A 54,188-nucleotide genomic window follows, 5' to 3' on the forward strand; every position below is an offset into this window, starting at 1 on the left:
CCGTGCCGCTTGATGGGCTTCACCGCCCCGCTGGTAGATCGAGTCATACCGCTGGTCGAACTGTGATGCGGACATGGTGCCCCCTTGTCGCCGTCCTTTGTTTGAATCTACCGGATGCCAAGCAACGCGGTTAGGCTGCCCGCCATGGGAATTCTGATTTTCGAGTAAACATGTCCTCGCATCGCCTTCTGAAGGTGGTCGGACCAGTCACCCTGGTCCTGTGGGCTCACCCATGGGCTGCCGGACCTGCAGGGAGGGAGCAGCGTGAGACCTGATGTACGCCGCATGCTGGTGATCCAGGCAGGCAACGTTCTGCTGCTGGCCATTGCGGCCGGCGTCATCGTCATGGCCGTGGACGCTCTGAGCGCGTTCGCCACCGGCGCGCGGGACGAGCCGGACGCTGGCGGCGCCCTTGCCGTGATTTCCCTGGCCGGCGCGCTCGCCGTCGTGGTGCTGGCGATTTTTGCGTGCCGGTGGACGGCCCGGGGCGAACGCTATGCGCCGTTGTTCGCCGTGCTCGGTTGGGCCGTGCTCTGGCTGCCGCTGAGCCTGGCCTTGGGCGCAGCCAGCGGCTCGCCGGCCTTCGCGTACATCGCCACACTGGTCTGCGGGGCGGGCATCGTGCTCTCGCTGGTCGCGCTGGGGAGCAAGAAGCCGCGCTGATCTCCGGCCCGCTGCCGCGCTGATCTCCGCGCCCTGCGCCCGCTCAGACCTCGACCGCCGGGCAAGCCGGGCCCTCGGCCCTCGGTGTTGGCTCCAGAGGTTGGCTTACAGGCTGCCTCGGGTTTCGTCACGACGGATGGTTTCGCCGGTGTTCGGGTCCTGCACCTGGCGGGTCTCGGTCACGCGGTGGTCACCGCGCGGAATGGCCATGACAATCGAGATGATGAGGCCCAGCAGGCCGACCCCCATGAGGATCCAGCCGATCAGGGTCAGGTCGATGAAATCCACGACGTCCGCAACAGCGAAGGCCAGGATGGCGCCGATGGCAATCAACGCAATTGATGATCCGATTCTCATAGCCTGCAACTCCTTTTGTATTGGGCGGCCGGCGCAGCAAGTGCTGCGGCGGGCCGTCGGACAGGAAGTACGCGGTGCAATTGTCAGCATACTTGCTGTTTGCGGAATCGTCCCGGAAGCTGTGATCTACGCTTAAAGCCGGAACAGCATTGCGGTGCTGAGAGTCTCCAGGAGGTTTTGTGGCCAAAGGACGGAAGATCAATCCAGCTATGCGGGTGGCTACGGATGCGGCCTTCGACAAGCAGGGCAACCCGAAGCCTGGCACGACGACTGCCTTCATGCGGGCTTTGGACGTCCAGCGGCCGCTGGTGCTGGCCAATCTGGATCGGCTTCGGCGCAAGTACCCGGACGCCACGCCGGCTGATCTGGCCGCGACGCTGGAGAAGCACTATCTGGCAACTGTGAGCTCCGGCGGAGCGGCGGTCGGAGCCACCGCCGTCGTTCCGGGCATCAATGCGGTGGCATCACTGGGCCTTTCGGCGGCGGCAACCGTCGGCTTCCTGGAAGCCACGGCGCTCTTCGCCCAGTCCATCGCCGAACTGCACGGCATCGACACCGAAAACCCGGAGCGGTCGCAGGCGATGGTCATGGCCATCTTGATGGGCGAGGAGGGCCGCTCGCTGATCAAGGAGTTCGCCGGGCAGGCGGGCGGCCGCGGCGGGAATCCGGCCCGAGCCTGGGGAAACGCCGTGGGCAGCACCATGTCCACCGGCATGGTCAGTTCACTGCTGGACAGCATGAAGAAGCGTTTTCTGGCCAAATTGGTAGCCAAGCAGGGTTCGGTGATGCTGGGCCGGGTCATTCCGTTCGGCATTGGTGCGGCGGTGGGTGGTGTAGGCAACCATGTCATGGGCCGCAGGGTCATCGGCGCCACCAGAACTGCCTTCGGCGAACCGCCGCTGGTCCTGCCGATGTCCTTGGTGGAGGACCTGGTTGAAAACCGGTACCGGCTCGGGGAGATCCCGGCAGCGCCGGGTCGGTTGACCGCCAAAATGGTGGAGAAGCTGCCGGTGATCAGGCGCAAGGGGCGTAAAGCCATCACGGAGTCCGCGGACCATGACAGCGACTAACCGGCCGGGGATCGATCTCAACAGCGACCTCGGCGAATCGGTTGACGGCCGGCTGATGGGCGACGACGCTGCGATGTTCCCGCTGATCACCAGCGCCAACATCGCCTGCGGCTACCACGCCGGCGACGAGGAAACCATGCTGGCCAGTTGCCACCGTGCTGCCGAGAACGGGGTGGCGGTGGGTGCGCACGTTTCCTACCAGGACAGAGCCGGGTTCGGCCGACGGTCCATGGACGTCGCACCGGACGACTTGATTGCCGACGTGGCGTCCCAACTGGCCGCCCTCGACCGAATCGGCCGCAGCGCGGGAACACCCATTGCCTACGTGAAGCCGCACGGCGCCCTCTACAACCGGATAGTCCACGACCGCACCCAGGCCGCGGCGGTGGTGGAGGCCGTCGGCGCTTTTGATCCGCAGCTTCCCATCCTGGGGCTACCCGGATCAGCGGTGCTCGAACTGGCCGCCGCTGCCGGGCTGCCGGTGTTCCGGGAGGCCTTCGTGGACCGCGGCTACCGCGGCGACGGCACGCTGATTCCGCGCGGCGAGCCGGGCGCCCTGCTGGACGACCTGGAGCAGATTGCGGACCGCGCGGTGGAATTCGCCCTGAACGATGCGGCCGACTCGCTCTGCGTCCACGGCGATACCCCCGGGGCAGTGGCCATGGCACGGTTGGTCCGGCAGCGGCTCGCGGCGGCGGGCATCAGCCTCCGTCCCTTCACCGATGCCGCCGCCCCGGCCGCTGGACGGTAGGGTGCGGATCCTGCCCTTCGGGGCGGGCGCAGTGCTGGCCGAATTCGCTACCCTCGACGACGTCCTGACACACTACACCGCGCTCTCGGCCGCGCCGCCGCCCGGGGTAACCGAGCTGGTTCCCGCTGCCCGCACCATCTTGGTGACGTTCGCCGCCCCGGCGAGCACCGCCGTCGTCCGCCAATGGCTGGAACAGACGGCACCGCACGAGGCCGATGCGCGCAGCGCCGCAGGCCCCGGGGAGACCGTCACGCTCGAGGTGGACTATTCGGGCCAGGACCTGCCGGAGGTGGCGCGGCTGCTGGGCGTCAGCGAGGCCGAAGTGGTCCGGCGGCATCAGCAATGCGAATGGACGGCCGCGTTCACCGGCTTCGCGCCCGGGTTCGCCTACCTGGTGGCACCGGAGAATCCGCTGCAGGTGCCGCGGCTGGCCGAGCCGCGTACCCGGGTGCCTGCCGGCTCCGTGGGCCTGGCGGGCGAGTTCAGCGGCGTCTACCCGTCGTCGTCGCCCGGCGGCTGGCAGCTGATCGGCAGGACCGATGCGCGGCTGTGGGACGCCGCGCGGGAGCAGCCAGCGCTGATCGTGCCGGGAACGCGCGTGCGGTTCAGGGCGGTGTAGCCGATGATCACCGTGCTCAAGACCGGGCCGGAACTGCTGGTACAGGACCTCGGCCGACCGGGCCATGCGGCCATCGGCGTGGGCCCGTCCGGTGCGCTGGACGCCCGGGCCCTGCGCGCAGCCAACCGGCTGGTGGGCAACCCGGAGTCCGCGGCCGGCCTGGAGTTCCTGCTGGGCGGGGCGGTTCTGCAGTTCGACGACGACGCCGTGGTCGCGCTCACCGGCGCCTTCGGCTCGGTGTCCGTCGCGGGCAGCAGCCACGAGCGCTACCGCCCGTTCCGGATCACGGCGGGCCAGCGCCTGGAAATCGCCGTGGCCACGTCCGGACTGCGCTACTACCTGGCAGTGGCCGGAGGCATCGAGGCCGAGACGGTGATGGGGTCGGCGGCAACCGATCTGCTCTCCGGAATGGGCCCGGCGCGATTGCAGGACGGGGACGTGCTGCGGGTCGGCGCTCCCAGGCCGGGTAGCAGCGCGGGACTTGAGCCCCCATGGGTTCCGGTGCCGCTGCTGCCCGCCGGCACGGTGGCAGTGCGGTTGCAGCCCGGTCCGCGGCTGGACTGGTTCGCCCCGGACATCCGGCAACGCTTGGCGCTGGGCAACTGGTCGGTGAGTGCTGACAGCAACCGCGTGGGACTGCGGCTGCTGGGGCGGCCGCTGCAGCGGGTGGTCGAGCGGGAACTGCCCAGCGAGGGCATGGTCACCGGCGCGGTTCAGGTTCCGCCGTCGGGGCTGCCCACCGTGTTCCTGGCCGACCACCCGGTGACCGGCGGCTATCCGGTGCCGGCCGTGGTGGCACCGGCGGACCTGCCGCTGCTCGGCCAGGCCCGGCCTGGCCAGCGCCTCCGCTTCTTCTGGACCGGCTGACTCCGGCCGGGCTCCCAGCTATCCGAAGACGGCGGTGGCCAGCGTGAAGATCGCCAGCCCGGCCAGCGAGCCGACCACTGTGCCATTGATCCGGATGAACTGAAGATCCCGCCCCACTTGCAGCTCGATCTTGCGGGACGTCTCCTGGGCGTCCCAGCGCTCCACCGTCTCGGTGATAACGCTGGCGATTTGCGAACGGTAGGTCCGGACCAGGTACCCGGCCGCCTCCTCAATCCAGCCGTCGATTTTGGCTGCCAGCTCCACGTCGGTCGCTAACCGGTGGCCGAAGTCTGACACCGCCCGCTTGAACGCCAGGCTCAACTCACTCTGCGGATCCTCCACCGCCTCCAGCAGCGAGGACTTCAGCGTTTCCCAGGTGCGGGTCGCCAGCGCCCGCACTTCGGGATCGCCTAGCGCGTTGTGCTTGATCGCTTCGACCCGTGCCATCATCTCCGGATCGTGCTGCAGGTCCTGGGCCAGGGAGTTGAGATAAGTGTCCAGCTGCCGGCGCATCGGATGGTCCGGATCGGCCTGCACCGCAAGGATGAACTTGTACAGCTCCAGGTGGACCTTGTCGCCGACCAGCGAATCCACGAACTGCGGCACCCAGGTTGGCGAGCGGTCGGAGACCAGCCGTGCCACGGTCTCCTGGTTGTCCAGCACCCAGTCGCCGGCGCGGTCCAGCAGCAGGTCAACCAGCTTCAGGTGGTGGCCGTCGCGCAGCAGATGCTCGGCCAGCCGCCCCAGCGGCGGGCCCCACGGCGGATCCAACAGGTGCCGGCGGGCCAGCGACTCGATCAGTTCCTGGACGTCCTCGTCGTTGAGCACCTGCAGCGCCCCGCGGATGGCGGTGGCTCCCTCGCGGGCGACCCGCTCGGTGTTCTCCGGCCGTTCCAGCCAGAGCCCGGCCTTGACCGTAATGCCGAGCGAGCCGATCTTGGCCTTGACCACGTCCTCGGCCAGGAAATTCTCCTCCACGAACTGGCCCAGGCTCGCTCCGATCTGGTCTTTGCGGCGAGGAATGATGGCCGTATGGGGGATCCTCAGTCCCATCGGGTGCTTGAACAGCGCGGTGACCGCGAACCAATCCGCCAGTGCGCCCACCATGCCGCCTTCGGCCGCAGCCCGGACGTAGCGCAGCCACGGGTAGCTTTCCTGCAGGGCAAAGGACACCATGAACACCAAGGCCAGCACCACCAGCAGTCCGGTGGCCAGCAGCTTCATCCGGCGCAGGGCCGCGGCCCGGACGCTGTCCGGCAGCACAGCGGTCCGGCTGCCGCCGTGTGGCCCGCTCCCAGTGATGTTTCCCGTGTACTCGCCCCTCGGCCCGTCCATCCGTTCGTCCGCCGTGTCAGGTGCGACGCCGCCGCCCGTCTGAGTGCCCATGTTGCCTCCGAAGCCGAATCGCCGAACGATCATCGATCGTTCACCCTTCAGTCAACCCTACGGCGATCCCGGTCGTCCGGTCATCGCGTACGGTGAATTCATGGACCAGAGGATCTACGCTCACCGCGGTTCCAGCGAGCAGTATGCGGAGAACACCCGTGCCGCCTATTTGCAGGCAATTGCCGACGGCGCCGACGGGATCGAGTGCGACGTCCACCTGACCAAGGACCGCCGGCTGGTCTGCTTCCATGACTTCACGCTGGACCGCACCTCCAACGGCACCGGCAACGTTTCGGATTACACACTGGATGAGCTGCTGCAGCTGGACGTCAGTTCGTGGAAGGGCGTGCCGATTCCGGCCGAATACGGCGGCACCGCGGACCAACTGGTCACCCTCGACGACCTGGTGGACCTGATCCGCGACGCCGGACGGCCGCTGGGCCTGGCCGTGGAGCTCAAGCACCCCAGCCCGTACGGGCAGGAGCTGGAAGACGAACTGCTCAAGTACCTGATGGCAGAGGGCTGGGACCCGGACACATCCCGGCTGGACAACATTCAAATGAGCTTCATGAGCTTCCACCCCGACGCGCTGAAGTACCTGGCCGACAACATGCCAGGCGAGTATCTCTGCCAGTTGTTGGATGACATCGACGCCGAGGAACTCAAGGCCAGCCTGATGATGGGTGAACTGACCGTGGGCGCCGTGGCGGGGCTGTTGCGCCGGGCGTTGTCCGAAGGCGAAGGGCTGATCGAGGAGCACCGCGTCGGCCTGGCCGGACCCGGCGTGGACTACGTGCGCTCGCACCTGCCGCTGGTCCGCCGCTGGCTGGAGGCCGGCATGCAGTTCCGGGTCTGGACGGTCGACGATCCGCAGGACGTGGAGCTGTGCCGTGACCTGGGCTTCGGCGAGATCACGACCAACCGCCCGGCCGAGGTCCGCCGGCAACTTGAGACAGCCGGCGTCTAGCCCACCGCGCGGCCGCCGGAAAAACAAGTAGCCCAAGGCCACTGCCGTAACCATGGCCTTTGTGGTTTATTTGGTGCATGGCATCTCCCATTGAGGATTATGCACTCATTTCGGATCTGCACACGGGAGTGCTGGTGTCCCGGTCCGGAAGCATGGACTGGCTCTGTCTGCCCCGCTTCGACTCGCCCTCCGTCTTCTCCGCGCTCCTGGGCGGCCCAGGGCACGGCCGCTGGCTGCTAGCCCCGGACGGAGCGCGTCCCCAGACCGGGGCGCCGATGGGCGCGGGCCCGGGAGGCGAACAGAGCAACGACCCGGCGGAAGTGCAAGGGAGCCGGCAGCCGGTCTCCGTCCGGAAACAAGACGAAGCAGTCTCCTCCGGCCCGGGGAGCCACCGTCCGTCCGCCACGGAGCAGGCCAAAAAGGCCGCCGGGACAGGCCGCGCGGCCCGCGAAGCCGCGCAGTCCGGCGACGCCGCCGGCACTGCCGAGGCCGGAGCCTCCAAAGCCGCCACCAGCGCCACGGCCGAATCGGCGGCCGGCTCGGGATCCGGACAGTCCACCACAACTGACGCGATGCACAATAGCGGCGTGGTCTCGGCGCCGGTCCACCCGCAGGCCGCACGGAATCACCGTCCGCCAACCGCCGCCGCGGCAGAAGCCGAGCCGCACGCCGTCGTCGTGAGGCGGTCCTACATTGTGTCCACGTTTGTGCTGCAGACCCGGTGGAAGAGCAGCACGGGCGAGGCGTTGATCACCGAGTTCATGCCGGTGGGCGACCGCCGGGCGTCGCTTGTGCGCCGGGTCCAGGGCCTGTCCGGGGAAATGAAGATCCGGCAGGAGCTGATCATGCGGTTCCACTACGGGGACGTGGTGCCGTGGGTGAACCGGGTCAAGAACGAGCAGACCGGGAAGGAATCGATAGTCGCGATCGCCGGGCCGGACGCGCTGGTGCTGCACGGCGACGACCTGCCGCGCGCCACGGAACGCCGGCACCGGGGCGAATTCACCATCAAAGCCGGCGAGAAAATCGACTACGAGCTCTGCTGGTTCCCCTCCCACCGGACAGTCCCGCCGATGATCGACGTCGACGCCGCGCTGGATGAGACGGTGAACTTCTGGCAGAACTGGTGCTCGCGGTTCCCGCCGCAGGGCGACTACCACCGCATGGTCAAGCGTTCGCTGCTGGTGCTGCGTGCAATGACGCACGAGGCCACCGGCGGCATTGTTGCCGCGCCGACCACCTCGCTGCCGGAGTCCTTCGGCGGGGAGCGGAACTGGGACTACCGGTACGTCTGGCTCCGCGATGCGGCGCTGACGCTGGAATCGATGATGACCCACGGCTACGAGACAGAGGCGTTGCAATGGCGCAACTGGCTGCTGCGCGCGGTGGCCGGCGACCCGGAAGACCTGCAGATCATGTACGGCGTGGCCGGAGAACGCGATCTCCCGGAGCGCACCATCGAGCACCTGCCAGGCTATGAGAACTCCGCACCGGTCCGGGTGGGCAACGGCGCGGTGTGCCAGTACCAGGCGGACGTGATCGGCGAGGTCATGGTGGCGCTGGAGAAGCTGCGCAACTTGGGCTGCACCGAGGACCACTTCTCCTGGCCGCTGCAGAAAGCCATGCTGCACTACATCGAAAGGCACATTGACGAGCCGGACCAGGGCATCTGGGAGATGCGCGGTCCCCGCCGGTACTTCACGCACTCCCGGGTGATGATGTGGGCGGCCTTCGACCGCGGCGTCCGGGCGGTCAGGGAACACGGGCTGGACGGCAAAGCCGTGCGGTGGGCGGAACTGCGGGACCGGCTGCGCGAGGAGGTTATGGAGCGCGGCTTCAACCGGGAGATCAACTCCTTCACGCAGGCCTACGACACCACCGAAGTGGACGCGTCGCTGCTGGTGCTGCCGCAGGTGGGCTTTTTGAAGTACGACGACGACCTGATGCTTGGTACCGTGGCCCGGCTGGAGCAGGAGCTGGTGGATGCGGACGGCCTGATCCTGCGCTACCGGACCGACTCCGGGATGGACGGGCTGGCGCCGGGCGAACACCCCTTCCTGGCCTGCTGTTTCTGGCTGGTGGAACAGTACGCCCGCTCCGGGCGGATCGGCGATGCTCGCGATCTGATGGACAGGCTGGTGGGCTACGCGAACGACCTGGGGCTGATGGCCGAAGAGTACGACACCGTGAACAAGCGGATGACGGGCAACTTCCCGCAGGCGTTCTCGCACCTGGCCTTGATCCGGGCGGCGGACGCGATCAACGGCCACGCGCAGGACGCGGTGTAGGCCGCCCGCCCTCTCCCTGCTCTGCCCTGCCCGGGGGCGGAACCCCGCCAGGGCTGACACCGCACCCGCGTGCCCGGCTACTGTAGATGGGTGAAGTTTCTCCAGTCCCCGGCCGTGAAGGTGGGGCTGTCCATATCCGTCGCCACCGGGCTGTACGGGATCTCCTTCGGCGCGCTGTCCGTGGCGTCCGGCCTGGACCTCGGGCAGACCGTAGCGCTGAGCCTGCTGCTGTTCAGCGGCGGCTCGCAGTTCGCGTTCATCGGAGTCATCGGCGGCGGCGGAACCGGACTGGCCGCGATGACTGCTTCCGCCTTGCTGGGCATTCGCAACGGCATCTACGGCATGCAGATGAACGCGCTCGTGTCTCCGCGCCGGTGGCGGCGCCCGCTGGCTGCCCACGTGACCATCGACGAGTCAACCGCCACCGCGTCCGGCCAGGAGGATCCGGGCGAGCAGCGGCGCGGTTTCTGGACTGCCGGGGTGGGCATATTCCTGCTCTGGAATGTTTTCACCCTGGTGGGTGCGCTTGCCGGCAACGCGATGGGGGATCCGAAGCAGTGGGGGTTGGACGGGGCGGCAGTCGCCGCCTTCCTGGCCCTGCTCTGGCCGCGGCTGAAGGGCAAGGAGCCAGCTGCCATCGCCGTGGCATGTGCGCTGGCCACCTTGCTGGCCGTGCCGTTCGTGCCCAGCGGCGTGCCCATCCTGGTGGCGGCAGCCGTGGCCGCGGCCATCGGATGGTTCACGCACAAGCCGGTTCCGGCCGGGATGGCTCCGGACATCGAGCCCTACGATGAACCGTACGCCGAGCACGACTGTGCCCACACGTTCGCCGAGTCCGAACGTCGCGCCTCCGGGCAGGACGGCGCTCCCACCCGGCGCGACGGCGGTCCCGCCGACAGCGCCGGCGGAAAGGAAGCCCCGTGACCCTGTGGATCTGGATCCTCGCCGCCTGCGTGATTTCCTATCTGACCAAGCTGGCCGGCTATCTGGTGCCGGCCAAGTGGATGAAAAACCAGCGGATGTCCCGCGTCGCCGCCACCATGACCATCGGGCTGCTAGCGTCGCTGACGGTGGTCAACGCCTTCTCCAGCGGCCAGCAGTTGGTGTTCGACGCCCGGCTCGGAGCTCTGCTGGCCGCCGCCGTCGCGCTGCTGCTGCGGGCGCCCTTCCTGGTGGTGGTCATTGCCGGAGCCGCCGCGGCCGCCCTGCTCCGGCTGGCCGGCTGGGGATAGCGGCCCGATCTCCGCACCCTTTAACGCAGGACGACGGCGGGGTGCACCGCCGTCGTCCGTCTTGCTGATCAGGAGTCAGTCAGCAATCTTGGCGACCAGCCGGCCAACGACTTCGCCCTTCTTGAGCTTCTCCAGTCCTTCCGGGATCTCGTCAAAGGTAATCTCGGTGACGGTCGGGTTGAGCTTGCCGGTGGCGAAGTAGTCGTAGACGCCTTGCACGTCTTCCTTGGTGCCGCCCTGCGAGCCCACCAGGGTGACCTCGGACAGAATCAGGGCCTTGGTGCTGATGGTCGACTCGAGCCGTCCCATGCCCACCTGGACCACGCGGCCGCCGCGGCGGACCGTCTCGATGGCCTCGGCCGTGGTGGTGCCGAAGCCGGCGAAGTCCACGATGACGTCCAGGCCGATCTCCTTGAACTCGGCGATGGACTTGGCCACGTCCTTGGCGCCGATTTCCTTGGCCTGGTCCCAGATCTTCTCGTTGACTTCTGCGATGTAGACCTCTGCGCCCGCCAGCACGGCAACGCGGGCGCCAATCGAGCCGAGGCCGCCGAAGCCGATGATGCCGACCTTGTCGCCGGCCTTCACCTGGCCGTTGGCGATCACGGCGTGGTGGCTGGTCATGCCGGCATCGGTGCCGGCTGCACCCTGCGAGAAGCTGACATTGTCCGGAATGCGGACCAGTGCCTGCTGGTCAATCGCTGCCTTGAAGGAGAAGCCGCCGTCGAACGCGTAACCGGGAGCACCCGCCGGAGTGGTGGGGCAGAAGCCGACACGGTCCCCGACCTTCCAGTCGGTCACGCCGTCGCCGACCTCGGTGATGACCCCGGCGACCTCGTGGCCGAGGGTAATGGGGCGCTTGGCCAGGGTGGAGAGCCAGCCCTCGTCCTCGAGCATGCCGACGTCGGAGTGGCACAAGCCGGCGGACTTGATGTCGACCACCACACCGCCGGGGGCGGCTGTTGGCTCGTCGACCTCGGCCAGTACGAGGGGCTCGTGGGTATTGGTGAACTGCCAGGCTTTCATGGGATCTCCTTGGGCTGCGTTTCGTTCCGCTCCGTGGCGTCTGCCGGAGCAGTAGGGCTTGTGGTCCTCTTGCCACCGTAGCCCGGCAGCCCCACGATTTCCATGTATATGCATGTACTCTCCATCACTCTCCGGCGTGAGCCGGGCCCCGCCGATTGCGGCAGGTGACGGTGGGCCTGTCGTTGGTCGTGGCCCTATGGAAGACTGAGGCCATGCTTGTAGCCTTCTCTGTTGCACCCTCCGGAGTTCCCACGGCCGGTCCCGCACCGCACGACGCCTCGGTGCACGACGCCGTCGCCGAGGCCGTTCGGGTTGTCCGGGAATCGGGCCTGCCGAACAGGACCGACGCCATGTTCACCACCATCGAGGGCGAATGGGACGAGGTCATGGACGTGGTCAAGCGCGCCACCGAAGCCGTGGGGCGGTATGGATCACGGGTCTCGCTGGTGCTCAAGGCAGACATCCGTCCGGGCTATTACGGAGAGCTCACCGGAAAGGTGGACCGGCTGGAAGCCGCCATCGCCGAACGGGAGCAGCAGTGACGGCCCGGCCGGACGCTTCGGCCCCCGATCCCGTGACGGAGTGGACCGCCGTTGAGGATTACCTGACCGTCACCTTGGTGGCTGAGGACCAGTCACAGGTTTCCGCTCGGGAGGGTGCCGCGCGGGAGGGCCTGCCGGCCATCGAGGTCAGCGCGCCGCAGGGGAAGCTGCTGATGCTGCTGGCCAAGTCGACCGGCGCGCGCAAGGTGCTGGAGATCGGTACGCTCGGCGGCTACAGCACCATCTGGCTGGCCCGCGGGGTGCCGGACGACGGCGAAGTGGTCAGCTGCGAGTACGAGCCGCACCACGCCGAGGTGGCCCAGCGGAACCTGGAGGCCGCCGGCGAGGCGGATAAGGTCAGCATCCGGGTGGGTGCGGCGCTGGACACGCTGCCGCAGTTGGCCGCCGAAAACGCCGGGCCTTTCGACCTGGTGTTCATTGACGCGGACAAGGAAAACAACCGGAACTATGTGGAGTGGGCGCTACAACTGACGCGTCCGGGCAGCCTGATTGTGGTGGATAACGTGGTCCGCTCCGGACAGGTGCTGGCCGATGGCGGCGACGGAAGTACGGAGGACCGCGACATCCGGGGCACCCGCGACGCGCTGGCGCTGCTGGGTTCCGACGAGCGACTGGACGCCACCGCGATCCAGACCGTTGGCGGCAAGGGCTGGGACGGTTTCGCACTGGCTCTGGTCAAGTAGTCGATGGGGCGGCGGAGTGCCCGTGCCGACCAGGCCCGGGAGGCGGAGGCGTCCCTTGGGCCGGCCGAAGGGCGCTACGAAATTTCTTCCGGGACAGCCGAGCTGATCCGGGAACCGGATTCCGCGGACAGCTGGCTGCTCAAGATCAACGGCGTGCAGTCGTCCCACGTGGTGGTCGGCGATCCGCTGCGCCTGGACTTTGAATACATGCGCTGGATGGCGGCGCTGATCGAATCCCGCTGGGCGCCGGAGGCAAAGCTGCGGGTCCTGCACCTGGGCGGCGGAGCCTGCTCGATGGCCCGCTACCTGGCGGCTGCCTATCCGCAGGCCCGGCAGGTCGTCGTAGAGATTGATGCGAAGCTGGCCGACCTGGTGCGGCGGTGGTTCGACATCCCGCGGGCGCCGCTGGTGCGGATCAGGGTAGGTGAAGCCCGGGCGGTGACCGAATCGCTGAGCGAAGACAGCCGGGACCTGCTGATCCGCGACGTCTTCTCCGGCAGTGCCACCCCGGAGGGGCTGACCACGCTGGAATTCACCCGCGCGGTGCGGCGGGTGCTCTCGCCCGGCGGAGTCTATCTGGTGAACTGCGGCGACACGCCCCAGTTGACTGGGGTGCGCGAAGAGGCGGCGACCATCGGTGAGGTTTTCGAGCACCTGGTGATGATCGCCGACCCGCCGATGTTCAAGGGCCGGCGGCACGGAAACGTGGTGATCGCCGCCAGCGACGAACCGTTGGAGACCGGCCCGGTCTTGATCCGCGAACTGCTGCAGGGCGCAGTGCCTGCGCAGCTGTGGGATGGGGCAAAAACGGCGCAGTTTTGCAGAGGATCGGCGATCAGGCAAGACCAACCGGTCAAATAGCTGCCGTTCTTGGAACGTTATGACTTCGGCTCGAAATTGTTTGTAAGATGGAAGCGAACGGCCGATCGGCGGCCGTACTAGGCCCGGGAGTGAGCCGCTTGCGGCTGGCTCTCCGGAGGCAGGCATAGAAAAAACGGCTTCGACACTATGGATGGTGGCTGGAGCACTATGTCTGCTCAGCCGGATTTGATCCGGCGCCGGATGCCGGGTGCTGACAACCTAATCCCCCCAAGTTAGGTCCAGTACCCGGCATCTCGGTTTAATTAATCCTTTCACCGTGTTTGGCCCCTATCCGGCCTATGGCGGTTCATGGGTCAAGCTGGATGGCTTGGCTCCAGCTGAGCGCACCAACCGGCATTGGCTCGGGCTTTGGTCACTTCATCAGGTCGATGAATTCCGCCAGGTCCTTGCCGCTCTGACCGTAGTCGTAGACGGTGGCTTTAATGCGCGGCGAGCACGTCACCTTGATCCGTGCGGGCATCTCCTCGGGCAGGAGGATGGAAATAACTTCTCCCCAGGTCCAGACACTGGGCCGTACGTAGACGTCGATCTTCGACGGCGTTGTTTCGACCCTGACGTACTTCGCATAGCGCTCGGTAACCACGGAGATTTTACGGCGCAGAGCTTCGTGATCGCCATGCCAGTCGAGATAACCAACTGCCGATGCCCCTTTCACAGATACCCCGTTGTGGAGCGAGGCGTCGTTGGTCATGCGGGTCCGGCGGGCCAGAAACATCACCAATCCCACGCAGACAAAAGCGCTGGCAGCCAACAGAACCGGAACGTATACAGGCACCCCCATGTGTCACATCAAACTTGACGCAGTCGCGTAGCGCCAGTGGGAGCCACCTCCAAGTGATCTGGGATCTGGCGCCCGGTGCCCCCTGTCGTTGTGTTAACCGGCCGCCTCTCCACCTTTTGCCGGCCGTCCCATCAGTTCTGCCTCCCGGGTACGGGCCTCTCGCCTGAGCACATCCACGACGGCGGCGACGGCCGGCTGCCGCAGTGACTCCGGGCGCGCCACCAACCAGTAACCCAGGCGCTCCTCCAGTTCCTCGGGCAGGACGCGGACCAGATCCGGATGCCGGTTGGCCATGAAGCACGGCAGCAGGCCCAGGCCGGCACCTGCCCGGGTGGCCTCCACATGGACGAACACATTGGTGGAACCAAGAGCGGTCACCATCGCCGGCAGCAACCGGCGGGGGGCGTCCAAGTCGTCCACCTGCAGCATCGAGTCGATGAAATACACCAGCGGGTGGTTCATCGCCGCGCGGACGCTGTCCGGCGTGCCGTGTTTGGCCAGGTACTCGCGGGAGCCATACAGGCCCAGGACGTAGCTGCCCAGCCGGATGGATTGCGCACGGTTAACCTGCGGGCGTCCGACGACCACTTCGAAATCCAACCCCGGGCGGTGCTGTGAAGCCCGCCGGGCAGCGGTCACAATCTCCACGCTGAGCTTTGGGTGGTCCTGCTGCAGGCGGGCAATCGCCGGCGCGGCGACGAAGGCGCTGAAGCCATCGGTGGCCGACATTCTCACCACCCCCGCCAGTTGGTCTGCTTCGTCCGGCGCGCGGTTGAGCCCGGACAGTGATTCCTCGATCCGTTCGGCCACCGCAGCCGCCTTGCGGCCAAGGTCGGTCAGTTCCCAGCCTCCCGGCGCGCGGGAGAACAGCCGGCCGCCCAAGGCCTTCTCCAAGGCTGCGATCCGGCGCGAGACCGTGGTGTGGTTCAGGCCCAGGTTTTCTGCTGCGGAGGTGTACCTACCGGTGCGGGCCACGGCGAGCAGAATGATGAGGTCGTCCGGATTGGTGGGCGGAGGCGCGGAGGTCATGTCTGCATTTTTGCAGAACGCACCTGCAAAGTTTGCCATTGATGCACACGCGTTTACAGGGAATACTCAGCTTCGTCGTATTGTGACCTCACTCACAGGCATGCCGGAACATCCCGGCGGCCACGCACCGCAGTATCCGCACGCCACGCAAGGAGAAAGATGAGCGCCCACGCCACCCCCACCGGACCCGGGTCCGGCACCTCGCACGAGTCACCGCCGTCGGTCCTGCGCAAGGTTGTCACGGCTTCCATGGCCGGCACGGTTGTTGAATGGTACGAGTTCTTCCTCTACGCCACGGCGGCAACGCTGGTTTTCGGCGCCCTGTTCTTCCCGGATGCCGGCACCGAACTGGACGCGATTATCGCAGCGTTCGTCACCTTCGCCGTCGGCTTCATCGCCCGGCCGCTGGGCGGCATCGTGTTCGGACATTTCGGTGACAAGGTGGGCCGGAAGAAACTGCTGCAGCTGAGCATCATCCTGATCGGCGCAGCCACCTTCCTGATGGGCTGCCTGCCCGGGTTCGACCAGATCGGTTACTGGGCGCCGGGTCTGCTCGTGGCCCTGCGATTCATTCAGGGCTTCGCCATCGGCGGCGAGTGGGGCGGCGCAGTGCTGCTGGTCGCCGAGCATAGCCCGAACGCCAAGCGCGGCTTCTGGGCTTCCTGGCCGCAGGCCGGCGTGCCGATGGGCAACATGCTGGCCACCGTGGTGCTGTGGGTCATGTCCGGCATCCTCTCCGAGGCCGAATTCCAGGCCTGGGGCTGGCGCGTTGCCTTCTGGCTCTCCGCAGTCATCGTGATCGTCGGCTACTACATCCGCACCAAGGTCACCGAGGCGCCGATCTTCCTGGAAGCGCAGGCGGAGTCCGCCAAGGTCAAGTCCACCTCCTACGGTGTGGTGGAAGTAATGAAGCGGTACCCGCGCGGTGTCTTTACCGCCATGGGCCTGCGCGTGGCGGAGAACATCATCTACTACGTCGTGGTGGCGTTCTCCATCACCTACCTGAAGACGGTGCACGATTTCGACGTCACCACCGTGCTGGGCCTGCTGATCCTGGCGCACGCCTTCCACTTCGTGGTGATCCCGTTCTACGGGCGGCTGTCGGACACCATCGGCCGCCGGCCGGTGTACATGGCCGGCGCCGTGCTGTCGGGCGTCTGGGCCTTCGTCGCCTTCCCGATGTTCGACACGCAGAACCCGATCATCATTCTGGCCGCGATCTTCCTGGGCCTTGCCGTGCATGGCCTGATGTACGCGGGCCAGCCGGCCATCATGGCCGAGATGTTCCCCACCCGGATGCGCTACTCCGGCGTCTCGCTCGGCTACCAGGTGACGTCGATCTTCGCCGGCTCGCTTGCCCCGATCATCGCTTCCACGCTGCTGAAGGACTTTGGCCACTGGCTGCCGGTTGCCCTCTACCTGGTGGTCGCGTCAATCATCACCATCGTGGCCGTGTACTTCGCACGCGAAACCAAGGGTGCCTCGCTGCGCGATCTGGACCGCGCCGACATCGCCGCCCAGACCGGATCCGAGGTGCGGACCCGGGCCTAAGCGGCCCCGGGCCGGTCTGACTCCGGCCCAGGGCAAGCCCTGATCAGGGCAAATTGAAGGGACCGGTGCCATCCGTTGGGGGACGGCACCGGTCCCTTCGCTGTCCTGGGAGCGTCGGTTGGTTAGCGGAAGCCGATGAGCTGCTCGACCGGCCCGATGCCGAAGAAGAGCACGAAGGCAGCGGCCACTATCCACATCAGCGGGTGGATCTCCCTGGCCCGGCCCTGGAACGTGCGCACCAGCACGTAGGCGATGAAGCCCGCGCCCAGGCCGTTGGCGATGGAGTACGTGAACGGCATCAGCGTAAAGGTCAGGAACGCCGGGATGGCTACGCCCCAGTCGGACCAATCGATCTTGCCCACCTGGGACACCATCATGAAGCCAACGACGACGAGCGCCGGCGCCACTGCCTCGAAGGGCACCAGCGAAATCAGCGGCGTGAAGAACATGGCCATCAGGAACAGCAGCCCGGTGACGACGTTGGCCAGGCCGGTGCGCGCGCCTTCGCCGATGCCTGCACCGGATTCCACGTAGATCTGGTTGGAGGAGACCGATGCGGCGCCGCCGGCAACAGCGCCCACGGCGTCGACGATCAGCACCCGGTCCACGTGCGGAATGTTGCCCTCTTTGTCGGTCAGCCCTGCCTCATTGGCCAGGCCCACCATGGTGCCCATAGCGTCGAAAAAGATGCTCAGCAGGATCGCAAAGGCCAGCAGGGAAGCGGCCGTGAAGCCCAGCGTGCCGAAGGAGCCGAAAACGCTCACCTGGCCGATCAGGCTCAGGTCGGGCAGTCCCACCCAGCTGCCGTTCGGCAGTTCGGGCACCACCAGGGACCAGCCCTGCGGGTTGAAGCCACCGGGGCCCACCGAAGGCCCGACGTTGGCCACCGCTTCGATGATCACCGCGAGCACCGTAGCGGACAGCACACCGATCAGGATGCCGCCCTTGACCTTGCGCACTACCAGGGCGATGGTCAGGATCAGGCCGAAAATAAAGACCAGCGTTGGCCAGCCCAGCAGCACGCCTTCGAACCCGAGGCCCACCGGTACCGTGGTGCCCGCCGCGTCCGGAATGCGGCGGATAAAGCCGGCGTTGACCAGGCCGATCAGGGCGATGAACATGCCGATGCCCACCACAATGGCGGTCTTGAGGCTTTGTGGCACGGCGTTGAACACCGCGGTCCGGAACCCGGTCAGCACCAGGATCAGCATGGTGATGCCGGAGAGCACCACCAGGCCCATGACGTCCGGCCAGGTCAGGCCAGGATTCGTCGCAACCGTGATGGCGACGAAGGCGTTGACGCCCAAACCGGTCGCCAAGGCAAACGGGTACTTGGCCCACGCGCCCATCGCAATCGTCAGCACGCCGGCGACCAAGGCCGTCACCGCTGCGACGCGTTCGGCGCCCAGCATGGCTCCGGTTGAATCGGCGCCACCCAGGATCAGCGGGTTCAGCACCACGATGTAGCTCATTGCGAAGAACGTGGCCAGGCCGCCGCGGATTTCACGTGAATAATTGGAGCCGCGCTTGGTGATCTCGAAGTATCGGTCGAGCACCGGAGTCTTGTCGGCTACTGCTGCCTTTGCGGGCATGGGGAATGTCCTCCACAGGTGAGTGGCATAGTTGGAAGTTTCCCCAGAATTCTACGCTCCTACAGCGTGCAGAGGCGTGCGACGGCGGCGCTCGGCTGCCGAGGGTCAGGCGACGGCCGTGCGGCAGGAGGAGGCGATGGCGTTTCCGGCCACTTTCGCCTGCCGGATGATCTCCCGGGTGCTGGGGGCCAGCAGGTCTGCAACGCCTACCAGGTAGAGGCCAATGGCGTTCAGCACGGCAACCGCGTTTTCCCCTGCCGCGATGCCCAGGCTGCGGAGCAGGCGCCGCATCTGGTTCTGCGCACAGCCCGTCAGGACTACGGATTCGGCTACCAGCAGCCCGCGTTCGGTGCGGATGACCCAGCGCTGCTTGCTGTCCCGGCTGATCGACGGGACGCGGGCCGTGCGTGCCTCCAGCGCTCCTGGGTGCGGGTCCAGCTGCAGCGCCGGCGCAGTCTGACCGGGGGTTCGGCTGACTCCGCAGGCAAAGGTGCTGCGTCGAATGTCGAGATCATGGCTGGCGGCGTACGCCTGCAGTAACCGCAGCAGGTCATTGCGTTCGCCGCGGACCGACGAGTCGGGCAACGCGGACCGGCGGATGGGGTCGGACGGCTGCGAGAGCAGGCCCTCAACGACTATCGAGGACACGCCTCGGCGGCTCAGTTCACTGGCCACCGCCAATCCGGGCAGTCCGGAGCCGATGACCACCGTGGTGGTGTACTCAGTCGAGACCTCTGGGGTGGAAACTCCACTCACTGCACGGACTCCTTGAACGGTAGGGAGAACCTCGGACGGCGAACGGACCGCCCGCAACGCGTTTGTGAAACTGTTGTTCAATAGTAATTTCACCGAAGCCTACATAACTTTCCGGCCACTGAGAAGGCTTTTGTTGCAGAGTAAGCTGAAGGTAGCTGGCGAGGATGCCCGCGCATCGTTGAGGGAGGCGGAACGAATGACAGAAGGCACGGCCGGAAGCGCCGGACAGGGTGCCGCGCCACGCGGGATCGTCGTCGGAGTCGACGGCTCCGACCAAAGCATCTGTGCGTTGGTCTGGGCTGCTGAGGAGGCGCAGCGGCGCCGTACTCCACTGCATGTCGTGACTGCCTATACCGTTCCGGTCTTTGCTGCCTCAAGCATGGACGCCGGCTATGCCACGCTGGACGATTCCGTGATCCGCGAAGGCGCGGAAGCCGTGCTGGATGAGGCCGTGGCGAAAATCGCCGGCTATAACCTCGATGTGGACTCCCGGGTGGAAACCGGCGATGCTGCCGGCGTCCTGCTGGAGCTTTCCGAGCAGGCCGAACTGATAGTGGTCGGCACACGCGGGCGCGGGGGCTTCATGGGCCGGTTGCTCGGCTCGGTCAGCAGCGCCGTCCCTGCCCATGCGGACTGCCCCACTGTGACCATTCCGCTGGCCTGCGCACCCCGGCTCGGTGGCCTGGATATTGAAGTCCCGCGGTCCAAGGAACAGGCCGTGCGGCCGGAGGACATCGAGAAGGTCGTCGTCGTCGGCGTCGACGGCTCGGAGCAGGCACGCAACGCCACCTTGGTGGCGGCGGAGCAGGCGGAACGGCTTGGTTATCCGCTCAAGCTGGTGTGCGCGCTGCCGCCGTTCACCGGCTCGCTGGCGTGGGTGCCCGCGCCGCTGGACCGGGAGGCGCTCTACGCCGACATCCGCGAGCAGCTCGACGCCGGCGTGGCCTGGATCAAGAGCCACTTCCCGGGCCTGCAGGTCATCGGCGAGGTACAGGACGGCTCGCCGGTGGAACTTCTGATCGACGCTTCCCGCACGGCCGAACTTCTGGTGGTCGGTACGCGCGGCCGCGGCGGCTTCGCCGGCATGCTGCTCGGCTCCACCAGCCAGGGCGTGCTGCACCACGCCAAGGGGCCGGTCATGGTGGTCCCGGACCGGCAGGATCCGCGGTTGGACGACCGCCGGAACTTCGGTCCGCTCCCGGACGCTGAAGGCCAATAACCACTTATGAGCCGGGCCCGGAACCGCTAAGGTTCCGGGCCCGGCTCATTAACCTGCTTATGACCTAGACGGCCCAGCGCGCCCCAAAGGTGTGCAGCTTTCCGTACATATCCCCAATGGGAGTCACTACAAGCCCTGCTCCTGGGTTAAGGGCTTGGACAACCTGCCAGTTACCGATGTAGATGGCCACATGCCAGATAGCGTTGGGCTCGCCCCAGAAAACCAAGTCGCCGGGCTGCAGTTGAGAAAGCGGAATCTTATACGTGGCGTAGTCATATTGGGCTTGCGCGACGCGGGGGATGTTCACGCCGGCATTGGCAAACGCGTGCTGCGTGAGGCTGGAGCAATCGAAAGCCAGAGGGCCATTACCGCCCATGACATATTTTGTTTTCGGGTTGGATGCCTTACCCATCGCGTAACTGATGGCTGCGTTTGCTATGCCGCCGTTCACCGAAGGAGCGCCGACGACGGGCGGAGGTGCAACGACCTCGGGCTCCGGCTTGGGTTGGGGCTTTGGTTTAGCGGGCGGCGGAGTTGGCCGTGGCGTTGCCGGCGCGGGGGGAGCGGACGGCACGGGGATGGACGGCGCGGGGGTGGACGGCCTCGGCGTCGAAGGCCGGGGCGCCGGTGGAGTTGACGTCGACGGGGTGGAAGGCCTGGACGTCGAGGGCGTGGAAGGCCGGGGCGGCGTCGGTGCGGAGGGCCGGGACGGCGTAATTTCGTCGCTGGCCGGCGCCACCGTGGAACCTTGTGCCGGGGAATTGTTCCTGGCCGGCCGCTGGGCCGCGGCCGCCTCTTGCGCCGACTGCTCGACTAACGCCTGAAGTTGGCGGTCCTGCTCGGCCTTCTCCAAGGCTGCGATGCGTGCGTCTTCTTCGCTAGTGCTGGTGCCGCGAAGTTCCGCCAGATGCACCAGGAGCGTCTGCCGCTGTTCCTCATAGCGGATCACCAGCTGTTCCTGGGCTGCGCTGGCGGCCTTGGCGTCAGTCTCGGCAGCTTCCGCTGCTACCGCGGCGTCCTGGGCGGCCTCTTCGGCCTGCGCGACATAGAGCTCCCAGGCGGCCCAGAGTTGGGCGGCCTGCTCGGATTCGGTCAGTGTCTGTGAGCGGTTAGCGGTCAGGGCATCCAGAGTGGAAGCCTTGTACAGCACGTCGCTGGTGTCCTTGCTGTCCAGCAGCGCGCTCAAAGCCGGGTTGACCCCGCCGTTTCGGTAGAGCTCGCCGGCCAGCTGGCCCACCTGGTTCTTGACTGAGTCGAAGTATTCGGCGGCCTGCGAGGCCTTCGCCTTGGCATCATCGAGCTCGGCGGTCCGCTCTTGCTGCTTCAGCAGCGACTCGCTGTACGTGTTCTGCGATCGCATCGAGTCGAACCGGGCGTTGGCCAGGTTCCCCGAAGCTGCCTTCAACTGCTCTTCGATCCGGTCCACCAGCGCCTGCGTGGCGGCTGCATCGCCCTTGGCATCGTCGATCTCGTCACCGGAAGGAAGTGCCGGCGCTGCCGGCAGCATCATCCCCACGGACGACACCTGCGGCAGCGCTCCGGCCGGAGCGGCGACGGCCGGCGCTAGAGCCGGGGCGCAGACGAGCAGGGCGGTAGCCGAGAAAAGCGCGACGGCGCGCACCGGCGTCGTCGATCGATGCGGGGCACGACGCCCCGAGGGAAGCAGCCTCATCCGAACGGGTCCTTAATACGAGCGCAGTAAATGCGCGCGCCCTTTCGGAACGGCCGGCCTTGGGGCCGAGAGCGGTCAATGTGCGAACGGGGCACCCCAACTAGACCGAACTGCATTCACACAGCACGTTGAGAATATGCATCTTCGGTCACTTAAGCAACATTTACCTCACAAGTAACATAAACAACGTCAGTGTCATTTCAATGCTTTTGTGGGGAAGCGGCGTGTCGCGGGCAAGCCAGGCGTGCAGTCTGCCCTGATCTGGCAGCAGCGCATCCCGCGCTGACGTGGCAGCCGTGGCTGACCTGTCAGCCGTGCCGGGGGAGGTGCACCAGGGCCTGCGAAGTCACTCGCGCCCTGAGTGGCCGCGAGGGGCCGGAAGCCCGGTGTTAGCCCCAGCCCAACTCGTGCAAGCGATCGTCGTCGATGCCGAAATGGTGGGCGACTTCGTGGATCACGGTAACCAGGACCTCGTGGACAATTTCTTCCCGGGAGGAGCACATCCGCAAGGTGGGGCCGCGGAAGATCACGATCCGGTCGGGCATGGATCCGGCAGCCCACCAATGGTCCCGCTCGGTGAGAGGCGTGCCTTCATAAATGCCCAGTAGTTCCGTCTCCGGGTCCTCCCAGGGCTGCGGGACGTATTCCTCTTCGACGAAGATGCCGACGTTGCTCATTTCGCGCATGATGTCTTCCGGAATCTGGTCGATCGCGTCGTTGACCGCGTCCTCGAATTCCGGCAGGGACATCTCCATCGGCATGCATTCGACTCTACCCGCGGCAGGTGGGGAGAGGTTCCCGGGGCCGCCACCGCAGGGCAGGATGGCCCGTTTTGGTTTTTCCCGAAGCAGGCCCTATAGTTTTATAGGTCCACAGCGGGGAAATGAATCCCAAGTGGTCCTGGCCCCCATCGTCTAGCGGCCTAGGACACCGCCCTTTCACGGCGGCGGCACGGGTTCGAATCCCGTTGGGGGTACGCGAGACGCATGAATGGCAGCCGCTGGAGTGGTCAGAACCGCTTCAAAAGGCTGGTAGGATTGAGTCTCGTAAAAAATGCAAGGCCCTGTAGCGCAGTTGGTTAGCGCGCCGCCCTGTCACGGCGGAGGTCGCGGGTTCAAGTCCCGTCAGGGTCGCTTTGGTTTCCGGAGCGATTTCGGAACGCCAACGGTGATCATCGCAAGATGTTGCCACGGCTCTGTAGCTCAGTTGGTAGAGCGTTCGACTGAAAATCGAAAGGTCACCGGATCGACGCCGGTCGGAGCCACCAGCAAAACGAATGAAAACCCCGGAACTCCTTGAGTTCCGGGGTTTCGTTCTTCCTGGGAGGATCCAGGAGTGGTTCGGTTTCCCTGCTTATCGCTGTCGCTGCCTGGTTTTCCGAGCGCGACGTGGTTCCTGAGTGGTTTTCGAGGCCTCCTAGGGCTGTGGGATCTTCAAGTCTTCATGTAAGGGGCGGATCAACACCAGAACTTGCCGGGAACGATCTCGTCAACCGTGACGTCGACGACGGGCCCTGAGCGATGATCTCGCGCATCTTGCGGGTCAGGGCAATGACAGTCTTCTGGTTGTAGTCGGTGCTGGGATAGTTCGGAACGATTTCTGGAGCGTCCCCCGGCAGCTGACCACGGACCTGGATGGAGCCCTTGCTGATGGGACTAAGGGGCAGCCCAAGGGGTTAACATCAGCTGGGTGCCCGGGCGTGCCTCCTCGGTCTTTGACTTCACGAAGCCCACGCGCTCGTATCCGGCCAACAGCTCTTCGGCACGTTTGGTCACAACCGTCGCGCCCGGAATCCGTCAGACCCCAGAGTTATTCGGGAGGGTGGACTCGATGGAAACCGTCGGGTTCAAGGTGGTTCAGGTCTCGGCTGAAACGCGGATGCTTTTGTTAGGCCAAACGCGTGGGTAAGCACTGACAATTGTTCGAAAATTACGAACCAGAAACATTCCTTTTGACTGGCATTGTTCATGTCCCCTTTCTTCGGTGTTGCTACTGTCACCATTTTATGTTTTTACTTAACTTGGCTTTTTGGCTACTGTCGATGTATGGGGGCAAGAAAAATGTAATGCCATCTTAAGGAGTATTTTTGCAGGGTCATCGTCCGTCTGCCCGAAACGAATTCAAGCTCGTGGGAAAAGCAACTAGTCAACATCGTGCAGAAAAACGGTTCCGAACCCCTCTAGAGGCCGAACTCCTGGTTCGGTCGCAGGCAAGCAGTTCACCTTGGCGGGGCCGTGCCGCGACATCCGCCGGGCCTGCGCGACCGGGAACTGAACCACTGGGAGGAGCGGCCTAAGTGTTAGGGCAGATTACTCGGAGATGGCCGGGGCTGCTCCTCTTGTTGATTGGGGTGCTGGTAGTTGTGGGCGGAATCGTCACGCAGTTGCCTCTCATTGGCATAATTGGCTATCTGCTCATAGTTATCGGCATGTTAGCTAGCAGGCCCTCGAAGAATTCACACGCGCCAACCGCGAAACTTAGCCTGCTCTAAACTGTCAACAAATATAGTGGAAGCCATATGTCAATCAGAACCGGATTGGCAATAACTGCCTCCAGAAGAACGTGCAGACCTTTCGGGACATCTTGATAGTCGGCAGTGGTATTAGGTCATCGTCACGGGGAGAACCACCGATGGTGTCCGCTACACCTGCCAGCCCAACCTTCACATTCCCGCAATAAAAATAAGGAGCTCTATGTTGGTACCTGAAACTAAATTTGAAGCCCCGTCCCGCCGCCCACATCAGCTGCTTACAGGCAGCACGATGGAAAGGCTGACGCGCAGCGGTCATGGCAAGTCCAGAGGACTTCCGGGGACCGAGGCCTTGGAGAAGCAGTTGCACCGATGGGTGGGTGAGGGTGGGGCGTTTCTAGCCGACGCAAACTCCGACTCCGGGGGCCGCCACCGAAAGTGACCCGTAGGCGAGTGCGGCGAGGATGCTCGTGGCGCTAGCGCGACTTAGTCCTTGAGCAGCCGATTTACCGCGTCGATGTTGGCCCGCGTGTACTTGAGCCGCTTCTGGTGCCGGCCGTTTGGCCAGTGCCCTGCCGATGAAAAATACCAACAGGGCCGTGAACGCCCACTGCCAGCGGGACTCGGCGATCCAAATCGCCGCCAGCGCGCAACCGGCGGCGAGGGTCAGGATCAAATATCCGAACGTTTTCATGGTTTGCCTCCCGTTATTCGGTGAGGGCGGGATTGTCGCCGTCCCATGCACCGATTGTGCCCGCTGGGTCCGTCAGGCACCATCCGCGGCCAGATACGTGCCCGCTAGCACGGCTGGTTAAACGAAGCCCCGCAGTCCTTAATCAGGACGCGGGGCTTCGTCGTCTCGTGCGTCTGTCCACGGCGGGCGCAGTGCGGGACCATAGGCACATGAGCGAAACGGCATTCACCCATGTTGGGGGGCCGACCGCCTTGCTGGAGTATGGCGGCTGGACCTTCCTGACCGACCCCACCTTTGATGAACCGGGCGAGTTCCCGGCCCCGACCGGAACCTTGGTCAAGACCATCAGGCCAGCCATCCACGTTGAAGACCTGCCGGCGGTGGATGTCATCCTGCTTTCGCATGACCAGCATGTAGACAACTTGGATTCCTCCGGCCGGCGGCTGGTGGAATCCGGCGGCGTCAAGGTCCTCGGAACTTTGGAGGCAGCGGAAAGGATGACTGCCGTCACCGGTATGGCTCCCTGGGAGCGGTCAGTGCTTGAGGCTCCCGACCGCGCCACGATCACCATCACCGCAGTCCCGGCGCAGCACGGACCGGACGGGTGCGAACCCGTGGTCGGTACGGTGACCGGGTTCGTTCTCACGGCATCCGACCTGCCGAGCGTTTACGTCAGCGGTGACAACGCTTCGCTGGAGGTAGTAGGCGCCGTTGCCGAACGGTTCGCACCGATTGGCCTGGCGGTTCTCTTCGCTGGCGCCGCCCGGGTGGGCGTCTTCGACAACGATGCGCTCACACTGACCGCCCAAGATGCTGCCGAAGCCGCCCGGATGCTGGAAGCCACAGCCGTGGTGCCGGTCCACGCCGAGGGCTGGAGCCACTACAGCGAAGGCCACGCTCAGCTGCGTGCCGAATTCTCGGCCGGCAGCCTGGATGACCGGCTTCGGGTCCCCACTCCGGGAGAGAAGCTGTCCCTGTAAACAGAGAGGCTTTAAGCAAAGAAGCCTCCCATCGCGGCGAAAGCCAAGGCCAAGCCGCGGTTCACCACGAGAACTCCGTTCTTCCCGGCAAAGTGATTCCCTCGCCGCTATAGTGGGCTGATGCCGCACCTTGCCTTAGAGGCGTCCGCACCCGACCCGCAGCAATACCGTGCCATCATCTCGGAGATCTTCGTCGGCACGAAGGTCGAGGGCCTCGACAAGGCCGCCTGTCCGGTGCTCATCGCGGCCGGCGAAAAGGAACCGCGGCAGGCTCGGGAGTCAGCGCCTATGCTGGCCGGGCTGCTGCCGAACGCCCTTGGTGGGCTGGCGCCGAAGTCCCCGCACGAGTGGCCGATGAACCGTCCGGAGCTCTTCAACCGGACGTTAGCGGAATAGTTGCAGGATCATGCGGTGTTGCCGGGCACACTGCTTCCAGCCTGACCTCCTCGCCGGCCTCTTCCCGGCCTTCGTGCCGGTCCCAGCTGCCTCCCAGCCTCCATTCAGGATGACCGGCCTACCATGGGTAGGTATTCCGTGTGCCGCCTGCACCTGATGAGGCACTAACCGGGGACGATGGGAGCGAGGAGCGTAGTGCAGGCCCTTCTGAAGATTGCAGCCGGCGGCGTGGCAATGGCCATCATGCTGACATCATGCAGCAGCGCGGATCCGACAGAGGAACCAACGACGGCGGTGCCTGCCCCCACTGCATCGGCCGCTCCCCAACTGCAGACCGCCCCTGCGGAAGCGCCCGTGGCACCCGACCCGGCTCCTGAACCAACCGCCACGGCAACGCCCAGCCCAACACCGCCGTCGGGCTCCGCTGATGTTAAGGGACGCGGCGAACCAGGCAAAGGCGCCAAGGTGTGGGGCCGTTACGGAGACCGGGCCGACGCTTGTGCCGCGGTGGCGGGGAACGTGGCCTCACTCCTGCTGGTGCCGCTCGGCTTCATGACCGGGGTGGAGGACTCCCAACTGGAGTCCCTGCAAAAGGAACTGGACGAATTCAGCCGCGGCGTCCCGCCCGAGCTCACTGATGACCTGGACCGGGTGGAGCAGCTGCTGGAGCAGGCGGCACCCGACCACAAGATCGACGTCACAGCCTTTGCCGAAGCACTTGGGCCGGTGCAGGACTGGCTGGCCGAACACTGCGGGGAATGAGGGGTTAGGCTTGCCCTGAGAGTCAGCACAGCCGCCAGGGAGAACAGATGCACAACGAGGATCGGCCGTCCGCCCCGTCCGTAGGAGATGCTCCTGGGGAAGTCCCTGTCTCCGCACCCGCTGCACCACCGGTTGGCAGCACGGACCTGCCGACCCTGCAGGAATCCGGACAGGCCGGGACTGACCCGTCGATGCTTCCCGACCCGGCGCTGGGCATCCCCGCCGCTCCGGGGCGCACCACTATCTCAGAGACAGCCGTGGCCAAGGTCGCGGCCGTCGCGGCCCGCTCGGTTTCGGGGGTCTACGCGCTGGGCAGCGGCACCGCGCGGGCCTTGAGCGCACTGCGTGATGTGGTGGGCGGTGGTGATGCTGCCGCCCAGGGCGTGCACGTGGAGGTCGGCCAGACGCAGGTTGCCGTGGACATCAGCCTGGTGGCTGTCTACGGCAAGCCGCTGCACGAACTGGCGAGCAGCGTGCGCGCGGCGGTTTACGCCGCCGTCGAGCAATTGGTGGGGCTGGACGTGGTTGAAGTGAATGTGGAGATCAACGACGTGCACGTGCCCGGACTGGACCCAAAGGTGCCGGCGGAGAAGCCGGTCCGGTCAGTGGCCCAGTAACAGGATGCGCGGGACGGTGGGAGGAGCAAGGATGAGCTACACGGTGGTTGGCATGGCCGTCGGAGCGGTGCTGGCGTGGGCCGCGCTGGTGTTCCACTTCTGGGGATTCCTCCTGATGGCGGTGTTCCTGATCGTGGGGGCGCTGTTGGGCCGGGCCGCGGAAGGAAAACTTGACTGGCGCAGCATCCGCGATGCGTTGACCGGACGCCGCTCGTCTTCATGACGGACCGTGCCGTGGACGCCGAGAACATGCCTCCCCGCCCGGACCGGCCGGCGCCGGGCTACCGGCCGGACGGACAGCCATTGGTGCCGCACCCGGCCGAGCCGCCACACCCAGCCGGGCCGCACGCGGGGCGTTACGCCGGACACACCCGGGTCAGCACGCAGGCCTTGACCAGCACCGCCCAGGGTGCCGCGGCGCAGTTGCTGGGAATACCGCCGGGGCTGGTCCGCGCCACATGGCGTGACGACGCCGGTTCCCTCGCCCTGTCTCTGGCCCTTCCCGTCGGCATCCCCCCGCTGGACCGGGTGCTGCGCGACCCCCAGGTGGTGGCCGGTTTCGGCGGCTCGGTCTGGGACCGGGCCCATGCCGCCAAGGGGGCGATCCTGGAAGAGGTCTCGCGGATCAGCGGTTCGCGGCTGAGCCGGGTTGACATCAGGGTCACCGGCATCCGCGTGCAGGAAGGAGGCCGGGTCCGGTGAGCCACACCGAAGTTGAAAGCGACCGGCCGGCCGAAGCGCGTCCGGCCGACGAACGTCTGGAGCGTCTGGCCAACCGGGAACTGCGCAGTTCCCGAGCGACGGCGTCGGTGATTGCCGCCGTCCTTGTTGGTCTGACCGCCCTGTACCTGCTGCTTGAATCCGCGTTGAAGGCCATCGGGCAGCAGCCATGGCTGGCCATGCCGGAGGAGATAGCCGGCTGGCTGCACCAACTGCCGGGCAACGTAGCACCGGCGGTGCTGGGTGCGTCCGGGGCACTGATCCTGCTGCTGGGGCTGTTCTTCTTCCTGCAGGGGGTGCTGCCTGGGCATCTGCACCGTCACCGCATTCCCAGCCGCCGCGGCGTGGTGGTGGTGGACGATGAAGTGCTCGCTGCCTCGCTGGCACGCCGCGCCCGCATCGAGGCGGAAGTGGCGCGCGAGCAGGTGCTGGTGGTGGTGTCGCGCGGCTTGGTGGAGGTCAGGCTGAGGCCCACGTCCGGCATACCGGTGGACGCCGATGCCATCCAGCTGGCGGTGGAGGACGAAGTCCGGCGGGCGCAGATCAGCCCGGTCCCGCAGGTGCGCGTCTTCGTCTCCAGTTCAGGGGTGGTGGGACAGTGAACCGGACGCCCCGGGCCCTGAATCGCATCCTGATCACCATCCTCGGGCTGAAGCTGATGCTGGCCGGCGCCACGGCTCTGGCGCTGGCGCTGGTTCCGGCGCTGGCGGGCTGGTGGCACGCCGTCACCGAACAGGCCGGCGCCAACCTGCGGACAGTGCTGGATACCACCACTGTGCCCGGCCAGCGGGACAGCTGGCTGTGGATCGTGGTGTCCCTGCTGCTGCTCCTGCTGGTGCTGCTGATGATCGCTTGGGTGGCGCAGCAGGGCAAGGGCCGCGCCGGAACCATTGCCGCTGACTACGACGGCGACGGCGCGCCCGGCGCCGTCCAGCTCAGTTCCGGCGTGGCCGAGCAGGCCTTGCGTGCCGCGCTGCAGGAACGCCACAGCATCCTGCACGCAACCGTCACTGCCTACGACTACGACGGCGGCGGCGCCCTGCGCATCCGGGTGGTGCCCCGGCTGGGCGTGTCACCGCAAGCCGTGGCCGACGAAGTCTCCGACCTGGTGGAAGCGCTGGACCTGGCCCTCGGCATGCACTTCCCGGTGGTGATCCACTTGGTGGCCGGCGCCCGCTCGCGCCTGGTCCGCGCCGACCGCGTCCGGTGACCGGAGCGCGGGGCTAGCGTCCGGTGGTCAGCCAGGCGGCGGCGTTGGGTGCCAGCGAGCCGCTGTCAGCGGTCCGGGCCGTCGACGCCACCAACACGGAAGCGCCAGCGGGCAAGCGGATCGCCGAGCTGCCCAGGTTGGCCAGCACCTGCACCGTGCCGTTGCGATAGCTCAAGACTCCGGACGCCGGATCGTGCTCCGCCGCCCACTCCAGGCTGCCCTGGCCCAGCTTCCGCTCGGTGCGAAGGCTCAGCGCCGCCCGGTACAGTTCGTAGCTGGACTCCGGCACACCCACCTGCCGATCCACCGCATAGCGGGCGAAGCCCTCCGGTTGCGGCAGCCACGGTTCGTGCTGGGTGGAGCCCCAGCCGAAGCCGTGCGCGTTGGCCCGCCACGGAATCGGAACGCGACAGCCGTCCCGGCCGCGCTCTTCGCCGCCGGTACGGAAGAATGCCGGATCCTGGCGCACCCCGGCCGGCAGGGTGGTGTGCTCTGGCAGGCCCAACTCATCGCCCTGGTAAATGTAGGCGGAGCCGGGCAGCGCCAGCATGACCAGCGCTGCGGCACGGCCACGGGCGTAACCGAGTTCCTCGTCCGGCTGTTCGTCGTCCGGGCCAATGCCCTTGGGGAACGTGGTGGGGTCGGCCAGCCCGTAGCGGGAGCTGTGCCGGACCGTGTCGTGGTTGGACAGCACCCAGGTGCTCGGCGCGCCCACCGACGCTGCCGCCGCCAGCGAATCGTCGATGCTGCGGGACATGCGCTCCGCATCCCAACCGGCCAGCAGGAAGTCGAAGTTGAAGGCCTGGTGCATTTCGTCCGGCCGGACGTAGGCAAAGAGCCGCTCGACCGGCTCTACCCAGGCTTCCGCCACCAGCATGCGGTCGCCGTCGTACTCGGCCAAAACCTTATGCCAGTCCCGGTATATTTCATGCACGCCGTCCTGGTCGAAGTAGGGCGGGGTATCCGGATGGACGGTGGCTTCCGCCAGGCCCACAGCCGGCATGCCTGACTCGTAACCGGCCGCGACCGCCGAGCCCTGGACCCCACCGCCAGCCGGTTCCAGCACCTGCTCCTGGGCCGGGCGGGCATCCGGGGCCGGCGATGCGCCCACCGGCTTGCCGACCGGTACCCCGTCGTCGCCAAGCAAGGCGTCCTCGCCGGGCAACCGCTCGTTGCCGGCCACCATCGACGTCCTCGCCGCCCAGTCCGGCAGACCGTCCGCCTTGACCAAACCATGGGCCACATCAATGCGGAAGCCGTCGACGCCGCGGTCCAGCCAAAACCTCAGGACGGAGACCATCTCCGCCTGGACCTCCGGGTTCTCCCAGTTCAGGTCCGGCTGGGTGGAGTCGAACAGATGCAGGTACCACTGGCCCGGCTCGCCGTCGGGTCCGGTGGTCCGGGTCCACGCGTTGCCGCCAAACACTGACTGCCAGTTGTTGGGCGGCTCGGCGCCGTCCGGGCCTTTGCCGTCGCGGAAGATGTAGCGGGCGCGCTCGGGCGAACCCGGGGCGGCCGCCAGTGCGCTGACGAACCACTCGTGCCGGTCGGAGGTGTGGTTGGGGACCAGATCGACGATCACCCGCATACCGAGTTCATGCGTGCGCGCCAGCAGGGAGTCGAAGTCTTCGAGCGTGCCGAAGAGCGGATCGACGGCGCGGTAGTCGGCCACGTCGTAGCCTGCATCGTTCTGCGGGGAGACGTAGAACGGCGACAGCCAGATGGCGTCCACGCCCAGGTTCTTCAGGTAGGGGATCTTGGCGCTGATGCCGGCCAGGTCGCCCATTCCATCGCCGTTGTTGTCCGCAAATGAGCGCGGATAGATCTGGTAGATGACGGCGTCGCGCCACCACGGTACGGATGCTGCAGCCATTGACACTCCTCGGCTCGCGGGTCAGGACCACTTCCAGACTAATAATCTTCCCAGCAGAGTGGGCGGGCCCGATCGCCCGGTGAACCGTAAATGCGGCGCAGATCACGATTCGATATCGAAGGGCCGGGCCGCGAAAATGTGTCTTGCAGCACACTTAGTAAGCGTTTACGTTACCAGTTACCACATTGGTACTGGGGGTGGCTTTCTTCGTGACCTTTATCAGCGTCTGCGCGGCCACCGGACAAAGGAGTCACATCATGCACGTCGCACGCTCCAGAAAGGCCGTTCTGCCGTTGGCCGCGCTCAGCGCCATGGCACTGACACTCTCCGCCTGCGGGGGAAACACGGAAGAGCCTAGTGGGTCGGCGGCAGCCGCCGACTGTTCCGCCTACGAGTCCTACGGCACCTTTGACGGCGCCGAGGTCAGCGTCTACTCGACCATCACGGATACCGAGGAGGAGAAGCTGGTCCAGTCCTGGGCGGACTTCGAAGAGTGCACCGGAATCGACGTGGTGTACGAGGGCTCCAACGAATTCGAAACGCAGCTCCAAGTCCGCGCCCAAGGCGGCAACCCGCCCGACGTGGCGATCATCCCGCAGCCCGGCCTGCTGGCCGCGCAGGCACGCGCCGGGAACCTCAAGCCTGCGCCGAAGGAAGTTTCCGACCTGGTGGACAAGAACTGGTCCGCGGACTGGAAGGACTACGGAACGATTGACGGCACGTTCTACGCTGCTCCGATGCTGGCCAGCGTCAAGGGCTACATCTGGTATTCGCCGTCCGCTTTCAAGGACAAGGGCTGGGAAGTCCCGCAAACGTGGGACGAGATGATGGCGCTGACCAAGACCATCGCGGACGAGGGCAGCATGAAGCCGTGGTGCGCCGGGTTCGAATCCGGCGACGCGACCGGCTGGGCCGGCACCGACTGGATCGAGGACGCCTTGCTGCGCCAGGCCGGTCCGGACGTCTACGACCAGTGGGTCAACCACGAGATCCCGTTCAATGACCCGAAGGTGGCCGACGCGTTCGACGCCGTCGGAGACATCCTGAAAAACGAGGACTACGTCAACGGCGGCATCGGGGACGTCCGCTCGATCATCTCCACCTCGGTGGACGACGGCGGCCTGCCGGTGATCGACGGCAGCTGCGCCATGCACCACCAGGCCACCTTCCAGGCGGCCAACTGGCCCGAGGGCACCAACGTGGCCGAGGACGGCGATGTCTGGGCCTTCATCACTCCGGGCCAGGAAGCCGGTGCCAGCGCCATCACCGGCGGCGGCGAGTTCGTGGCTGCCTACACCGAAAGCAAAGAGGTCTCGGCCTACCTGCAGTTCATGGCCTCACCCGAGTTCGCCAACAAGCGGGTGGAGCAGGGCGCTGCGATCAGCGCCAACAAGGGCCTTGACCCGGCTCTGGCCACCAGCGACCTGGACCGCCAGTCCATCGAACTGCTGCAGTCGGAGGACACCACCTTCCGCTTCGACGGTTCGGACCTGATGCCCGGTGCGGTGGGCGCCAACTCCTTCTGGAGCGGTGTCGTGGAATGGATCAACGGCAAGTCCACCAAGGAAGTGGTGGATTCGATCGAAGCCAGTTGGCCTTCGGACTAAGCCGGATTCCGTAGCCCGACGGTGCCGCCTGTGGTGACTGCAGGCGGCGCGGCCGGGCACGACCCGTCCCTTCCACGCACCAAGGAGGAGTGCCATGGAAGACGTTGGCGAAAAGCTGGTGCAGGTAGTGATCGCGCTGGCCATCTTTGCCGCGATCATCGCCTTGATCATGCTGTTGGTGGACCGGGCCCCGAAGACGTTCCGCGATAAGGCGACGATCATCGGATTCCTGGCCCCCGCCGTCGTGCTGTTGGCTATTGGGCTGATTTGGCCTGCCCTCCAGACCACCTACCTGGCCTTCACCGACCGCAACGGAACGCCCAACGGCGTGGACAACTTCGTGTGGATGTTCACCCAGCCCGAGGCGCTGGTTACGCTGCGCAACACCCTGCTGTGGGTCGTCCTGGTGCCGTTGATGTCCACCGGCATCGGGCTGGCCTATGCCGTGTTCATCGACCGGGCGCGCGGCGAGAAGGCGCTGAAGGCGCTGGTTTTCATGCCGATGGCTATTTCCTTTGTGGGCGCCGGCGTGATCTGGAAGTTCATGTACACCTACCGCGGGACCGAACGCGAGCAGATCGGCCTGCTGAACCAGCTGCTGGTGTGGTTCGGCGGCGAACCCAAGCAGTTCCTGCTGGACGCGCCGGAGAACACCTTCTTCCTGATCGCTGTGATGGTGTGGATCCAGACCGGGTTCGCCATGGTGATCCTCTCCGCGGCGATCAAGGGCGTTCCCACCGAGATTGTGGAGGCGGCCCGGCTGGACGGGGCGAGCGCGCGGCAACAGTTCTTCTCCATCACCATCCCGTCGATCCGCGGGGCACTGATCGTGGTGGTCACCACCATCACGATCGGCACGCTGAAGGTCTTCGACATTGTGCGGACCATGACGGGCGGCAACTTTGAAACCTCGGTGGTGGCCAACGAGATGTACACCCAGGCGTTCCGCGCTGGCGAGCCGGGACGCGGCGCCGCGCTGGCGCTGATCCTGTTCCTGATGGTGCTCCCGATCGTGCTCTACAACGCCCGGCAGCTGAAGAAGCAGAGGGAAATTCGATGAGCACAACGCCTGCCATCCCGGCCGCTCCCGAGGCAGCAATGGCCAACGCCGCCGAAGTGCAGATCCCGATTGCCCGCCGGGTCAAGAAGCGCCTCACCTCACGCGGCGCCACTGCGGCGGCGATCATCATTGCCGTCATCTGGACAGTGCCGACCTTCGGACTCTTCATCTCCTCGCTGCGGCCGGAAGACAACATCCAGGCCAACGGCTGGTGGAACATCCTCGGCGACCTGGAGTTCACCACCAAGAACTACGCCGACGTGCTGGCTTCCGGGGGCGGCTCCGCGTCCAATCTGGGCCAGTACTTCATCAACTCGCTGGCGATCGTCATCCCCGCCACCATCATTCCGTTGGTGATCGCCTCCATGGCGGCCTATGTTTTCGCTTGGGGCCGGTTCCGTGGCAAGGACACGTTGTTCATTTTCATTTTCGCGCTGCAGATCGTGCCGCTGCAGATGGCGCTGATCCCGCTGCTCTCGCTGTTCATCAACCTCAAGATCGGCGAGTTCCAACTGCTGCCGTCCGGAACCTACGCCCAGCTGTGGATCGCGCACTCCATCTTCGCGCTGCCGCTGGCCATCTTCCTGCTGCACAATTTCATTTCCGAGATCCCGGGCGAAGTCATCGAGGCGGCCCGGGTGGATGGCGCGGGCCATGCAACGATCTTCTGGCGGATCGTCCTGCCCTTGTCCGTGCCGGCGATCGCCGCCTTCGGCATCTTCCAGTTCCTCTGGGTCTGGAACGACCTGCTGGTGGCGTTGGTGTTTTCCGGCGGCACCGCGGACGTCGCACCGATCACGCAGCGGCTCGCGGAGCTGACCGGTACCCGCGGCGATGAGTGGCACCGCCTGACGGCAGGGGCCTTCGTCTCCATCATCGTGCCGTTGGCGGTGTTCTTCGGCCTGCAGCGCTACTTTGTGCGCGGCCTGCTGGCGGGTGGTCTCAAGGGATGAGGATGCCGTGACCGGGATTGACGACGTCGCCCGGGCCGCCGGTGTCTCGACGGCGACGGTGTCGCGTGCCCTCCGCGGGCTGTCCGGGGTCTCCGCCGCCACCCGCGACCGGGTGCTGCAGACCGCCGACTCGCTCGGCTACGAGCCGTCGTCGTCGGCGGCCCATCTGGCCTCCGGGCGCACCATGGCGATGGGCGTGCTGCTGCCGATGATCGAACGCTGGTACTTTGCGTCCGCGCTGGAAGGGGTGGACCGGGTCTTGCGGGCAGCGGGCTACGACCTGATCGTGTTCAGCCTGGGCGGCACCGGCACCAACCGCGAACGCGTCTTCCACCGGTCCATGCTGCGCAAACGGATCGACGCGCTGTTGGTGATGTGCATGCAGCTGACGCCGGACGAGCTGGCGGCCCTGCGGGCGCTGGAATACCCCAATGTGATTGTTGGCGGCCACGTGAACGGGCTGCGCAGCGTCAGCGTGGACGACACCGCCGCTGCCACCGACGCGGTGGAATACCTCATCTCGCTCGGCCACGCCCGGATTGCGCATCTGCAGGGCGGCGGCTCCTACGGCATCGACTTCGACGTGCCGCGCCGGCGCGAGCAGGCCTTCCGGGACACCATGGCCCGGCACGGCCTGCCGGTCCGCCCGGAATGGCAGGCCATGGGGGACTTCCGGTTTGCCGGCGGCAAGGCAGCCGCCGGCCAGCTGCTGGATACACCGGGGGAGCGGCCGACGGCGATCTTCGCCTCCGCGGACGAGATGGCCTTCGGCGCGCTGCAGGCGGCCCACGAACGCGGGCTTCGGGTGCCCGAGGACATTTCCGTGGTGGGTATTGACGACCACGAGTTCGCCGAGCCGATGGGCCTGACCACCATCCGGCAGCGGCCGGACGAGCAGGGCGCCTACGCCGCGGAGCTGCTGCTGGCTGAACTGCAGGGCAAGGCACGCTTGGAGGTGCCGCGGATCCAGCCGCACGAACTGGTGGTCAGGGCGTCAACCGGCCCACCGCCGTCGTAAATCACCGCCGCCAATCAGACCGTTTCTTCGCCGTGAGGTCTTGCTCGGCGGTCGGGACACGGCATCACCGAAGACGTGCGCCGACCTCGAATCATCTGTACCCACAGCGGCTGCCCCCATGAAAGGCGAACTCATGCACCCCGAACTCCAACGCTATTCGAAGTCAGCAGACCACCTAGACAGGGTGAGCGCCAAAACATCACTGTCTCTGCGTGAGGGCATCAGCAACATCCTGTCGTGGCAACCGATCTGGCTAAAGGCGCTGTTCGTGGCTCGTGGCGGGCTGGCCCGCCTAATGCGCCTCGAACACCCATCCGGCCGGACGAACCGCGCACCTCGCCCGGCAGAGATCAGCCTCCGCCCCGGCGGCAGGCTCGCCTTCTTCACGGTTTCCGCAAGCAAGGAAGACACCTACCTGGTGCTCACCGCCGAGGACACTCATCTAATCGCCCACCTCATCGTCGAGGTCGAGCCGACCGGAACCGAGCCCAAGAACAATTTCCAAATCACTACCGTCGTGCATTACCGCCGTTGGACGGGGCCGCTCTACTTCAACTTGATTCGGCCTTTTCACAACATCATCATGCGCCGCATGATTACTGCAGCACTGGTGCATTCCCCCGGTTTTCCGCAGATCTTCCCGAGCAGATAATCGTAAGTACGTCGGGCATCCCTTGAAATGGTTGCGTAAGTGTGTCCCGTGAAAGCAGTTCAATGACCGGTGTTAATCGTTGGACTCCTGCTTGGAGGGGCAGGGAACGGTCCTGAATGAGCAGAACACGCAGCAGTCCCCTTCGAGAGGCCTCACACGTTCGCCGCAGGCCGGGCATCCCCAGAAGAACTGGCATGCATCCGTGGGCATTTGTACGGTGGCTTCCTGCCCGCACCCCGGGCAGGTCACTACGGATGTCAGTTGATTAGTCATGCCCTATTCCAATATGGCGGCGTTGATGAACTGTTCGAACTCCTCCAACGTGGAGGGGGAAATCTTTTCCCCGTCGAGGAAGAAAGTGGGGGTTCCGCTGACACCCAGCCCGAGACCGTCGTTCTTGTCCGTTTCCACCCGTGCGGTGGTGGCAGGGTCTGCCATCGCAGCGTCGTAGGCCGCCATGTCCATTCCCAGGTCTTCCGCGTAGCCGCGGAAAGTGCCGGCCTGCGACTCCTGCGAATGTCCCCACTCGGTCTGGGTCTCAAACATGCGGTGGTACATGTCCTCGAACTTCCCCTGCTGGGCGGCCGCCTCGACCGCCACAGCCGCAGTCAGCGAATTCGGGTGGCCGGGAAGGGGGAAGTATCGGCTGACGACGGTCAAGTGGTGACCGTATTTCTCTCGCATTTCCTCTACTAAGGGATACGCGGCCAAGCAGGATTCACATTCGAAGTCCAGGAACTCTACGAGAACCGCCTTCTCGTCCTTGGCGGTTGACAGGCGGTGACTCTCCTCCCGCACCACTTCAGCGGACGCGGCGGCGGCAGTCTGCACTTCCTGGTTGTTCCTGTTGATCAAGGCGGTCATGACCAGAACGGTCAGCACAAGGCCCACGACCAGGGCGATGGCAATCTTGTTGGGCGTGCTGATGGAAGTCTTCGCGGGCAAGGTCATTTGCTCCCTTCTGTCTGATCCGGCGGGCAGCAGGAGCAGGTATCGGTTTTCTGCTTGGCGGACAAGATGAGTGTCTCTCCTTGCGGTGCAGGCACCTCCGCCATCGTGGCAGCCGCTGCCATAACGGGGACTTCGTCTTCGACATGCTGATGCATACCCGGAGCGCAACAGCTGTCCCCGCGCCAGGCCTCAAGGCCTTCCTTGACGGCTACCGCCGCGATGACCAGCGCGGCGATGGGATCGGCCCACGACCACCCCAGTGTGCTGTTCAAGAGCAGGCCCACGAGCAGCACCGCCGACAGGTACGTGCAGAGCAGGGTCTGCTTGGAATCGGCGACGGCTGACCGTGACCCCAGTTCCCGTCCCGCACGGCGCTGGGCCCAGGACAGCACGGGCATGATGGCCAGGCTCAGTGCAGCTAGGACAATGCCAACTGTCGAGTGTTCTGCTTCGCGGGCTCCCAGCAGGGAGCGCACAGCATCGACGGCGACGAAGGCCGCAAGCGCGAAGAAGGAGAAGGCAATGAAGCGCAGCGCCTTCTTTTCCCGGCTTTCCGGATCGCGTCCAGCGAATTGCCAGGCGACAGCCGCAGCAGATGAGACTTCGATCAGGGAATCAAGACCGAACCCGATTAGGGCACTGGAGTCAGCGGCAGAGCCGGCGGCGAGGGCGACCACCGCCTCGATCACGTTGTAGGTGATGGTCGCTGCAACGAACAGCCGGATGCGCCGCGACAGAACCGCCCTGCGCTCCGGAGAAGTGGTCGCGACGGCGGCATGGGTATGTGTAGCCATCAGCAGCACCCCTTCTGTCCGCTGTCCGCGCAGGCTTCCGGGTCAACGGCCAGCACCACACTCAACAGATCCCCCAAGGCGTCCCCCAGCTGCGAATCTGCCAGCTCATACCTTGATCTCCGACCTTCCGGAACCGAGACAACCAGCCCGCACCCGCGAAGGCAGGCCAGATGGTTGGACAGGCTTTGCCTGCTCACCCCGATCAGGTCCGCCAAGTCGCTCGGATACGCCGGGGCCTCCCGCAGCGCCAGCAAAATCCGTGCTCGAGTCGGATCGGATAGGGCGTAGCCGAAGCGGGAGAGCACAGAAGAATGAGTCAGAGTTTCCGTTGCCATAACCCCAGGATAGTACAGCCAAAGCTGTATTCATGAATTGGTGTATTAACGGCCATCATCCCGCAACTGGAGGGCGGCCGGAATCGCCAACTCCATTGAAACAACCGGGCCGCCTTCCTTCTCAATTTAGTTGGCAAAATCCTTGGTCGTGAGTGCCAACTAAATTGAGAACGGCCACACCCCGTTGGGTCCGGTCGTCCACCTGGGTGCGGGAAAAGCCCGAAGGGTTAGGGCGGGCAACTGCCGACCTTGAGAAGGGGAGGTGTTGGTGCCTCCGGAACGATCGCCACTCACTCCCTTCAATCACCGGGTCCCGCCTCAGCGGCGGGCGGGGAGGATCGTCGTCGTGACGGCCACGGCCTGCGGCGTGCGGGGGACGGAACTGAAGCTGAAGCGCACGGGCGGATCCACCGGCGCGAGGGGCCCGAGGCCGACCCCGTTCCAGCTCGCCGCGGCGCGCTCTACGCTTCGGATGGAGCGCACGCCATAGTACTCCCGACGTCCGCCTCCGGCGGAGCCGGCGGTGGCCACCCCCGGGAGCAGGATCCCCGCAGCGCGGTTCACGGCTGTCAGCCACGCCGGGTGGACGGCGATCCAGGCGGGGACCAGTTGCAGCACCCAGCCCAGCGCTGTCACGGGGCCCAGGTCGGCGCGCAGCTCCAGCGGGCCGCCGGAAACGCGGAGGACCAGTGCGGCGGTCCCGGGTTCGTTCCCCGGTTCCGCGCTCAGTTCCCCGGCGGCGCTCAGGCTGGCGTCCAGCGGCGCCACCACCACGTCGTCGAAGCGGTAGGTCGCGGACACATAGTCGGCGACCGCCCGGTTGGGGGCCAGCAGCATCCGCAGCCCGTCGCGGTCCTCGGTCATGACGTCCGTGAAGGCGCCGAGCGGCGAGTCCAACCAGTGCCCGACCACCAGGCGACGACCCGCGCTGGTGCCCAGACCCGCGATGAACCCTGAAAAGCGTTCCATCCGGCTACCGTACGGCTCCGGCCGGCCCCGCCGCACGCCGTTGCGTAGAATCAACGTCGCCGCTGTCAAAAGGACCACCTCGGCCAAGCTATATTTCCGCTAAGGCCATGAACTCTGGGAAGTCCGCCGGCCTGCTGTAGGCGTCGTTCAACTACGAGTACCGAGACCATTTTCCATCTGAACCGTCAAGCACTGATAACCCTGAGTATGTCGACGAGACCGCCCACCTGGGCCTCCAACAAGTCACACTTTACGAAGCAACGCCAGACGGTGCCTCTATCAGCTGCGGTGAGCTGTGGCATTTCGGCCGACGCAAAATGACCATGCCGGATCGTTCGACGAAACCGAGAGGCGGGAGCACGCGGCGTTGCTGGCTGGAGTAGTCAGGAGGCGCGGGCCAGTTGGCGGATCTTGATCCAGCGGCCGGCCAGGCGCCGGTAGGCGGCAGCGGCACCGGTCATGTCTCCGTCGGCGAGCGATTCAATACCGGCGTGCACGTCCGAGGGTGATTCGTCCGGGTAGACCAGTTCGGCCACGCGGCCGTAATCCAGCTCCACGATGGCATCCGCCGTGAAGGTCTCCAGCCACTCGATCAGCTCGGTTAGTTCTTCCAGCAGATCAAGCCCAGGGGCGGCCACGGCCAGCGATGCCGCAGCGTACCGGGCCCGGTCGATGCACTGCGGAACTGGGGCGGCCAAGCGGACGGTCTGCAGCGTGTGGTCCGTCTCCACCTTTTCGGTGTGGTCGTCCTCGCGAAACAGCACGAACCAGCCGAACGGAATGCCCCAGGTGGAGCTGCGGGTGTGCAGCTTGGCGAGGGACTCCACAAAGTTGTCCGGATCCAGCCGCGACTGCTGGGCGTCGCGTGCGGCTTCGGGCACCAGCAGCCCCAGCAGCGGGTCCCGCAGACTGCTGGAGAGCGATTCGGCGGCCAAGGTACTGCGGACGGCCAGCTGGTTGGGGCAATACCGCGGGGCGGTGATGCCATCGGCCGTGGGGTAATGCAGCACCCGGATCAGGTCCTCGCTGGAATGCGGGAACGGATCGGACACCGTGCGCGTGATCCGGCGCAGCGAGTCACCGCGGTCCAGATTCTCCGTCACGTCCCGACCGCGGCCGCGCTGGCTCATAATGAGCAGCTGCTGGTCGTCGTCGAACACGTCGAGTGGTTCGAAGACCCGCAGGTAGGAGACGTACGGAAACTTCATCTCAGTCCAGCTCCGCGATGACCGGGGCGTGGTCCGAGGCGCCCTTGCCCTTGCGCTCCTCGCGGTCGATCATCGCGCCGCTGACGCGGGCGGCCAGAGCCGGCGAGGCCAGGATGAAGTCGATGCGCATGCCTTGCTTCTTGGGGAAGCGCAGCTGGGTGTAGTCCCAGTAGGTGTAGACGCCGGGACCGGGGGTGTGCGGCCGGACGACGTCCACGAATCCGGCCTCTTCGAAGGCGCGGAAAGCAGCACGCTCCGGCTCGGTGATGTGCGTGGCGTTTTGGGCGCGGAACCATTCGATGTCCCAGACGTCGTCGTCGGTGGGGGCGATGTTCCAGTCACCCATCAGGGCGAGGTTCAGGGTGGGGTCCGCCTGCACCCAGCTGGCGGCCTCCTCCTTAAGGACCTTCAGCCAGTTCAGCTTGTAGGGCATGTGGGGATCGTTGACCGCGCGGCCGTTGGGAACATAGAGGCTCCAGACCCGCACGCCGCCGCACGTTGCCCCGATGGCGCGCGCCTCGGCGGCGGTGATCTCCTCGGTCTTGCCAAAGTGCGGCTGGCCGGGGAAGGTCCGTTCAACGTCATCCAGGCCGACCCGGGAGGCGATGGCCACGCCGTTCCACTGATTCAGGCCGAAGTGCGCCACTTCGTAGCCATTGTTCTCGAACAGGTCCCACGGGAAGTTTTCATCCTTGGCTTTGGTCTCCTGGATGGCCAAGACATCCACGTCTGAGCGCTGGAGCCAAGCCTCAACACGGTCGGCGCGGGCACGGATCGAGTTCACATTCCAGGTAGCAATCTTCACAACAGCTACGTTACCCAACCGGCGCAGGGTGCGCTTCTCGTCCGGGCCAAACGGGCCCCGAGGAGGCGAAACGGGCTCGGCGGTGTTGAAACGGCGCGCTGCCCCTGCGGCTTTTTAGGGCCGAGGGTATGTTGGAGACATGTTCGCCGATAAGCCGCAGACCCTCGCAGATCCGAACGAACAACAGCAGCGGAAAGCCATGCTGCAAACCGAGCCGGCCATTCAAGAACTTGAAGAATGGCGGGAAGAATATGCCAAGACACGGGCGGAGCCCGTACCGCATTTTGACCCGGCAGACGCCGGATCCGCTGCCCGCGTGCTCTTCTTGCTCGACAGCCCCGGAAGCAGCACAGTCACCGCCGACGGGCTCGGATTCGCCTCAGTCGACAACCCGGACCAGGCCGCCGAGCGGTGCTGGAACGAACGGAACGAGGCGGATCTGCACGACGGAATCCTGCAGTGGAACACGGTGCCGTTTTTCCTGGACGGCGCCGAGCCGACACCAATTCAGACCATCGCCGGGATCAAGGCGCTCAAGTCGGTCCTGAGGCTGCTGCCTCGCCTTGAAGTGGTCGTGCTGTGCGGGACGTTCACCAAGAATCAGTGGGCCAAGCACATGGGTGCGTTCACCCGGCCTACCGTCATCAAGGCGCCCAATCCTGGCGGCAAGGCCCTGATTAGCAAGAAAAACCAGGAAGACTTCCGGAAGGCCGTGCGGCGGGCGAAGGGCCTGGTCGGCTGAGCATCAGCTCCGCCACCACTTGTCCAGGATGGACACCGGGGTGGTGCGCTTGTGCCGGGTCATCAGGTAACGCTGCTCGATCATCTCGGCGACCTCATCAGGGACCACGCCGCCCTCTAGGTATTCGTCGATGTGGTCATAGCTGATGCCCAGCTCGTCTTCATCCGTGCGGCCCGGCTTGTCGTCCAGCAGGTCCGCCGTCGGCACCTTGTGCGCCACCTGGTCGCTGGCGCCAAGGTATGCCAGGAGTTGGCGGTTCTGCCGCTTGTTCAGACCAAAGAGCGGCAGCACGTCGGCGGCACCGTCGCCGAACTTCGTGAAGAAGCCGGTCACCGACTCTGCGCCGTGGTCGGTGCCCAGCACCAGGTAATTGTGCTGTCCGGCCAGCGCGTACTGGGCCATCATCCGGGCACGGGCCTTGATGTTGCCCTTGTTGAAGTCCGTGATCGCCTCACCCGTCGTCGCCGTGAACTCGGACTGGAAACCGTCAACGGCCGACTTGATGTTGAACGTCCATGTCGACGTGGGCTTGATGAAGTCCATCGCGGCCTGCGCGTCTTCTTCGTCATGCTGGACGCCGTAGGGCAGCCGTACGGCCACGAACGTGGCTTCGAGGCCCTCAGCCTTGAGTTCGTCCACGGCCAGCTGGGCGAGCTTGCCGGCAAGGCTGGAGTCGACCCCGCCGCTGATGCCCAGCACATAGCCCTTGGTGCCGCTGGCTTTGAGGTAGTCCTTGAGGAATCCGACGCGCCGGGTGACTTCCTGCGCCGGGTCGATGGAGGGCTGGACGCCCAGTTCGTCAATGATCGTGGCCTGAAGATCGCGCATGACCACAGCCTACTGGAGGACCCCGGCCGGATGCAGGGGCGGCCGCCGGACTGCCTGTGCGAGTTTCGCTCCCACGTCTTAGCGGGGCCGCCGGCATCGCCGCAGGTCAGGGGCACGTGATGGTCTAAGACATGGGAAGTTAGTCCTATACGTGGGAGCGAACGCTCCAAACCGCCCGCGCGCAGCCCTACTGCTTGAACGCCGCGTCGAACGAGGTCTCGGGCGGGTCAAAGTCGAACCGCTTTAGGAACTCCAGCGCTTCCGGCGCTCCCTGCAGCCGGTCCATCCCGGCGTCCTCCCACTCCACCGAGATTGGCCCGTCGTACCCGATCGCAGCCAGCGCGCGGAAGCTGGCCTCCCACGGCACGTCGCCGCGCCCGGTGGAGACAAAGTCCCAGCCGCGCCGCGGATCACCCCACGGCAGGTGCGAGCCCAGCCGGGTGTTGCGCCCGGTGATCCGCAGCTTCGTGTCCTTGCAGTCCACGTGGTAGATCCGGTCCTTGAAGTCCCAGATCAGCGACACCGGGTCGATGTCTTGCCACATCATGTGGCTCGGATCCCAGTTGATCCCGAACGCCTCGCGGTGCCCCACGGCCTCCAGCGCCCGCACCGTGGACCAGTAGTCATAGGCGATTTCGGACGGATGGATCTCATGCGCGAACCGCACGCCGCATTCGTCGAACACGTCCAGGATGGGGTTCCAGCGGTCGGCGAAGTCCCGGTAGCCGGCGTCGATCACGTCTGCCGGCACCGGCGGGAACATCGCCACGTATTGCCAGATCGAGGACCCGGTGAACCCCACCACGGTCTTCACTCCGAGCCGCTGCGCCAACCGCGCGGTGTGCATCATCTCCTCGGCCGCCCGCGTCCGGACGCCTTCCGGATCGCCGTCGCCCCACACGCGCTCGCCGACGATCGCTTGGTGCCGGAAATCGATCGGATTGTCGCAGACGGCCTGGCCCTTGAGGTGGTTGGAGATGGCCCACACCTTCAGCCCGTAGCGCTCCAAAATGCCCAGCCGGTCGGCGATGTAATCGTCGTCGTCCCAGCGCCAGGCATCCAGATGGTCGCCGGACACAGCGATTTCCAAGCCGTCATAGCCCCAGCCGGCGGCCAACTCCGCCACCTTCTCGAAGGGCAGGTCCGCCCACTGGCCGGTGAACAGGGTGAAGTTACGAGGCATCGGTTGCTCCTGTCGCTGAAAGATCGTGGCGGGTGCCGGATTCGGCGAGGACGACGGCGGTGCCTTCCTGTGCGGCGCTGCGCACCATGGCGTCCAGCACCTTTTGCACCGCCAGGCCGTCCTCGAAGCTCGGATTGGGTGGCGAGCCGGCAGTTACCGCGGCCAGGAAATCCGCGGCCTGGCTGGTGAACGTGTGGTCCCAGCCGAGCACGTGCCCGGGCGGCCACCAGGCCTGCAGGTAGGGGTGCGACTGCTCGGTGACCAAAATTTTCGCCGCACCTGCCAACCCAGGCGGGGCACCGGCGTCGTAATAGTGGAGTTCATTCAGCCGCTCCAGATCAAAGCTGAGGTACCCGCCCGACCCATACACTTCGATCTGCAGCGCGTTCTTGCGGCCGGTGGCCATCCGGGTGACCTCCAGGCTGGCCACCGCACCGGAATCCAGCCGTAGAGTGGCCCACGCGGCGTCGTCCACCGTCACCGCTTCCGGCCCGTCCGGACCCTGCCGGGTGCCCACGAAGGTGTTCAGCGTTGCGGACACGGAGGTGACCCGCGCGCCGAGCAGGAAATGGATCTGGTCCACAGCGTGCGAGGCCAGGTCGCCAAGCGCGCCGGAGCCGGCGGTCTCCCGACGCAGCCGCCAGGTCATCGGCGCGGCATCGTCGGCCAGCCAATCCTGCAGGTAAGCGATCCGCACCTGCCGCACGGTGCCGATCCTGCCGTCCGCGATCAGCTGCCGGGCCAGGGCCAGCGCCGGAACCCGCCGGTAGTTGAAGCCGACCATCGCCTGCACGCCGGCCGCGCGGGCGGTGCGGGCCGCGGCCGCCATGAGTTCGGCCTCGGCCACCGAGTTGGCCAGCGGCTTCTCCACCATGACGTGCTTGCCGGCCTCCAGCGCGGCCACGGCCAGCTCGGCATGCAAGTGTCCCGGCGTGCAGATGTCCACGATCTGCACATCGTCGCGCTCCAGCACGGCCCGCCAATCCGTGGACCCCTCGGCCCAGCCGTACCGGGCGGCATCCGCGGCCACGCCGTGCGGGTCCCGGCCAGCCAGCACCCGCTGGGCCACAGCGGGCCCGCCGGGATAAAAGGCGGAGACGTTGCGCCAGGCATTGGAGTGCGCCTTGCCCATGAAGGCGTGCCCCAACACCGCCACGCCCAGCGGCGGCCCGTCCGGATTGGCGGTCATCGTCTTCTCCTTCGTGCTCGTCAGTCTGTGGTGCGGCTCTGTCTGTCGTGGTGGCGGGACCAGCGGAGGCCCAACGGGCCTGCGCCGCCACGACCGCCCCTCCACGGTCAAAGGCTCCGCAGGAACGCCAGCCCGTCCTCGGCCAACCGGTCCTGACTGGGTGCCAGCGGCCGCCAGATCGAGGCGGCCGTGGCGATGGCGGCGTTGTCTGCGGTGAAGCTCTCGATGTTCAGCGGGCCGGTATAGCCCACGTCGTCCAGCGCCTTGACCAGCGCCGGCCAGTCCGTTTGGTCGCCGCCCGGAGCTCCGCGGTCGTTGCCGCAGACCTGCAGGTGGACCAAGTGTTCGCCGGCGGCGCGGATGGCCGCGGCGCTGGAACGTTCTTCAATGTTCAGGTGGTAGCTGTCCAGCGCCAGCCCCACGCCGTGGCCGAGCAGCGGTTCCAGCGCTTCGAGCGCCTGCTCCACGGTGTTGATCAGCGATGTCTCGTACCGGTTGAGCGGCTCGATCCCCAGCACGACGCCGGCCGCTTCGGCTAGGGCGGCCAGCGGCGCCAGATTCGCGCGCAGCTGGCGGTACGCCTCGGTCCGCTCGTCGGCGTCGATCCGCCAGACCCGGCCCGTGCTCGAGTAAAACGGGCCGCACACCGCCGGGGCGCCGAGGTCGTGCGCCAGGTCGATGCAGGCTCCCAGATAATCCTGGGTATCCTGCACCGACCCGGCGTCGGCCAGGACCAATTCGCGGCCCGGCGCCATGGCGCCCACCAGGTAGGGCAACAGGTGCGTGGCCGCAAGGGCGTCCCGGGCGGTGCCGGCGGTGAAGTCGCCGGGATTCTCCAGCGGCAGTTCCACCGCGTCGAACCCCATCCCGGCGATCTTCGCCAGCAGCTGCGGCAGCACGGCATCGGTCAGGGGGGACTGCCACACCCAGGTGTTGACCCCGATCGGCCGGTCCATGATGTACCTCCCTCAACTGGCGCTGGTGCCGTGCACGGTGCCGTATGTGATCCGCCCGAACAGGGGCCCGGGCGGGAACAACGTGTCCGGCCGGGCCCCCACCTTCGGCCGGACACGCCTGCCTTAGGGAATCTGGCGCTTCTGCCAGACCTCCGGGTAGCCCGGCAGGTCCTCGCCGCCGAACTTCGCATAGTGGCCGTCCGGCATGCCTTCATTGCGTTTCAGCCAGTCGTCCAGCTCCTCGGCCGGGATCGGCTTCTGCGGCAGCACCCACTCGGCAGGAATTTCCTCGCCGGCGAAGATCTTCTGCACCGCCAGCAGCGGCGTGCGCCACTGGAAGTTGGAGTAGACCGGGGCCAGTGCATCGATGCCGGTGTCCTTCCACTTGCGCAAGAAGCTCAGCTCGTCCTCGCCGGTCATCACCGGCAGGTCCTTGCCGGCGTCCTCGAACGCCTCGATCGCGGCCACTGCGCCGTCGCCGGCGTCCATCCAGACACCCTGCACATCGCCGGTGGCCAGCTCGTCGGAGATGATCTTCTTGATCTCGGTTGGGTCGGCGCCGGTGAAGTAGTCTTTGGCCTCGATTCCCTTCTCCTTGAAAATTTTCTCCGCCGCCGCCCAGCGCTGCTCCAGCACGTCCACACCGGGCAGGATGCGCAGTGCCACCACCTTGTCGCCTTGCTTCAGCCGGTCGGTGAGGAAGTTGGCGCTGTCGATGCCCCAGGCGAACCCGCCAATGGGATGTATGAATGTGGTGGGGCAATCGGTCTCCACGCCGCGGTCGAACACGACGACCGGCTTGCCGGTCTTGCAGGCCCGTTCCACGGCCGGCGTCAGCGCCGCCGTCGCGTTCGGCGAGATCACGAACGCGTCGCACTTGCCTTCGCTGATGAAGTAGTCGATGTCGGCAATCTGGGTGTCGGAGTCGTCCTGCGCGTCGCGGGTCTCCATCTCGGAGATCACGCCCTTGTCCTGCAGCACCTTCAATTGCTGGTTCATGGTGATCCAGCCGGTCTGCCGCCATGGGTTGGAGATGGACGCGTTGGCGAAGCAGACTTTCTTGGCCCCCTTGGAGGCGAAGTCCGAGGTGTCGGTCATGTCGCCGGCGATGTACTGCAGCCAGGGTTGTTTCTCGTCGCCCTGGAAGTCGGCCGTGCGCTGCTCGAATTGCTTGTCATAAAGCTCTTGGTTGAACCACTCGGTGGAGGCCTCGCTGGTCTCTGCCGGAGCTGACGCGCCGGGGCTGCCGGTGTTTTCGGTGATCGACTGATCGGTGGTGCAGGCCGTCATGGCCAGCAACGAGCCGGCCGCTGTGAGCGCGACCGCGGTACTCAGACGTTTCCTCGTCATGTCAGTTCCCTCCCTTGTCGGTGCCCTCAGCGGGCTCTGGTGCCGCAGTGATTCGTTGTTGTTCGGATTGCGCGGCCGCAGAGCCTCCGCGGCGCTTGCGTTGCCAGGACTGCGCGGCGGCAGCCACGGCGACGATGATGATGACACCCTGCACGGTGGGCCGCCAGGTGGACGCCACGCCCATGAAGGTCAGCAGCGCGAACAGCGATTCCAAGGCGAAGGCCCCGGCCGCGGCGGAGAGCACCCAGCCGCGTCCGCCGCCCAGCACCACCCCTCCGAGGACGACGGCGGTGATCGCCGTGAACTCGTAGCCTCGCCCTACCGACGGGTGGACTCCGGCGTAGCCGACCAGCAGGATTCCTGCGACGGTGGCGGCGAGCGAGGAGAGCATGAAGGCCCGGGTGCGCACCCACCAGACGCGGGCGCCGGTCAGCGCGGCGGCGACGTCGTTGTCGCCGACGGCCAGCAGCGTGCGTCCGTAGGGGCGGCGCATCAGCCAGAAGGCAAGTACCGCCACCACGGTCAGGATGATCACCGGGTAGGGGATGATCTCAAGCACCGGGACGTCCTTGATGCCGCCGCGGCCGATCTGCCGGAAACTGTCCGCCGGGTTTCCTTGCGCGGCGCCGCCGGTCCAGTAGAGCACCAGGCCCAGCAGCGCCAGCATCATGCCGAGCGTGACGATGAAACTGGGCACCCGCAGCAACGTGGTGATCAAGCCGTTGATCAAGCCGATCACCGCGCCAAGGACAAACATCAGCAGCAGCACCGGGATGACCTTGGAGTCGTCGTCGCGGATCAAGTTGCCCGCCACGATCACCTGCATGGTGACGACCGACCCCATGGACAGGTCGAATTCGCCGGAGACGATCACGAAGTACTGCCCGATCGCGGCGATCGCAATCGGGGCGGTGCGGCCGATGAAGCGGATGAGCGATTCGGGCTCGCCGAACGATGGGTTCAGGATGATGATGGCGACCAGCAAGGCGAGGAGCAGCACGAAGACACCGCCGCCGGGTGTCCGCAGGCCGCGCAGGAAACGTTCGCCGCGGCTGGCCCGGTTCTGCTGCAGCACCGCGCGGCCGGCTGCAGGGTCCAGAATCGTGCTCATGGCTGCACCTCCTTCTGGAGACCGCTGCGCGCGCCGTGCCCGAAGCGCGGGGGCCGGGTGACGATGGTGCGGCGGGCGTAGACAGCGACGGCGACCACGATCACCACGCCCCTGACCACGTCCTTCAGGAACGGGTTAATCTGCAGCACGGACATGATGTTGTCCAGCATCGCGAAGATCAACACGCCGCCCAGCGTGCCGACCACTGAACCCTTGCCGCCGGCCAGCAAGGTTCCGCCCAGCACGACGGCGGCGATTGAGAGCAGGTCGTAGCCGCCCTGCGAGCCGACCGTTGGGCTGCCGACGCCCAGCCTGCTGGCCAGCAGCAGACCTGCCATGCCGGCAAGAACCGAGCAGATCACGTGCGCGGTGATCACGGCGCCTGGAACACGGACGCCGGACATCCGGGCGACGTCCCGGTCGCCGCCCACCGCGTAGATGTGGTGGCCGATCCGCGTGCGGTGCAGCATCACCAGCACCAGCGCGGCGCAGGCGAGCATGATCAGGGTGGAGATCGGCACCGGCCCCAGCCCGGTGGCACCGATCAGCCGGAAAGAGAGCGGAGCCTGGCCGAAACTGCCCTTGAAGTTGGTGCCCAGATAACCGCTGATCACCAGGCCCATGCCAAGCGTGGCTATGAAGCCGTGCACCTTCAGGCCGGCGACTATCAGGCCGTTGGCCAGGCCGATCACCGCCGAGACGCCCAGGGCCAGGGCCACGGCGGCCGGCACATTCCCGCTCTGGTTGGCCATGACGCCGGCGGCGATCAGGCTGGCCAGGCTGGTCACATACGATACGGAAAGATCGAGACTGCCGACCAGGATCACCAGGGTCTGGCCGATGGCGATGAAGCCCAGCACGCTGGTGCCGGTCAGGATGGCCGAGATGTTGCCGGGGCTGAAGAAGCTGCGGCCGGTGGTGGCCACCAGGATGCTGCCGGCGATCAAGACCAGCAGCGCCACCAGGTAGACGATCTGGGTTGAGCTCAGTCTGGCAAAAAACCCGCCGGCCTGCGGTGATGGCGTGGCCCGGGTTGCGGTGCGCGTTGTGGTCATGCCGTTCCTCCGGTCGTGCTGCCGTCTTCGGGCGTTGTGCCTGGAACCCGAGCGCCGGTGGCCAGCCGCAGGATTTCCTCTTCGGTGGCGCCGGCGGGGAGCTCACCGGCGAGCCGCCCGTCGCGCATCACCAGGATCCTGTCGGACATCCCGACCACCTCCGGCAGCTCGCTGGAAACCATCAGCACCCCCTTCCCCTCGGCGGCGAGTTGGCGCATCAGCCGGTAAACCGCCACTTTGGCGCCGACGTCGATGCCCCGGGTTGGTTCGTCCAGCAGCACCACGCGCGGGGAGACCGCCAGCCACTTGGCCAACACGATCTTCTGCTGGTTGCCGCCGGAGAGGTATTGCACTTCCTGGTCCAGGTCCCGCGCAACGACCTCCAAGGTGCTGAACGAGCCGGCGACCTCGCGGCGCACGGCGGCGGTGCGGCCGGGGAATACGGCGCGGACCACGCCCAGCGCGTTGTCCAGCAGCGACTGGTTCAGGCTCAGGCCCTGCGCCTTGCGGTCCTCGGTGATCAGCGCGATGCCGTGCCGCACCGCGTGCCGCGGCGAGCGGAGCCGGGCCGGACGGCCATCCAGCTGCATGATGCCACGGTTGAATGGTGCGGCGCCGAACACGGCCTGCAGTAATTCGGTGCGGCCGGAGCCCTGGAGCCCGGCGACGCCGACGATCTCGCCGGGCATCAGCCGCAGCCCGATGCCGTCCAACTGGTCGTTGCCGGCGTCGGCCAGTTCCAGCAACGGGGTGCTGGCCGCGGCTGCGCCGGGAGCGGCAGCCGCGGTTTCGGACGCCGGCACGGCGGGGAGTTTGTCCGGGAAATAGGCGGAGATGGGCCGGCCCACCATCATCCGCACCAGTGACGCGTCGTCCAGCTCGGCGGCGGGTTTGGTGTCCACAATCCGGCCGTCCTTGAGCACGGTGATGGTTTGGCAGAGGTCGAAGATCTCGCGTAGCCGGTGTGAAACGTAGAGGATTCCAGTGCCGCGCTCGGCCAGCCGTTGGACGATGCCGTACAGCAGGGAGACTTCCGGGCCGGACAACGCGGCGGTCGGCTCGTCCATGGAGATGATGCGGGCGTCGTAGCTGACCGCCTTGGCGATCTCCACAATTTGTTGCTCGGCCACGGACAGCGACCGCGCCAGCGATGTGGGTCGGATGGACCCGATGCCGAGGGACTCCAGCAGGTCCGCGGTGGCGGCATTCATCTTCGCCCGGCTAACCAGCGGGCCCTTGCGGGGTTCGCGGCCCAGATAAATGTTCTCGGCCACCGTGCGGTCCGGCAGCAGGTTGAATTCCTGGAACACCGTGGACAGGCCGGCTTCGTGAGCCTGCGTGGGATGGCCGAACTGCACGCTCTGCCCGCCCAGCAAGACGGTTCCGGAGTCGCGCTGGTAAACCCCCGCAAGGATCTTCATCAAGGTGGACTTTCCGGCGCCGTTTTCCCCCACGACGCCGTGCACCTCACCCGGGTGCAGCGTCAGCGACGCATCCTGCAGTACCGGATTCCCGAAGAAACTCTTGGTCAGCCCGCGCACTTCGAGCACAGGCTTGTCCTGGTTGGGGCCGCTCACGGCCGCATCGTTGCTGACAATGCCCTCCACGCCCCCACTGTGGCACGTGTCACATACTTTTGTCGATAGTCCAACATAAGCTGATAAAAGCGTTCTCTTAGTCTGCCTAGAGACAAACAGAAGCGGGGCATGCTCTACTGAAAGTGTGTTGAAGTCCGACGTCGCCCCGCAGCGGCTGGCAGCGCAGCCAGCCGCAGGAGCCAGCGAGGTATTCCAGCTGCTCCGAGATGGTCAGCCCCGCACCCGCGCCGAACTGGCGCAGCTGACCGGTCTGGCCCGGTCCACGGTGACCGCACGGGTGGATGCCCTGATGCGGGTGGGGCTGATCGCACCCGTCGGCGGAGCAACCTCGACCGGCGGCAGGCCGCCGTCGTTGTTTGCGCTCAACCCGGCCGCGCGGCTGGTGGTCGGAGCCGACCTGGGTGCCACGCATGCGCTGGTGGTCGTAGCCGACCTCTCCGGCACGGTGCTGGCCGAAGAACGCGCCGAACTGAGCATCGCCAGCGGCCCGGACAGCGTGCTGGGCTGGCTATGCGACGCGGTGGCGCGGCTGCTGAAGCAGGCCGACCGCAGCGCGGCCGACCTCGGCGCGATTGGCATCGGATTGCCCGGGCCGGTGGAGCATGACACTGGCCGGCCGATCAACCCGCCGATCATGCCGGGCTGGGACCGCGTGGACGTTCCGGCCCTGGTGCAAGAACACTTCAAGGTACCGGTACTGGTGGACAACGACGTCAACATCATGGCACTGGGCGAGCAGGCGATGGCCTGGCCGGACACTGCCGACCTGATGCTGATCAAGGTGGCCACCGGGATTGGCGCCGGCATTATTTCCTCCGGCCAGTTGCAGCGCGGGGCGCAAGGTACGGCCGGGGATTTGGGCCACGTGCGGGTGCCGCGCGGCGACGGCGTGGCATGCCGCTGCGGCAACACCGGCTGCTTGGAGGCACTGGCCGGCGGGCCGGCGCTGGCCGCGGCGTTGTCGGCCGAGGGGAAGAAGGCAGACAGCAGCCAGGATGTCATTGACCTGGTGCGCTCCGGCGACTTGCAGGCGATCCAGGCCGTGCGACAGGCCGGCCGGGACATCGGCGACGTGCTGGCCACCTGCGTCAACCTGGTCAATCCCTCGGTGATCGTGATCGGCGGCCGGCTGGCGCAGGCCGGTGAGCACCTGCTCGCAGGCATCCGTGAAGTCGTCTACCGGCGCTCGCTGCCGCTGGCCACCGAACACCTGCGGATCGCTCCGTCCGTGGCCGGGCAGCGAGCGGGCGTGCTGGGGGCCGTGTCGCTGGCGATCGGTCACGTGCTCTCGCCCGAAGCGATCGAGGCCGCGGCGTCGGCGTAACGGCGTTGCCGGACCGGTCGCCGTCGAAGCGAGCGCCGTCGACACGAGCGTCCGTGGGCCGCCAACTTCCCCGTTTGTGAAGTTATCGTTTCGCAACCTGTTGAACCTTTCCCGCCTGCAATTGCGCGGCTAGCGTGAGACAAACGCCCATCCATGGACGGCAGGGGAGTCATGCGCACGTTGGTCAAGATCGCAGCCGGTGCTGCTCTACTGCTGGCGGTGGCTGGCTGTGGTGGCCCGAACGCCAGTGTCGCTGCCTTGGCAAAAGCCCCTGCAGCGGGCGACGAACTTCCCGCTCAGGTAGAACTGCCGCCGGAGGCGGATCCGGACAGTGCCCGGTTGCTGGCTGAGCAGGACGATTATGCGTTCTACACTGCTCGCACGGCCCCGAACGGCTTCTGCGTTGTCATTGTTAACCAAGAGATCGAGGCAAACTGGGTGGCCGGGTGCACGACGACGCTGCCCCGTCAATTCACTCCCAGCGATCCAAGCCTCATCGAGGTCAGCGGCGCCGGTGGCGGCGTCACGGCCAAACTGGCAGTCGACGGATACAACGTGAGCAAAGATCTGGCCGATGGGTGGGAGCAGCTGCACCCCAACCTGCTGGTGCGCGGACTCTAGCCGGCTATTCGCTCAGGTAGCTCTCCAGACGGTCGGCTAATTCCTGCGGGTGGCTCAGCGCCACGCAGTGGCAGCCGGGGATCTCGTCCGGCACAACGCCCAGCCGCTCGGGCACGACCCGACGGAAGAAATCGGCGGGGAAGAAGCGGTCGTCCTTACACAGGATGAACTTCGTGGGCACGTCCGGGTGGGCCGCCAGCGGC

Annotated in this window: 57 protein-coding genes and 3 tRNA genes (2 of these 60 cut by a window edge); 33 read left to right on the plus strand and 27 right to left on the minus strand. The window is 66.2% G+C overall.

Annotation, left to right across the window (positions count from 1 at the left end):
* Nucleotides 1-75, minus strand: partial view of a hypothetical protein gene (locus AC5RWX_RS14015; protein WP_493940632.1) — the 5' end (the start) only. The gene continues 399 nt to the left of window position 1, outside the view; the window shows 75 of its 474 coding nt (coding positions 1-75); it begins with the start codon at nucleotides 73-75; its stop codon lies beyond the left edge, outside the window.
* 189 nt (nucleotides 76-264) lie between these two features.
* Here AC5RWX_RS14015 and AC5RWX_RS14020 point away from each other — a divergent pair, with 189 nt between their 5' ends.
* On the plus strand, nucleotides 265-663 hold the full coding sequence (locus AC5RWX_RS14020) for a hypothetical protein (RefSeq protein ID WP_493940633.1): 399 nt from the start codon (nucleotides 265-267) through the stop codon (nucleotides 661-663).
* A 105-nt stretch (nucleotides 664-768) separates the two neighbouring features.
* On the opposite strand, the gene AC5RWX_RS14025 is transcribed toward AC5RWX_RS14020, so the two are convergent.
* Nucleotides 769-1,020 carry a DUF6458 family protein gene (locus AC5RWX_RS14025; protein ID WP_493940634.1) on the minus strand — a complete coding sequence of 84 codons (252 nt, stop codon included), beginning with the start codon at nucleotides 1,018-1,020 and terminating at the stop codon, nucleotides 769-771.
* A 179-nt stretch (nucleotides 1,021-1,199) separates the two neighbouring features.
* Between AC5RWX_RS14025 and AC5RWX_RS14030 the strand changes: the two genes are divergently transcribed.
* From AC5RWX_RS14030 to AC5RWX_RS14045, 4 genes are read left to right on the plus strand one after another with little or no spacing between them, the layout of a single operon-like run.
* The gene (locus tag AC5RWX_RS14030) at nucleotides 1,200-2,090 is read left to right on the plus strand and encodes a hypothetical protein (protein WP_493940635.1); all 891 of its coding nucleotides are present in this window, start codon (nucleotides 1,200-1,202) and stop codon (nucleotides 2,088-2,090) included.
* Nucleotides 2,077-2,841, plus strand: a complete 765-nt coding sequence (locus AC5RWX_RS14035; protein WP_493940636.1) for a LamB/YcsF family protein — start codon at nucleotides 2,077-2,079, stop codon at nucleotides 2,839-2,841. The genes AC5RWX_RS14030 and AC5RWX_RS14035 overlap by 14 nt, the downstream gene beginning before the upstream one ends.
* A 1-nt stretch (nucleotide 2,842) precedes the next feature.
* Nucleotides 2,843-3,460 (plus strand): 5-oxoprolinase subunit B family protein, encoded by a 618-nt coding sequence (locus AC5RWX_RS14040; RefSeq protein WP_493940637.1) that lies wholly within the window; start codon nucleotides 2,843-2,845, stop codon nucleotides 3,458-3,460.
* A 3-nt stretch (nucleotides 3,461-3,463) separates the two neighbouring features.
* Nucleotides 3,464-4,327: a 5-oxoprolinase subunit C family protein gene (locus AC5RWX_RS14045; RefSeq protein WP_493940638.1), complete on the plus strand. Its 864-nt coding sequence runs from the start codon at nucleotides 3,464-3,466 to the stop codon at nucleotides 4,325-4,327.
* Between the two features lie 18 nt (nucleotides 4,328-4,345).
* Here AC5RWX_RS14045 and AC5RWX_RS14050 read toward each other — a convergent pair whose 3' ends face one another.
* Nucleotides 4,346-5,551 (minus strand): DUF445 domain-containing protein, encoded by a 1,206-nt coding sequence (locus tag AC5RWX_RS14050; RefSeq protein ID WP_493940681.1) that lies wholly within the window; start codon nucleotides 5,549-5,551, stop codon nucleotides 4,346-4,348.
* Nucleotides 5,552-5,813: 262 nt separating this feature from the next.
* Here AC5RWX_RS14050 and AC5RWX_RS14055 point away from each other — a divergent pair, with 262 nt between their 5' ends.
* From AC5RWX_RS14055 to AC5RWX_RS14070, 4 genes are all read left to right on the plus strand, one after another.
* Entirely contained in the window at nucleotides 5,814-6,680 is an 867-nt protein-coding gene (locus tag AC5RWX_RS14055) for a glycerophosphodiester phosphodiesterase (protein ID WP_493940639.1), read from the plus strand.
* Between the two features lie 59 nt (nucleotides 6,681-6,739).
* Complete coding sequence (locus tag AC5RWX_RS14060; RefSeq protein ID WP_493940640.1) at nucleotides 6,740-8,968, plus strand: glycoside hydrolase family 15 protein; 2,229 nt, start codon at nucleotides 6,740-6,742, stop codon at nucleotides 8,966-8,968.
* Nucleotides 8,969-9,058: 90 nt separating this feature from the next.
* Complete coding sequence (locus AC5RWX_RS14065; RefSeq protein ID WP_493940641.1) at nucleotides 9,059-9,892, plus strand: AzlC family ABC transporter permease; 834 nt, start codon at nucleotides 9,059-9,061, stop codon at nucleotides 9,890-9,892.
* On the plus strand, nucleotides 9,889-10,200 hold the full coding sequence (locus tag AC5RWX_RS14070; protein ID WP_493940642.1) for an AzlD domain-containing protein: 312 nt from the start codon (nucleotides 9,889-9,891) through the stop codon (nucleotides 10,198-10,200). The genes AC5RWX_RS14065 and AC5RWX_RS14070 overlap by 4 nt, the downstream gene beginning before the upstream one ends.
* 75 nt (nucleotides 10,201-10,275) lie before the next feature.
* Here the strand turns inward: AC5RWX_RS14070 and AC5RWX_RS14075 are convergent, their stop codons facing one another.
* Entirely contained in the window at nucleotides 10,276-11,226 is a 951-nt protein-coding gene (locus AC5RWX_RS14075; RefSeq protein ID WP_493940643.1) for a zinc-binding dehydrogenase, read from the minus strand.
* A gap of 212 nt (nucleotides 11,227-11,438) precedes the next feature.
* Here AC5RWX_RS14075 and AC5RWX_RS14080 point away from each other — a divergent pair, with 212 nt between their 5' ends.
* From AC5RWX_RS14080 to AC5RWX_RS14090, 3 genes are read left to right on the plus strand one after another with little or no spacing between them, the layout of a single operon-like run.
* Nucleotides 11,439-11,768 carry a thiamine-binding protein gene (locus AC5RWX_RS14080; protein ID WP_493940644.1) on the plus strand — a complete coding sequence of 110 codons (330 nt, stop codon included), beginning with the start codon at nucleotides 11,439-11,441 and terminating at the stop codon, nucleotides 11,766-11,768.
* The gene (locus AC5RWX_RS14085) at nucleotides 11,765-12,472 is read left to right on the plus strand and encodes an O-methyltransferase (RefSeq protein WP_493940645.1); all 708 of its coding nucleotides are present in this window, start codon (nucleotides 11,765-11,767) and stop codon (nucleotides 12,470-12,472) included. The genes AC5RWX_RS14080 and AC5RWX_RS14085 overlap by 4 nt, the downstream gene beginning before the upstream one ends.
* Nucleotides 12,473-12,475: 3 nt before the next feature.
* Nucleotides 12,476-13,333, plus strand: a complete 858-nt coding sequence (locus AC5RWX_RS14090; RefSeq protein WP_493940646.1) for a spermidine synthase — start codon at nucleotides 12,476-12,478, stop codon at nucleotides 13,331-13,333.
* A gap of 373 nt (nucleotides 13,334-13,706) precedes the next feature.
* On the opposite strand, the gene AC5RWX_RS14095 is transcribed toward AC5RWX_RS14090, so the two are convergent.
* A complete protein-coding gene (locus AC5RWX_RS14095) occupies nucleotides 13,707-14,045 on the minus strand; it encodes a hypothetical protein (protein ID WP_494097548.1) in 339 nt (112 codons plus the stop codon).
* 183 nt (nucleotides 14,046-14,228) lie between these two features.
* A complete protein-coding gene (locus tag AC5RWX_RS14100) occupies nucleotides 14,229-15,164 on the minus strand; it encodes a LysR family transcriptional regulator (protein WP_493940648.1) in 936 nt (311 codons plus the stop codon).
* A 159-nt stretch (nucleotides 15,165-15,323) separates the two neighbouring features.
* On the opposite strand from AC5RWX_RS14100, the gene AC5RWX_RS14105 reads away from it, so the two are divergent.
* Nucleotides 15,324-16,715: an MFS transporter gene (locus tag AC5RWX_RS14105; RefSeq protein ID WP_493957835.1), complete on the plus strand. Its 1,392-nt coding sequence runs from the start codon at nucleotides 15,324-15,326 to the stop codon at nucleotides 16,713-16,715.
* Between the two features lie 122 nt (nucleotides 16,716-16,837).
* On the opposite strand, the gene AC5RWX_RS14110 is transcribed toward AC5RWX_RS14105, so the two are convergent.
* Together AC5RWX_RS14110 and AC5RWX_RS14115 are read right to left on the minus strand one after the other, a co-directional pair.
* Nucleotides 16,838-18,307: an NCS2 family permease gene (locus AC5RWX_RS14110; RefSeq protein WP_493940651.1), complete on the minus strand. Its 1,470-nt coding sequence runs from the start codon at nucleotides 18,305-18,307 to the stop codon at nucleotides 16,838-16,840.
* Nucleotides 18,308-18,412: 105 nt separating this feature from the next.
* Nucleotides 18,413-19,063, minus strand: a complete 651-nt coding sequence (locus AC5RWX_RS14115; protein WP_493940652.1) for an FAD-binding protein — start codon at nucleotides 19,061-19,063, stop codon at nucleotides 18,413-18,415.
* 196 nt (nucleotides 19,064-19,259) lie between these two features.
* On the opposite strand from AC5RWX_RS14115, the gene AC5RWX_RS14120 reads away from it, so the two are divergent.
* Complete coding sequence (locus AC5RWX_RS14120) at nucleotides 19,260-20,282, plus strand: universal stress protein (protein ID WP_493940653.1); 1,023 nt, start codon at nucleotides 19,260-19,262, stop codon at nucleotides 20,280-20,282.
* Nucleotides 20,283-20,346: 64 nt separating this feature from the next.
* On the opposite strand, the gene AC5RWX_RS14125 is transcribed toward AC5RWX_RS14120, so the two are convergent.
* Nucleotides 20,347-21,954, minus strand: a complete 1,608-nt coding sequence (locus tag AC5RWX_RS14125; RefSeq protein WP_493940654.1) for a C40 family peptidase — start codon at nucleotides 21,952-21,954, stop codon at nucleotides 20,347-20,349.
* Between the two features lie 389 nt (nucleotides 21,955-22,343).
* Nucleotides 22,344-22,715: a metallopeptidase family protein gene (locus AC5RWX_RS14130; protein WP_493940655.1), complete on the minus strand. Its 372-nt coding sequence runs from the start codon at nucleotides 22,713-22,715 to the stop codon at nucleotides 22,344-22,346.
* Between the two features lie 142 nt (nucleotides 22,716-22,857).
* Here AC5RWX_RS14130 and AC5RWX_RS14135 point away from each other — a divergent pair.
* The 11 genes from AC5RWX_RS14135 (at nucleotide 22,858) to AC5RWX_RS14185 (ending at nucleotide 29,803) form a co-directional block, all read left to right on the plus strand.
* Nucleotides 22,858-22,930, plus strand: a tRNA-Glu gene (locus AC5RWX_RS14135).
* Between the two features lie 83 nt (nucleotides 22,931-23,013).
* A tRNA-Asp gene (locus tag AC5RWX_RS14140) sits at nucleotides 23,014-23,087 on the plus strand.
* A 58-nt stretch (nucleotides 23,088-23,145) separates the two neighbouring features.
* Nucleotides 23,146-23,221, plus strand: a tRNA-Phe gene (locus tag AC5RWX_RS14145).
* A gap of 2,106 nt (nucleotides 23,222-25,327) precedes the next feature.
* A complete protein-coding gene (locus AC5RWX_RS14150) occupies nucleotides 25,328-26,098 on the plus strand; it encodes an MBL fold metallo-hydrolase (RefSeq protein WP_493940657.1) in 771 nt (256 codons plus the stop codon).
* Nucleotides 26,099-26,218: 120 nt separating this feature from the next.
* Nucleotides 26,219-26,494, plus strand: coding sequence for an alpha/beta fold hydrolase (locus tag AC5RWX_RS14155; RefSeq protein ID WP_493940658.1), 276 nt, complete (start codon nucleotides 26,219-26,221; stop codon nucleotides 26,492-26,494).
* Nucleotides 26,495-26,689: 195 nt separating this feature from the next.
* Nucleotides 26,690-27,256: a hypothetical protein gene (locus tag AC5RWX_RS14160; RefSeq protein WP_493940659.1), complete on the plus strand. Its 567-nt coding sequence runs from the start codon at nucleotides 26,690-26,692 to the stop codon at nucleotides 27,254-27,256.
* A gap of 191 nt (nucleotides 27,257-27,447) precedes the next feature.
* Complete coding sequence (locus tag AC5RWX_RS14165) at nucleotides 27,448-27,873, plus strand: Asp23/Gls24 family envelope stress response protein (protein WP_493940682.1); 426 nt, start codon at nucleotides 27,448-27,450, stop codon at nucleotides 27,871-27,873.
* A gap of 31 nt (nucleotides 27,874-27,904) precedes the next feature.
* Nucleotides 27,905-28,096, plus strand: a complete 192-nt coding sequence (locus AC5RWX_RS14170) for a hypothetical protein (RefSeq protein WP_493940660.1) — start codon at nucleotides 27,905-27,907, stop codon at nucleotides 28,094-28,096.
* Complete coding sequence (locus AC5RWX_RS14175; RefSeq protein ID WP_493940661.1) at nucleotides 28,093-28,575, plus strand: hypothetical protein; 483 nt, start codon at nucleotides 28,093-28,095, stop codon at nucleotides 28,573-28,575. Before AC5RWX_RS14170 ends, AC5RWX_RS14175 begins: the two co-directional genes overlap by 4 nt.
* Nucleotides 28,572-29,195, plus strand: coding sequence for a hypothetical protein (locus AC5RWX_RS14180; RefSeq protein WP_493940662.1), 624 nt, complete (start codon nucleotides 28,572-28,574; stop codon nucleotides 29,193-29,195). The genes AC5RWX_RS14175 and AC5RWX_RS14180 overlap by 4 nt, the downstream gene beginning before the upstream one ends.
* Entirely contained in the window at nucleotides 29,192-29,803 is a 612-nt protein-coding gene (locus AC5RWX_RS14185) for a hypothetical protein (RefSeq protein WP_493940663.1), read from the plus strand. The genes AC5RWX_RS14180 and AC5RWX_RS14185 overlap by 4 nt, the downstream gene beginning before the upstream one ends.
* Nucleotides 29,804-29,816: 13 nt before the next feature.
* Here the strand turns inward: AC5RWX_RS14185 and AC5RWX_RS14190 are convergent, their stop codons facing one another.
* Nucleotides 29,817-31,676, minus strand: coding sequence for a glycoside hydrolase family 13 protein (locus tag AC5RWX_RS14190; protein WP_493940664.1), 1,860 nt, complete (start codon nucleotides 31,674-31,676; stop codon nucleotides 29,817-29,819).
* 257 nt (nucleotides 31,677-31,933) lie between these two features.
* Between AC5RWX_RS14190 and AC5RWX_RS14195 the strand changes: the two genes are divergently transcribed.
* The 5 genes from AC5RWX_RS14195 (at nucleotide 31,934) to AC5RWX_RS14215 (ending at nucleotide 36,966) form a co-directional block, all read left to right on the plus strand.
* Entirely contained in the window at nucleotides 31,934-33,283 is a 1,350-nt protein-coding gene (locus AC5RWX_RS14195) for an ABC transporter substrate-binding protein (RefSeq protein WP_493940665.1), read from the plus strand.
* Between the two features lie 94 nt (nucleotides 33,284-33,377).
* Nucleotides 33,378-34,343, plus strand: coding sequence for a carbohydrate ABC transporter permease (locus AC5RWX_RS14200; RefSeq protein WP_493940666.1), 966 nt, complete (start codon nucleotides 33,378-33,380; stop codon nucleotides 34,341-34,343).
* Nucleotides 34,340-35,296, plus strand: coding sequence for a carbohydrate ABC transporter permease (locus AC5RWX_RS14205; RefSeq protein WP_494097549.1), 957 nt, complete (start codon nucleotides 34,340-34,342; stop codon nucleotides 35,294-35,296). The genes AC5RWX_RS14200 and AC5RWX_RS14205 overlap by 4 nt, the downstream gene beginning before the upstream one ends.
* 7 nt (nucleotides 35,297-35,303) lie before the next feature.
* Nucleotides 35,304-36,314, plus strand: a complete 1,011-nt coding sequence (locus AC5RWX_RS14210; protein WP_493940668.1) for a LacI family DNA-binding transcriptional regulator — start codon at nucleotides 35,304-35,306, stop codon at nucleotides 36,312-36,314.
* A 118-nt stretch (nucleotides 36,315-36,432) separates the two neighbouring features.
* Nucleotides 36,433-36,966, plus strand: a complete 534-nt coding sequence (locus AC5RWX_RS14215) for a DUF2867 domain-containing protein (protein WP_493940669.1) — start codon at nucleotides 36,433-36,435, stop codon at nucleotides 36,964-36,966.
* 72 nt (nucleotides 36,967-37,038) lie between these two features.
* Here AC5RWX_RS14215 and AC5RWX_RS14220 read toward each other — a convergent pair whose 3' ends face one another.
* From AC5RWX_RS14220 to AC5RWX_RS14250, 7 genes are all read right to left on the minus strand, one after another.
* Nucleotides 37,039-37,239, minus strand: a complete 201-nt coding sequence (locus tag AC5RWX_RS14220) for a GDCCVxC domain-containing (seleno)protein (RefSeq protein ID WP_493940670.1) — start codon at nucleotides 37,237-37,239, stop codon at nucleotides 37,039-37,041.
* Between the two features lie 3 nt (nucleotides 37,240-37,242).
* The gene (locus AC5RWX_RS14225) at nucleotides 37,243-37,917 is read right to left on the minus strand and encodes a DsbA family protein (RefSeq protein WP_493940671.1); all 675 of its coding nucleotides are present in this window, start codon (nucleotides 37,915-37,917) and stop codon (nucleotides 37,243-37,245) included.
* Nucleotides 37,914-38,711 carry a cation efflux transmembrane domain-containing protein gene (locus tag AC5RWX_RS14230; protein WP_493940672.1) on the minus strand — a complete coding sequence of 266 codons (798 nt, stop codon included), beginning with the start codon at nucleotides 38,709-38,711 and terminating at the stop codon, nucleotides 37,914-37,916. Before AC5RWX_RS14230 ends, AC5RWX_RS14225 begins: the two co-directional genes overlap by 4 nt.
* Nucleotides 38,711-39,046, minus strand: coding sequence for an ArsR/SmtB family transcription factor (locus tag AC5RWX_RS14235; protein WP_493940673.1), 336 nt, complete (start codon nucleotides 39,044-39,046; stop codon nucleotides 38,711-38,713). The genes AC5RWX_RS14230 and AC5RWX_RS14235 overlap by 1 nt, the downstream gene beginning before the upstream one ends.
* A 318-nt stretch (nucleotides 39,047-39,364) precedes the next feature.
* Entirely contained in the window at nucleotides 39,365-40,015 is a 651-nt protein-coding gene (locus tag AC5RWX_RS14240) for a hypothetical protein (RefSeq protein ID WP_493940674.1), read from the minus strand.
* Between the two features lie 383 nt (nucleotides 40,016-40,398).
* Complete coding sequence (locus AC5RWX_RS14245) at nucleotides 40,399-41,223, minus strand: DUF8083 family protein (protein ID WP_493940675.1); 825 nt, start codon at nucleotides 41,221-41,223, stop codon at nucleotides 40,399-40,401.
* Between the two features lies 1 nt (nucleotide 41,224).
* Nucleotides 41,225-42,028 carry an exodeoxyribonuclease III gene (locus AC5RWX_RS14250; RefSeq protein WP_493940676.1) on the minus strand — a complete coding sequence of 268 codons (804 nt, stop codon included), beginning with the start codon at nucleotides 42,026-42,028 and terminating at the stop codon, nucleotides 41,225-41,227.
* A gap of 139 nt (nucleotides 42,029-42,167) precedes the next feature.
* Here AC5RWX_RS14250 and AC5RWX_RS14255 point away from each other — a divergent pair, with 139 nt between their 5' ends.
* Nucleotides 42,168-42,770 carry a uracil-DNA glycosylase family protein gene (locus tag AC5RWX_RS14255; RefSeq protein WP_493940677.1) on the plus strand — a complete coding sequence of 201 codons (603 nt, stop codon included), beginning with the start codon at nucleotides 42,168-42,170 and terminating at the stop codon, nucleotides 42,768-42,770.
* A 3-nt stretch (nucleotides 42,771-42,773) separates the two neighbouring features.
* On the opposite strand, the gene nadE is transcribed toward AC5RWX_RS14255, so the two are convergent.
* The 8 genes from nadE to AC5RWX_RS14295 form a co-directional block, all read right to left on the minus strand.
* A complete protein-coding gene (nadE, locus tag AC5RWX_RS14260; RefSeq protein WP_493940678.1) occupies nucleotides 42,774-43,598 on the minus strand; it encodes an NAD(+) synthase in 825 nt (274 codons plus the stop codon).
* Nucleotides 43,599-43,785: 187 nt separating this feature from the next.
* Nucleotides 43,786-44,781: a sugar phosphate isomerase/epimerase family protein gene (locus tag AC5RWX_RS14265; protein WP_493945076.1), complete on the minus strand. Its 996-nt coding sequence runs from the start codon at nucleotides 44,779-44,781 to the stop codon at nucleotides 43,786-43,788.
* The gene (locus tag AC5RWX_RS14270; protein ID WP_493942263.1) at nucleotides 44,771-45,970 is read right to left on the minus strand and encodes a Gfo/Idh/MocA family protein; all 1,200 of its coding nucleotides are present in this window, start codon (nucleotides 45,968-45,970) and stop codon (nucleotides 44,771-44,773) included. Before AC5RWX_RS14270 ends, AC5RWX_RS14265 begins: the two co-directional genes overlap by 11 nt.
* A 107-nt stretch (nucleotides 45,971-46,077) precedes the next feature.
* Nucleotides 46,078-46,926, minus strand: a complete 849-nt coding sequence (locus AC5RWX_RS14275) for a sugar phosphate isomerase/epimerase family protein (RefSeq protein ID WP_493942264.1) — start codon at nucleotides 46,924-46,926, stop codon at nucleotides 46,078-46,080.
* A gap of 123 nt (nucleotides 46,927-47,049) precedes the next feature.
* Nucleotides 47,050-48,276 carry a substrate-binding domain-containing protein gene (locus tag AC5RWX_RS14280; RefSeq protein WP_493942265.1) on the minus strand — a complete coding sequence of 409 codons (1,227 nt, stop codon included), beginning with the start codon at nucleotides 48,274-48,276 and terminating at the stop codon, nucleotides 47,050-47,052.
* Between the two features lies 1 nt (nucleotide 48,277).
* Nucleotides 48,278-49,387: an ABC transporter permease gene (locus tag AC5RWX_RS14285; RefSeq protein ID WP_493945078.1), complete on the minus strand. Its 1,110-nt coding sequence runs from the start codon at nucleotides 49,385-49,387 to the stop codon at nucleotides 48,278-48,280.
* Complete coding sequence (locus tag AC5RWX_RS14290; RefSeq protein WP_493942529.1) at nucleotides 49,384-50,442, minus strand: ABC transporter permease; 1,059 nt, start codon at nucleotides 50,440-50,442, stop codon at nucleotides 49,384-49,386. The genes AC5RWX_RS14285 and AC5RWX_RS14290 overlap by 4 nt, the downstream gene beginning before the upstream one ends.
* Nucleotides 50,439-52,049 carry a sugar ABC transporter ATP-binding protein gene (locus AC5RWX_RS14295; protein ID WP_493945079.1) on the minus strand — a complete coding sequence of 537 codons (1,611 nt, stop codon included), beginning with the start codon at nucleotides 52,047-52,049 and terminating at the stop codon, nucleotides 50,439-50,441. The genes AC5RWX_RS14290 and AC5RWX_RS14295 overlap by 4 nt, the downstream gene beginning before the upstream one ends.
* 115 nt (nucleotides 52,050-52,164) lie before the next feature.
* Between AC5RWX_RS14295 and AC5RWX_RS14300 the strand changes: the two genes are divergently transcribed.
* Both AC5RWX_RS14300 and AC5RWX_RS14305 read left to right on the plus strand, forming a co-directional pair.
* Complete coding sequence (locus AC5RWX_RS14300) at nucleotides 52,165-53,364, plus strand: ROK family transcriptional regulator (protein ID WP_494097550.1); 1,200 nt, start codon at nucleotides 52,165-52,167, stop codon at nucleotides 53,362-53,364.
* 171 nt (nucleotides 53,365-53,535) lie between these two features.
* Nucleotides 53,536-53,985, plus strand: a complete 450-nt coding sequence (locus AC5RWX_RS14305; RefSeq protein ID WP_494097551.1) for a hypothetical protein — start codon at nucleotides 53,536-53,538, stop codon at nucleotides 53,983-53,985.
* A 4-nt stretch (nucleotides 53,986-53,989) separates the two neighbouring features.
* On the opposite strand, the gene AC5RWX_RS14310 is transcribed toward AC5RWX_RS14305, so the two are convergent.
* Nucleotides 53,990-54,188, minus strand: partial view of an alpha/beta fold hydrolase gene (locus AC5RWX_RS14310; RefSeq protein WP_494097552.1) — the final stretch only. Its footprint extends 482 nt past the window's final position; 199 of the gene's 681 nt are visible here — the last part of the coding sequence; the start codon falls outside the window, past its right edge; its stop codon occupies nucleotides 53,990-53,992.

This window comes from Arthrobacter sp. SPT-J7 (genome assembly GCF_059089965.1).

Excerpts from the sequence above, each read along its gene's own strand:
- AC5RWX_RS14025 (WP_493940634.1), bottom strand. The coding sequence starts at position 1,020 with ATGAGAATCGGATCATCAATTGCGTTGATTGCCATCGGCGCCATCCTG.
- AC5RWX_RS14035 (WP_493940636.1), top strand. The coding sequence starts at position 2,077 with ATGACAGCGACTAACCGGCCGGGGATCGATCTCAACAGCGACCTCGGC.
- AC5RWX_RS14045 (WP_493940638.1), top strand. The coding sequence starts at position 3,464 with ATGATCACCGTGCTCAAGACCGGGCCGGAACTGCTGGTACAGGACCTC.
- AC5RWX_RS14050 (WP_493940681.1), bottom strand. The coding sequence starts at position 5,551 with ATGAAGCTGCTGGCCACCGGACTGCTGGTGGTGCTGGCCTTGGTGTTC.
- AC5RWX_RS14055 (WP_493940639.1), top strand. The coding sequence starts at position 5,814 with ATGGACCAGAGGATCTACGCTCACCGCGGTTCCAGCGAGCAGTATGCG.
- AC5RWX_RS14075 (WP_493940643.1), bottom strand. The coding sequence starts at position 11,226 with ATGAAAGCCTGGCAGTTCACCAATACCCACGAGCCCCTCGTACTGGCC.
- AC5RWX_RS14080 (WP_493940644.1), top strand. The coding sequence starts at position 11,439 with ATGCTTGTAGCCTTCTCTGTTGCACCCTCCGGAGTTCCCACGGCCGGT.
- AC5RWX_RS14090 (WP_493940646.1), top strand. The coding sequence starts at position 12,476 with ATGGGGCGGCGGAGTGCCCGTGCCGACCAGGCCCGGGAGGCGGAGGCG.
- AC5RWX_RS14095 (WP_494097548.1), bottom strand. The coding sequence starts at position 14,045 with ATGACCAACGACGCCTCGCTCCACAACGGGGTATCTGTGAAAGGGGCA.
- AC5RWX_RS14100 (WP_493940648.1), bottom strand. The coding sequence starts at position 15,164 with ATGACCTCCGCGCCTCCGCCCACCAATCCGGACGACCTCATCATTCTG.
- AC5RWX_RS14105 (WP_493957835.1), top strand. The coding sequence starts at position 15,324 with ATGAGCGCCCACGCCACCCCCACCGGACCCGGGTCCGGCACCTCGCAC.
- AC5RWX_RS14110 (WP_493940651.1), bottom strand. The coding sequence starts at position 18,307 with ATGCCCGCAAAGGCAGCAGTAGCCGACAAGACTCCGGTGCTCGACCGA.
- AC5RWX_RS14120 (WP_493940653.1), top strand. The coding sequence starts at position 19,260 with ATGACAGAAGGCACGGCCGGAAGCGCCGGACAGGGTGCCGCGCCACGC.
- AC5RWX_RS14125 (WP_493940654.1), bottom strand. The coding sequence starts at position 21,954 with ATGAGGCTGCTTCCCTCGGGGCGTCGTGCCCCGCATCGATCGACGACG.
- AC5RWX_RS14130 (WP_493940655.1), bottom strand. The coding sequence starts at position 22,715 with ATGCCGATGGAGATGTCCCTGCCGGAATTCGAGGACGCGGTCAACGAC.
- AC5RWX_RS14150 (WP_493940657.1), top strand. The coding sequence starts at position 25,328 with ATGAGCGAAACGGCATTCACCCATGTTGGGGGGCCGACCGCCTTGCTG.
- AC5RWX_RS14155 (WP_493940658.1), top strand. The coding sequence starts at position 26,219 with ATGCCGCACCTTGCCTTAGAGGCGTCCGCACCCGACCCGCAGCAATAC.
- AC5RWX_RS14165 (WP_493940682.1), top strand. The coding sequence starts at position 27,448 with ATGCTTCCCGACCCGGCGCTGGGCATCCCCGCCGCTCCGGGGCGCACC.
- AC5RWX_RS14170 (WP_493940660.1), top strand. The coding sequence starts at position 27,905 with ATGAGCTACACGGTGGTTGGCATGGCCGTCGGAGCGGTGCTGGCGTGG.
- AC5RWX_RS14175 (WP_493940661.1), top strand. The coding sequence starts at position 28,093 with ATGACGGACCGTGCCGTGGACGCCGAGAACATGCCTCCCCGCCCGGAC.
- AC5RWX_RS14190 (WP_493940664.1), bottom strand. The coding sequence starts at position 31,676 with ATGGCTGCAGCATCCGTACCGTGGTGGCGCGACGCCGTCATCTACCAG.
- AC5RWX_RS14195 (WP_493940665.1), top strand. The coding sequence starts at position 31,934 with ATGCACGTCGCACGCTCCAGAAAGGCCGTTCTGCCGTTGGCCGCGCTC.
- AC5RWX_RS14200 (WP_493940666.1), top strand. The coding sequence starts at position 33,378 with ATGGAAGACGTTGGCGAAAAGCTGGTGCAGGTAGTGATCGCGCTGGCC.
- AC5RWX_RS14205 (WP_494097549.1), top strand. The coding sequence starts at position 34,340 with ATGAGCACAACGCCTGCCATCCCGGCCGCTCCCGAGGCAGCAATGGCC.
- AC5RWX_RS14215 (WP_493940669.1), top strand. The coding sequence starts at position 36,433 with ATGAAAGGCGAACTCATGCACCCCGAACTCCAACGCTATTCGAAGTCA.
- AC5RWX_RS14220 (WP_493940670.1), bottom strand. The coding sequence starts at position 37,239 with ATGACTAATCAACTGACATCCGTAGTGACCTGCCCGGGGTGCGGGCAG.
- AC5RWX_RS14225 (WP_493940671.1), bottom strand. The coding sequence starts at position 37,917 with ATGACCTTGCCCGCGAAGACTTCCATCAGCACGCCCAACAAGATTGCC.
- AC5RWX_RS14230 (WP_493940672.1), bottom strand. The coding sequence starts at position 38,711 with ATGGCTACACATACCCATGCCGCCGTCGCGACCACTTCTCCGGAGCGC.
- AC5RWX_RS14235 (WP_493940673.1), bottom strand. The coding sequence starts at position 39,046 with ATGGCAACGGAAACTCTGACTCATTCTTCTGTGCTCTCCCGCTTCGGC.
- AC5RWX_RS14240 (WP_493940674.1), bottom strand. The coding sequence starts at position 40,015 with ATGGAACGCTTTTCAGGGTTCATCGCGGGTCTGGGCACCAGCGCGGGT.
- AC5RWX_RS14245 (WP_493940675.1), bottom strand. The coding sequence starts at position 41,223 with ATGAAGTTTCCGTACGTCTCCTACCTGCGGGTCTTCGAACCACTCGAC.
- AC5RWX_RS14255 (WP_493940677.1), top strand. The coding sequence starts at position 42,168 with ATGTTCGCCGATAAGCCGCAGACCCTCGCAGATCCGAACGAACAACAG.
- nadE (WP_493940678.1), bottom strand. The coding sequence starts at position 43,598 with ATGCGCGATCTTCAGGCCACGATCATTGACGAACTGGGCGTCCAGCCC.
- AC5RWX_RS14265 (WP_493945076.1), bottom strand. The coding sequence starts at position 44,781 with ATGCCTCGTAACTTCACCCTGTTCACCGGCCAGTGGGCGGACCTGCCC.
- AC5RWX_RS14270 (WP_493942263.1), bottom strand. The coding sequence starts at position 45,970 with ATGACCGCCAATCCGGACGGGCCGCCGCTGGGCGTGGCGGTGTTGGGG.
- AC5RWX_RS14275 (WP_493942264.1), bottom strand. The coding sequence starts at position 46,926 with ATGGACCGGCCGATCGGGGTCAACACCTGGGTGTGGCAGTCCCCCCTG.
- AC5RWX_RS14280 (WP_493942265.1), bottom strand. The coding sequence starts at position 48,276 with ATGACGAGGAAACGTCTGAGTACCGCGGTCGCGCTCACAGCGGCCGGC.
- AC5RWX_RS14285 (WP_493945078.1), bottom strand. The coding sequence starts at position 49,387 with ATGAGCACGATTCTGGACCCTGCAGCCGGCCGCGCGGTGCTGCAGCAG.
- AC5RWX_RS14290 (WP_493942529.1), bottom strand. The coding sequence starts at position 50,442 with ATGACCACAACGCGCACCGCAACCCGGGCCACGCCATCACCGCAGGCC.
- AC5RWX_RS14305 (WP_494097551.1), top strand. The coding sequence starts at position 53,536 with ATGCGCACGTTGGTCAAGATCGCAGCCGGTGCTGCTCTACTGCTGGCG.